The organism is Cyanobium sp. T1G-Tous, from assembly GCF_024345455.1.
Classification (GTDB): Bacteria; Cyanobacteriota; Cyanobacteriia; order PCC-6307; family Cyanobiaceae; genus Cyanobium_A.
The window spans coordinates 1-54050 of record NZ_JAGQBD010000012.1 but is presented as its reverse complement, the minus strand read 5'-3'; the positions used below and the strand labels follow the sequence as shown (position 1 = coordinate 54050).

Sequence of the window (54050 nt, the reverse complement as noted above, 5' to 3'; positions counted from 1 at the left end):
CCCAGCTGCTCAACCCGGTCGCTGGTGGGGCGAATGCCGGCGGTGTCGAGCAGGGTGAGCGGCACGCCGTCGAGCACCAGCTCGCTTTCCAGCAGGTCGCGGGTGGTGCCCGGTAGGTCGGTCACGATCGCCCGCTCTCGCTGGCTGAGCAGGTTGAGCAGGCTGGATTTACCCACGTTGGGCCGGCCCACGATCGCCACCCGCAGGCCACGGCGCAGCAGCTCCCCCTGGCGCGCCTCAGCCACCAGCTGCTCCAGCTCCACCCGCACCGCCGCCAGTTCCGCCGTTACTGCCGCGCCATCGAGGGGGGGCAGGTCTTCCTCGAAGTCCACCCGCGCCTCCAGCTCCGCCAGCTGATCGAGCATGCGCTCGCGCAGGGCGCCGATGCGCAGCTGCAGGCCGCCATCAAGGCCCGCCATGGCCAGCTGGGCCGCCCGGCGGCTGCGGGCCGTGATCATTTCGCTGATCGCCTCGGCGCGGGTGAGGTCGAGCCGGCCGTTTAAAAACGCCCGCTGGCTGAATTCCCCCGGCAGGGCCCGCCGCGCCCCAGCCGCCAGCACCAGCTCCAGCACCCGCTGCACCGCCACCAGGCCGCCGTGGCAGTGCAGTTCCACCACATCTTCCCGGGTGAAGCTGCGGGGCGCCCGCATCAGCAGCAGCAGGGCCTCATCGAGCCGCTCGCCACTAGCAGGATCCACCACATGGCCGTAAAGCACCCGGTGGCTCTCCCAGCTCTGCTGGCCGGGGGCCGCAAACAACTGCCGGCCGATCGGCTCGGCCTCGGGGCCAGAAATCCGCACGATCGCCACACTGCCCTCGCCCGGTGCCACGGCGGTGGCCACAGCGGCGATGGTGTCAGCAAATCCGGCGGGGTCTGGCATGACCCCATTTCAACGCCAAAGCGCCCGAAGATCGAACGCCCTGCTCAGGAATTGGCCGGGCCGGGAAACACCATCAAGTCGATATGGCCGCCGACGGGATGGCGCCATTCGCGGAATTCCTCGGCCAAAGCGTGCTGCTCGCGGGGCAGGGCCTGGGCCTGCAGGTCCTGGAGCCGCTGGTGCACCAGGTCCAGGGTGTCGTCTATCAGTTGGGCCGCCTGCTCGGAGGTCATGGCATCGCCTGCGCTGGATGGGCAGGTTGTAACTGGGCCTTCAAAGACACGCTGTAGCGGACGTCACGACCGCGCCAGCCCCTCCCATCAAGGCAAACACCCCAACAGTGAGAGAATCAACTCCAATTCAGGGGCACTCGTGACGAACGGCAAGGGATCTGCGCGCTCAGCACTGTCGACCCTCCTGCTTGGCTTCGGCGCCGTCGGCGGCTTGGCCCTGCTGGTGTGGCTGACGCTGGTGATGCTCGACCTCAAACACCTCAACACCTCCGGCTTCACCCTGCCCTAGCCGATGCCTGTGCGGGCGATGTCGAGCACATCGGCCATGGAGCGGATCTGATTGATGGTGCTGGCTAGCTGGCTGGCACTCTCAAGCTCCACCCTCAGATCGATGCGGGCCGGCTTGCCGGGATTGGTGCGCACCCGGGCATCGCTGACGTTGATGCGGTGATCTGAAAGGCGGGTGAGGATGTCCTTGAGCACCCCAACGCGATCAAGCACCTCGATGCGCAGTTGCACCGGGTAGCGGCGCGGGCGCGACTCGGAGGCAGAGTTCCAGCGCACCGGCAGCCGCCTTTCGGCCGGCACCTGGGCCACGTTGGAGCAGTCCTGGCGGTGGATGGTGATGCCGTGGTTACCGAGAGCCACCGCGCCAAGAATCTGCTCGCCGGGCAGGGGACTGCAGCAGCCCCCGAGTCTGTAATCGAGGCCCTCAAGGCCGAGGATTGAGCTGGTGCCACCACCACCCACGGGCGCCTGGGGCTCCACCTGGGCAGCGTGGGCCGCCACCTTGGCCGCCACCTGCTCATTGCTGAGCACGGGGGCGGAGGCTTCGCTGGCCAGGCGCATTTCCTCCCGCAGCCTGTTGAGCACCTGATGCAGGGTGACCCCACCAAAGCCGAGGGAGGCCAACAGGTCTTCGGTGCCGGTGAGATTGCAGCGGCGGGCCACCTTGGCCATCGCCTCACCATTAAGCAGGGCATCGAAGCCATCGCGGCCTAGCTCGCGCTCGAGCATCTCCGTGCCGCGCTGGAGGTTGTCTTCGCGGTGGCTGGTTTTATACCAGTGGCGAATGCGATTACGAGCCGTGGGGGTAGCCACGAAATTGAGCCAGTCGAGGCTTGGGTGGGCCGTTTTGGCGGTAACCACCTGCACAAAGTCACCATTGCGCAGAGGCGTGGCGAGCGGGCATAGCCGATCATTAATGCGCACGCCCTGGCAGTGATTACCGATTTCCGAGTGGATGCGATAGGCGAAATCTACGGCCGTAGACCCCTTACGCAAACCCACCACATCGCCATTGGGAGTGAATACAAACACCTCCTCGTCAAACAGATCTTCCTTGATCGAGCGCAAGAAATCGTTGCTGTCGGTGCCGCCGTCATCCTTCTGCCAATCAACCAGCTGCCGCAGCCAGTTGAACCGCTCAGCATCGGCTCCAGAGGCGGCAGGCGAACCGCCCTCCTTGTATTTCCAGTGGGCAGCAATGCCGTATTCGGCCACCTGGTGCATGTCGGTGGTGCGAATCTGCACTTCGATCGGCCGGTGCCGGCCGATCACCGCCGTATGCAGGGATTGGTAGCCATTGGGCTTAGGCAAGCCGATGTAATCCTTGAAGCGCCCCGGGATCGGCCGGAAGGTGTCGTGCACCACCGCTAGAGCCCGATAACAACTCTCGAAGTTGGGGCAAAGAATCCGCAGAGCCGCCACGTCGTAGATCTCGTGGAACGCCTTCTGCTGGCGCTGCATCTTGCTCCAGATGCCATAGAGGTGCTTGGGCCGGCCGCTCACTTCGCAATTAGCCAAGCCCACGGCGGCAAGCCGATCGCGCAGCAATTGCACCGTGACCGCCAGGCGCTCCTCGCGCTCGCTGCGCTTGGTGGCCACCTGCTGCTGCACGTCCCGGTAGGCCTCGGGCTCGAGGATCTTGAAGGCCAGATCTTCCAGCTCCCACTTCAGCCGGCCAATGCCGAGGCGATTGGCCAGGGGGGCATAGATCTCCCGGGTTTCCCGGGCGATGCGCAACTGCTTTTCAGGTTTGAGCGCCGCGATGGTGCGCATGTTGTGCAGCCGATCGGCCAGCTTCACCAGCACCACCCGGATGTCGCTGGCCATGGCCAGAAACATGCGGCGCAGGTTTTCGGCCTGGGCTTCGGTGTGGTTGGTGAAGTGAATGCCGCCGAGCTTGGTAACCCCCTCCACCAGCGCCCGCACCTCGGCGCCGAAGTGCTGTTCGATCTCCTCAGCGGTGACCTCGGTGTCCTCCACCACGTCGTGCAGGAAGCCCGCAGCGATGACGCCGGCGCTGGCACCGATATCGCGCAGTAGGTCGGCAACGGCGACCGGATGAATGATGTAGGGCTCGCCACTGGCCCGAAACTGGCCCTCGTGCAGCTGGTAAGCGAAGTCGAAGGCGGAGACCAGCAGGGCCTCGGCATCGGTGGGGCAGCTCACCCCCTGTCCCGGCGGCACATGCTCGATGCAGCGCTGCAACCACTCCGGCAGGGGCACGCCGTAGTCGGCAGGAGTGCGAATGGGCTTGCGCACCAGAGCTGGAGCTGCCGCCACTCGAGTAGCTACGGCTGTTGCATCCAGATTCGGGGCCGCCCTGAGCATTTCAGCCTGCGGGTTCCCCTCATCGTAGGCAAGTGGGGGCAAGCTGGTGGCCATGACCAGCCCCGTACTCGCAATTGAGAACCTGGTGGTGCGCTACCCCGCAGCGGAGCGCCCCACCCTCGACGGCCTGAACCTGAACCTGGCGTCCGGCGATCGGCTGGCCCTGGTGGGTCCTTCCGGCTGCGGCAAAAGCACCGTGGCCCGGGCCGTGCTGCAACTTCTACCCCCGGGCAGCCAGTGCAGTGGCTCCCTGCTGTTGGCGGGTCAGAACCCCAGCCAAATGGCCCGGCCGGCCCTGCGCCAACTGCGCGGTGAAGCGGTGGGGCTGGTGTTCCAGGACCCGATGACCCGCCTCAACCCGCTACTGACGATCGGCGATCACCTAGCCGATACTCTGGCGGCCCACCGGCCCCGCTGGCAGAGGCGCCAGGTGCGGCAACGGGCGGAAACCCTTCTGATCCGGGTGGGCATCGGCCCGGAGCGCTACGGCAGCTATCCCCATGAATTCAGTGGCGGCATGCGCCAGCGCTTAGCGATCGCCCTGGCGATGGCCCTGGAGCCGCCGCTGGTGATCGCCGACGAACCCACTACCAGCCTGGATGTGGCCGTAGCCGGCCAGGTGATGGCGGAGCTCAGCAACCTCTGCCGCGAAGCGGGCAGCGCCCTACTGCTGATCAGCCACGACCTGGCCATGGCGGGCCGCTGGTGCGACCAGATCGCCGTGCTGGATCAGGGACGCCTAGTGGAACAGGCACCAGCCCGGCAGTTGCTGCTGGCCCCCGCCTCCGCCCTGGCCCAACGGCTGGTGGCCAAGGCGCGGGAGCGGGAGGGCGCTGAAAGTTTGCCGCCACCGCCAGCGCCGCTGCTGCTGGAAATCGAGCAGCTGCGCAGCTGGCATCCACTGCCATCCCTGCCCTGGCAAGCCCGCTGGCTCAAGGCGGTGGATGGCGTCAGCCTGCGCCTGCAGCAGGGCGAAACCATCGGCTTAGTGGGAGCCTCCGGCTGCGGCAAAAGCACCCTCTGCCGCGCCCTGATGGGGCTGGCGCCGGTGCGGGGCGGCACGGTGCGGCTGCAGGGCACAAACCTGCTCAGCCTGCGGGGCCGAGCCCTGCGCCAGGCCCGGCGCGGCATTCAGATGGTGTTTCAAGACCCACTTGCTTGCCTCAACCCCCAGATGGTGGTGGGTGAGGCGATTGCTGATCCCCTACTGATCCACGGCCTAGCCAACCGCTCCCAGGCCCGTCAACGCGCCCGCGAACTGCTGACAGCGGTGGGGCTCACCCCCCCGGAAAGCTTTGAAAACCGCCTGCCCCGCACTCTCTCTGGCGGTCAGCAGCAACGGGTAGCGATTGCCCGGGCCCTAATCCTGGAACCCCAGGTGCTGCTCTGCGATGAGAGCGTCAGCATGCTGGATGCCGAGGTGCAGGCAGATGTGCTGGCCCTGCTGCGGGAGCTGCAGGAGCGCCTGGGGTTGGGGATGCTGTTTGTCACCCACGACCTATCGGTGGCCAGTGGCTTCTGCCACCGGGTGCTGGTGCTGGAGGGGGGAAAGATCGTGGAGGAGGGCCCCGGCTCCCGGCTGCTGAGCGATCCCCAGACCGCCATCACCCGAATCCTGGTGGAAGCCTGCCCGCGACTGCCCACAGCTGCATGAGCCTGCCTAGCGCCGCCTGAGCACCGCCAGCAAACGCTCGAACACCTCTGGCAGCGGCGCTTCGCACACCAGGCGCTGCTTGGTGATCGGGTGATCAAGCCCCAGTTGCACGGCATGCAAGGCCTGGCCAGGCAGCTCAAGCGGCAGCTTGCGGCAACGGGAGTAGGTGGGGTCGCCCACGATCGGGTGACCGATGTGGGCGCAGTGCACCCGGATCTGGTGGGTGCGGCCCGTGTCGAGCTTGAAGCGCAGCAAGCTGTAATCCCCCAGGCGCTCCACCAGGCGCCAATGGGTGCAGGCATGACGCCCCGAGTCGTCGTGGACCACCGCATATTTCTTGCGGTCGACGGGATGGCGGCCAATCGCCCCGACGATCGTGCCGGAGTCGCCAGCTGGCTGGCCGTGCACCACCGCCAGGTACTGGCGAGAAGCGATGCGCTTCTGGATCTGCACCTGCAGCTTCACCAGGGCCTCCTGGCTCTTGGCCACGACGATGCAGCCCGTGGTGTCCTTATCGAGCCGGTGCACGATGCCGGGCCGCAGCTCGCCGCCGATACCGGGCAGATCTGGGCAGTGGTGCAACAGGCCGTTCACCAAGGTGCCGTCCTTGTTGCCGGGTGCCGGGTGCACCGTGAGCCCGGCGGGCTTGTTGAGCACGATCAGGTGGGCGTCTTCAAACAGCACATCCAGGGGCATCGCCTGGGGCAGCAGGTAGGGAAGGGGCTCGGGCGGCGGCATCCACAGCGCCACGCTGTCGCCTTGGCGCAGGGGAGTCTTGGCCCGCCCCGTGACGCCGTTCACCCGCACATAACCCGCCTCGATGAACTTCTGGATCCGGGCGCGGCTCTGCTCCGGCCGCTGCGCCACCAGCCAGCGATCCAACCGCATCGGCAGCGGCTTGGGATAGGAGAGCGTCAACAGCTCGCCTTCGCCCTCGCCGAATTCGCTCATGGCGGCGTCAGAGCCGGCAACTCAAGCGCAATGGCACCCAAGCGAGCGCAGCGAAAATCATCAAGGAGTTTTGTGGCCATGCGCAGGCTGTCACCGCTGGTGTGGCGCTCCGCAGCTGTCACCAGCCAGCCCTCGACATCCGGACCGCCGCCGGGCAGCACACCCAGGGGGATGCCGTAGCGCTGGCCCACCAGCCCAGCCGGCACGCCAGCAGCTGGCTCGGCTTCAAGCAGGGTGAGCAGCTGCAAGAAGGCCCGGGCGGCGGCCTCGTTGTCGTAGGCCGCCTGGCCAATGTCGTCGCAGAGAGCCAGGCGCAGGGCTGCCTGCTGGTCGTCGAGGCGGGGAGGCAGCACGCCGGGGGCGTCGAGCAGGTCGAGGTCCTGGCCCAGCCGCACCCAGCGGAGGCTGCGGGTCACACCGGCCCGGCGGGCGCTGTCTACGACTTTCTGACGCACCAGCCGGTTGATCAGGGCCGATTTACCCACATTGGGAAAGCCCAGCATCAGCGCCCGCACCGGCCGTGGCTTCATGCCCCGCCCAGCCCGGCGAACATTGAGGGCTACGCCGGCCCGGATCGCCGCCTGCTGCAGCTGCTTCACGCCGGTGCCGGCCTTGGCATCACACCACCAGCAGGTCTGCTCCTGGGCTCGAAACCAGGCGGTCCAGGCCTGGCGCACCGGCGGCGGGATCATGTCGACCCGGTTGAGCACCAGCAGGTGTTGCTTGTTGCCGATCCAGCGCTGCAGCCGCGGGTGGGAGGTGGCCATCGGTATGCGGGCATCGCGCACCTCGATCACTAGGTCCACCTTGGCCAGGTTGGCGCTGAGAGCTTTCTCCGCCTTGGCGATGTGGCCTGGGTACCACTGAATAGCGGGAGCGTTGACGCTGAGCGGAAGCGTCTGGGGCATCAGGGCACCACCAGCACCGGACAGGGAGCCAGCTGGATCACCCGGGCGGCGGTGCTCTGCTGATCACTCTCGATCGCAATGCCGCGGGTGCCCATCACGATCACGTCGGCGTTGATCTCATCTGCCACATCGCCAATCACAAAGGCGGGCTTGCCCTCCCGCTCGATCACCTGGCAGCTGACGCCGGCCTCTTCAAAGCGGGCACGGGCCTGCTGCAGCAGGGCAGCAACCGCCGCTGGGTCGTCTTGCTCGGGCTCCACTACCGACAGCAACACCAGCTTGCTGGCGTGCTGCTGGGCCAGTTTCAAGGCCACCGCAGACGTTTCCATCGCCTGGCGGCTCTGGTCGATGGGAAAGAGAACGGTGTCAAACATGGGGCGAAATGCGGCTGGGCAGTTGCGGGCCCGTGGCTTCAGTCTGGGGGTCCCACCGTCGTCCGGCCAGGGCGGATGGCAGGGGGGAATCCGAAGCCTGGGCAAGCCGGAGCCCGCGGGGGCTAATCTCCCCCGGCAATTCAGTTATTCCATAACCCATGGCGAAGCGATCCCTGGCCAGCCTTTCGGCCGATGAGCTCAGCGGCAAACGCGTGCTGGTGCGGGTCGACTTCAACGTACCGCTAGATGACGCCGGTGCCATCACCGACGACACCCGCATCCGGGCCGCCCTGCCCACCATCAATGACCTGAGCAGCAAGGGCGCCAAGGTGATCCTGGCGGCCCACTTCGGCCGTCCCAAGGGCCAGGTGAACGAAGCCATGCGCCTCACTCCCGTGGCTGCCCGCCTGGCTGAGCTGCTCGGCAAGCCTGTGGTGAAAACCGACAGCTGCATCGGCCCCGACGCCGAAGCCAAGGTGGCTGCCATGGCCGCAGGCGATGTGGTGCTGCTCGAAAACGTGCGCTTCTTCGCTGAAGAAGAGAAGAACGACGCCGGTTTCGCTGCCCAGCTGGCCGCCCTTGCCGATGTTTATGTGAACGACGCCTTTGGCGCCGCCCACCGGGCCCATGCCTCCACCGAAGGCGTCACCAAGGCGCTCAGCCCCAGCGTGGCCGGCTACCTGATGGAGAAGGAGCTCCAGTACCTGCAGGGCGCCATTGACGAACCCAAGCGTCCCCTGGCGGCGATCGTGGGCGGCTCCAAGGTGAGCTCCAAAATCGGCGTGCTCGAGGCCCTGATCGACAAGTGCGACAAGGTGCTGATCGGCGGCGGCATGATTTTCACCTTCTACAAAGCCCGTGGCCTAGCGGTGGGCAAGAGCCTGGTGGAAGAGGACAAGCTTGAGCTAGCCAAAGAGCTCGAGGCCAAGGCGGCCGCCAAGGGCGTGCAGCTACTGCTGCCCACCGATGTGGTGCTGGCCGACAACTTCGCCCCCGACGCCAACAGCCAGACCGTGTCGATCGATGCCATCCCCGATGGCTGGATGGGCCTGGACATCGGCCCCGACTCGCTCAAAGCCTTCCAGGAGGCCCTAGCCGACTGCAAAACCGTGATCTGGAACGGCCCCATGGGCGTGTTCGAGTTCGACAAGTTTGCCGCGGGCACCAACGGCATCGCCCACACCCTGGCCGACCTGAGTGGCAAGGGCTGCTGCACGATCATCGGCGGTGGCGACTCGGTAGCAGCCGTGGAAAAGGTGGGCGTAGCCGAGAAGATGTCCCACATCTCCACCGGAGGTGGCGCCAGCCTGGAGCTGCTGGAAGGCAAGGTGCTGCCGGGCGTGTCAGCACTAGATGAAGCCTGATCTGGATGGCCCTGATCCAGAGCTGATCTGAACTGAACAAGGGGGCTTCGGCCCCCTTTTTTGATGCCTGCTCAATCTGCTTTGTTGATTGAGCCAGGCAGGCCATAGCGGCGTTGCAGCTCCGCCAATTCAGCCATTTGTTGGCGCCGCTGCTGCCTGACCTCTTGATGCTGGCTGCGCTGACAGCTTTGGACAGCAGCCAAGTCCCGTGCCTTAACAAAGCAGCCCTCTGCCTTGCTGAGCTGGCTTAAACGCTGGCTGGAAATGCGCTTTTCAAGCTGGCGGCGGTCAGCAAAATATTGCTGTCTCCGGGTGGCGCTAAGGCGGCTCATTGCCTCAGCCTGCTGGCGCTGCAAAGCCTCGCGCCGCTCAGGATTTGGGCGCTGCCCAGGCGGGCTGCCCGACTGGCTTTGGGCAAATAGGGGGCCACTGCAGAGGAGCAGGAGGGCAGCCGCCAACCCAGGAAGGCAGGGCGCAAAGGAAGTTGTCAAACGTCTTGGGGTCATGGCATTTGCTAAGCAAAAGAATGGCTCACACATCAATCATGGAGAGTTTTCGGCTCCTCGAAATAAATACATTCCAGGCATTTCAAATCCTGTCTTCACTGCCAACCAGCCTGATCAGCAGCCCGACACCGTGCCCCCCAGGATCCCGCCAACTGCGGCTCCCATTGGCACCGCCCAGAGCCTGTTGCGATAACCGTTGGCCAAAGCACCACCCATCGTGCCTCCCAGGGCAGCTCCAACAATTGGCGCGGCGATGGAACAGCTCCTGCTAGGCACCACCGGGCTGCTTGGGTAAGCAGCTACTGGATAACCGCCGTAAACACCTAACTGAGATGGGGCGTAGCGGGGCCGCGGGGCATAAACAGGCTGGGGAGCATAGACAGGCTGCTGGGCATAGAGAGGCTGCTGGGCATAGAAAGGCTGGGCTGCGTAAGCATGCTGAGGCACATATACGGGCTGGCGTGCATAGACAGGCTGGCGCGTATAAGCACGGGGAGGGGGCCCGTAGGACTCATATGTGTAACGCTGAAAGGTATTGGGAGAGGCAAGGGCTGGCACCGGCAGGGCTAAAGCAGCCAAAGCCAGTGGAAGAAGTGATGCACGCATGGGAAAGCTCCGATTGGCAGTCATGAATCCCAGCTACTGAGCTGGTTCCCCTTCACTGTGCGGCGCCCGCTGCCCTGAAATGCAACCGAACCACCACAAAACTGTGACCAAATCCGACTGAACTACTTAAATCCAGTCGTGAACTGGATTTAAGACTCCTCTTGAGAGCGCCCATGGAGAGCAATTCCAAACCGCCAAGCTGAATCACCATCAGCTTCCAACCGCTCCAGGTGGCCGCCATGGGAGCGGGCAACCCGGGCGGCGATCGCCAGGCCCAGGCCACAGTGACCGCCGCCTCCCCGGGCGGCATCGAGACGCTGAAATGGCATTAACGCCTGATCCCAGCGCTCTGGGGGGATGCCGGGGCCGCAATCCCAAATCACAATCCGAAACCCTTCCCCTGCCGGCTCTGCAACTCGCAGTTGCAAGCGCAGAGGTGGAGCTCCATAGCTACGAGCGTTGGCGATCAAATTGGCCACAGCACGGGCAAGGGCAACAGGCTGCACCACCCTCACCAGCGGCTCTAAATCTAATTCGAGCTCAGAAGCCGCTAGGCCAGCCGCCTGCTCGGCCAATAGCTGCTCCAAGGGCACAGCTAGAGCGACTTCCTGGTCGCCACCGCCAGCAAATAACAAGAACTGGCCAGTGATCCGCTCCAAGGAGTCGAGGTCAACGACTGCTTGCTGCAGATCAGCTTGGGCCAGGTCCAACAGGCTGATCCGAAAACGCAACCTGGTAAGTGGACTCTTGAGGTCGTGGGCGATGCCAGCCAACATCACGGCCCTCTCTTCTTCGACGGCCTGCAATCGCTGCACCATGGCATTGAAACGAGCGGTGAGTTGTCTCACAACGAGCGTGCCCTGCTCCTGCTGAACGTCAGGCCAACCGCGGCGGCCTACGCCGCCAAGAACCTGCTGTAGCAACAGCAACGGCCGCTGAACTTCCAACAGAAAGAACAACAGCAGAGCCACACTGCCCCCTAACCCCAGGCCCACCAGCAGCAACCAGGGATCCGGAGGCCAAGGACGCACCGGGGGAATAGGCACCAATAACCACACCGGATCAAGGGGTGACAGCAACTGAACCCACACCCCCCTTTGGGGGGCCAACGCCGGCAGCACGGAAGGGCACGGATTCAGGCTGGCGCAGAGCTCTTGGCGCAGCAGTTGGGACTGAACTTCCAGGGCCCGATCAGATCGCCTGGGCGGTTTAGCTCCAACGCGCAGTGGTAGGCCGCTAAGGCGCGCCAACCTGGCTGGCGGCAAGCGATCAAGCGCCAGCTCCGCCAGGCGCAGCTGAAACAAAACCTCTGGTCCCTGCTGGGTAATCCGATCGCGTTGTAAGCGTTCCGCAAGCAGCAATTGCAACTGCAGAGTGCTGAGCAGGGCAACCCCCAGCCCCACCAGCCCATACCTAACGGCTGCGAGGTTGACCATCGGGCACAAATACATAGCCATAGCCCCACACCGTCTGCAGATAGCGGGGACGAGCGGGATCCGGCTCCACCAACTTGCGTAGCCGCGACACCTGCACATCCATGCTGCGGCTATCTGTCACTGAATCGGGCCCCCGTGCCAGTTCCACCAGGCGCTCGCGCGATAGGGGTCGATGCGGATGCTGCACAAAGGCGGCAAGTAGGGCGAATTCGCCGGAGGTAAGCAAGGTGACCTTGCCACCGTGCTCCAGGGTGCGGGCCGCCTGATCGAGCACCTGCTCGCCAATCGTCAGCATCTCTGCTTCAGCCAGGGGAGTTCCGGCCGGCAGGGCGACGCGGCGGCGCAGCACGGCCTCGATACGGGCCGTGAGCTCCCGCGGCAGAAACGGCTTGGCCAGATAGTCGTCAGCACCCTGCTCCAGGCCGATGATCCGATCCACGGCATCGCCCTTGGCAGTGAGCATCACCACCGGCAGGTCATCGCCGCCGTCGCGCAGGCGCCGCAACAGGGTGAGGCCATCGTCGCCAGGCAGCATCAAATCGAGCACCACCAGATCAGGTCGCTGGCCCGCTAGCCGCGCCATCAACTGAGCCCCATCGGCCAGGCAACGCACGTCGTATCCCTGGTCCATCAGGTAGGTACCCACCATCCGCCTTAGTTCGGGGTCGTCATCCACAACCCAGATGCTTTGCCCTTGGGCCATGAAGGTGGCGTGCTGGAAAGATCTGGTCACAGCTTGGCCCGAAACTGGCAACAGTTCTCTTGGCCGGGCTGCATAACTTGGGTTGATGAGGATTTCCCCTGCCGCCTTGATGGGTGCCCTTGCGGGCGCGCTGCTGATCACCCTGAGCGGTATCGCCCAGCAACCAGCCCAAGCAGCCGATGAACTGCAGCAATACCAACAGCGGCTAGGCAAACTGTTTCGGCAGCTAGATAGCAACGGCGATGGGCGCTTGGAGCGTGATGAGGTGCGCTCCAATGCCTACCTCCAGCGACACTTCAGCCGCCTCGATCGCGCTAATAAGGGCTATTTGACCCCAGAGGACCTGCGCTGAGGCTTGTACTGGTCAAGGATTGAGTATCAAGGATTGAGCTGGGCCTTATCAGCCACCACCAGCACCCGCTTAGTGGCACTAACAATGCCTTTGGGGTGCACCAGCAGGATCGCCCAAGTTTGGGCGCTGGGAGTGAAGGGTGCCTGAACCGACTTGAACAGACCGCCACCGCCCAGGGCGCCCAGCTGCAACTCGGGACTCTCAAGAGCATTCACCTGCTGGCCTGTGAGCGCCACCAGACCACCGGCAGCCACGGCACCCTCCAAAGGTTCATCGAAAAGCACATCCACGTCGTAGCGCTGGCCCGTGAGCACCGCATCCGGAATCAACAGGCTCACGGGAAGTTCGGCCTCACCGCTACGCAGCAAGCTTTGCTCGCGAATCACGGTCTGGGCATTGATGCGACCACCGCTGCTGCCGAGAACCAGCTGCTGCTGGGCTTCGAGCCGGTAGCGAGTGGGGCCCTCCTGACGGCTGCCGGAGAGCTGCAGCTGCACGGTGCTGCGGCCATCACGCAGGGGCTTGCCTGTGGTGAGCTGCCAGCGGGCATCGGGAAACTGCTGCTTCAGGCTGCGTCGGCGCAACTCCACCAGGGTCACATCGAGGCCAGGACCGCTCTCCAGCACGGCCGACAGCTCACCGCTGCCGTTAAGGGCTGCCTCCAGGGCCTGCAACTGAGCTGAGGTGGGCACTGCAGCGGCAGCTAAAGAAGGCGCGCTGGCCAGCAGAGCCGCCAGGCTCGCCACCGCGAAAGTCCATACCTTTCGTACGACCAAGCCTGAACTCGGGGGCTGGAGAGGCGACATCAGAGCAGACGGCATCGCAAGGGCGGAAACCGCTTTTAAGTTAGGCGCGCTCCAGCCCCAGCACCCATGCCCAGGCTCCTAATTGCTGCCAGCGGCACCGGTGGCCACCTATTCCCTGCCCTAGCAGTGGCCGATGCCATGCCGTCCGATTGGAGCGTGTCGTGGCTGGGGGTGCCAGACCGACTGGAACGTCAGCTGGTGCCGAGCCGCTATCCACTGCACACGGTGCGGGCCGGGGGGCTGCAAGGCCGGGGCCTGCGCAAGCTGCTCAACCTGCTGCAACTGCTGCAGGCGGTTCGATCGGTGAGACGGTTGATCCGGCGCGAACGCATCGCAGCGGTCTTTACCAGCGGCGGCTACATCGCGGCGCCTGCAATCCTGGCGGCCCGCTGGGCCGGCGTGCCGGTGGTGCTGCATGAGAGCAACGCTGTGCCCGGCAAGGTGACCCGCCTGCTGGGCCGCCTCTGCAGCCAGGTGGCGGTGGGCCTGCCCCAGGCCGCTGCCCGCCTGCCCCGCTGCCGCCCCGTGCTGACGGGAACGCCGGTGCGGCAAGCCTTTCTGGAGCCCGCCCCCCTGCCCGACTGGGCTCCCAAAGGCTCCGGGCCCCTGCTGCTGGTGATGGGCGGCAGCCAGGGAGCCGTGGGTCTCAACCAGATGGTGCGCCCCCTGCTTGCCAAACTCACGGCTGCAGGCGTGCGGGTGGTGCACCTCACCGGCAGCAACGACCCCGAGGCAGGCCAGCCCCTGCCGGCAGGGGTGGTGGAGCTTCCCTTCAGCGACGAGATCCCCGGCCTGCTGCAGCACGCCGCCCTGGCGATCAGCCGCAGCGGCGCTGGCGCCCTAAGTGAACTGGCAGTGTGCGGCACCCCGGCGGTGCTGGTGCCCTACCCCGCCGCCGCCGACCACCACCAGGACGTCAACGCCGCCGCCGCCGCCGAACTTGGGGCGGCCGTGATCGTGTGGCAGCACGGCCCCGGCGAGCCGGCCCTCGAGCGCAGCCTCTGGCGGCTGCTGGGCCCGCGCCTGCGGGGGGCAGCAGCTGCTTGTGATCCCCTAAAGCAAATGTCTACAGCCATGGGCGAGCTGGCGGTGCGCGATGCCGATCAGCGAGTGGCGGCGATGCTGAGAAAACCCTAAAGTTGTCCAACAAAGCTGGACAAGAAGTGGCAATTGAAACTACTTACAGCCAAGCCAGAGAAGGCTTGAAGGGCCTGATGGACCGTGCCGTGCAAGACCGAGAGGTCGTGATGGTGCGGCGGCGCAAGGGCGGCGATGTGGCCCTAGTGGCTGCTGATGAACTGGCCGGCCTACTGGAAACAGCCCATCTGCTGCGCTCACCGGCGAATGCGGAGCGTCTTCTCACAGCCCTAAGCAGAGCCCGCGAGCAGAGCCTGGACCCGATCAACCTGACGGACCTTGTCAGCAGCCTTCAAGGCTGATGGGCCCCTCCTGGCAGGCGGTGATTCACCCAGAGTTTCTAGATGACTTGCAGCATTGGGTGCGCCACGAGCCCCGCACCGCTAAACGGCTGATTGAGCTGATGCAAGCCATCTTGAAAGATCCTTTTGAGGGCATCGGCAAACCTGAACCGCTCAAATATTTGGGGCCGGGCGTCTGGTCTCGGCGGATCACCCAGGAACATCGCTGCGTGTATTTGGTTCAGAGCAGCCGGGTCGAATTTCTGCAAGGGCGCTATCACTACTAAAGCGCCCTAATTCCTGCCACAAGGCCCGCAGGATGCGGCGATTGTTGCGGTGGCTCTGATAGCCAATCCGCAGCCAGTTTTCCCCTAGCCCCTCGAAAGAGCGGCAATCGCGCAAGAGGATGTGATGGCGCCGCTCCAGGGCTTGGCACAACGGCACTAGCGAATGCTCAGCGCGGATCAACAGGAAGTTGGCGGCTGAAGGCAGGGGCGTGATGCCAGGCAACTGGGCCAGCTGACGCTGCAGCCAGGCACCCTCGCGGCCGGTCCAGCGCTGCACCCTGCCGCACCAGCGCCGGTAGGCCGCAGGATCAGCCAGCAGCCTCTCCCCTACGGCGGCCGCCAGGCCATTCACGGGCCAGGGATCGCGCCAGGAGGCCCACTGGGCCAGGCGCTCGGGGTGGCCAAGGGCATAGCCAAGGCGCAGGCCCGCTATGCCATAAAGCTTGGTGAGGCTGCGGATCACCACCAGGTTTGGGTGCATAGGCAGCAGCGGGATCAGGCTCTGGGCCTCGCCACCCGGCACCAGCGGCAGGAAAGCCTCATCGGCGATCACCAGGGCAAAGCGCTGTAGCAGGGGCTCCAGGGAGGCGCGAGTCCAGAGTGCTCCAGTGGGGTTTTGGGGATTGGTGAGCCAAAGCACCTCGCCCGCCGGCGGGGCCGGGTAGGCCTGAGCGGCACCAACTCCCGCAGACCAATCCACCTGCATCGGCAGCGGCTGGGGGAACCAGGCCCCATCCCAGCAGGCCAGGGCCCGCGGATAGTCGGCAAAGCCCGGCTGGGCCAACACACTTACCCCTGACGCCGCCGCATCCCGGCCCGCCCAGGTGAACAGCTCAGCTGCGCCGTTACCAGGCAACAGCCAATCGGGCTGCAGGCCATGCAGCCGGGCCAGGCCGCGGCACAAACCTGCATAGGCGCGGTCCGGATAGGCCCGTAGCGGCGCGGACAGCCCGGCCCATAGCAAGGACCACCGCACAAACCAAGGCGGCCCGAAAGGAACCAGAGAGGCGCTGGCATCAAGCAACTGGGAGGGCCGGCAACCGAGCCGCGCGGCGACTGCGGCCAAATTGCCACCATGGCGATCAAATGGCGCCAAAGACATCAGACCAACTCAAAAATAATTAAATCAAGACCATAGAGATTGCAGCGCTGCGGTATCGGAATCAGTAAATCCCCTAAAGCCAGTATAATTATAAGACATAATAGTATCCATAGTGTCATAGCGACGGTCGTAAGGCTTGCTGTTCGGATGATCCAGTCCAAGTGTATGGCCAATTTCATGAGCTATCACCCAAGCCTCAATACGAGCCAGCTCGCCGCCAAGTCTATCTACCCATTCAATGTCATACCAAGACCTATTGCTGGTCGCCACACCGATAGCATTGCCATTCAAGCTGTCCACACAATAGAAATCGATATCTGATTTTGCGCGACTATCTTTTTCCTCGAAATCCAAACTCGTGATTTGATCAAGGCGATCGAAAACCTTGCGAATATATTTTACTTCCCGGCCCGACATTCCAAGGCTTTGCCTCTCGCCACTATCGGCGAGCCAATAATTTACAACGCCATCATAACCCGAAAACTTCCTAAGATCTTCAGCCCATTTTTGGCTGGTAATAGCTGATATGGCGATACTCATGGGGCAACCAGACTCCTAAACATGTCCGACTCTGGGGTTTCATGCTAAGGCTTCAAACCCGGTGGCATCTGGCCAAGGAGCATCCCGAAACCTGGGGTTCAGCACTCGGTCGAGGTCAGCCGTCACAATCGTGTTCTTCGCACCAGCCCCGTGTCCAGCCCCAGGCTGCAACCGCTGATCAGCGCCATTGGCCAGGTGTTGCTGGGCAAGGACCAGGCGGTGCGGCTGGCGCTGGCCTGCCTGCTGGCCCGCGGCCATCTGCTGATCGAAGACCTGCCCGGCATGGGCAAAACCACCCTGGTCGAGGCCCTCGCCCGCGCCTTCGGCCTGGACTTCAAGCGGGTGAGCTTCACCAGCGACCTCCTGCCAGCCGATCTCACGGGCATCAACGTCTTTGATGCCAGCAGCGCCAGCTTCCACTTACAGCCCGGCCCCCTATTCAGCCAGGTGCTGCTGGCCGATGAGATCAACCGCGCCAGCCCCCGCACCCAGAGCGCCCTGCTGGAAGCGATGGCGGCTGGTCGGGTGAGCGTCGATGGGGTGAGTCACCCGCTGCCCGAGCCCTTCCTGGTGATCGCCACCCAGAACGGTCTCGACCAGGTGGGCACCGCACCCCTGCCGGAATCCCAGCTGGATCGCTTCTTGATGAGGCTGAGCCTCGGTTATCCGGATCGACGGGCCGAGCGTGATCTGCTCAGCCGCCAGGCGCTGCCGCCAGCCAGCCTGGAGCCCCTGCTAGATGGCGCCGGCCTACTAGAGCTGCAGCGGCGAGCCGCCGCCCGGGCCTGGTCGCTGCTGGAGGGGCGGGACCACGTCACCCCCGCCGACGTGCAGGCGGTGCTGCCAGCTGTGGCTGAACACAGGTTGGTCGGCGATGCGGCGACGCTGCTGGCGGGGGTGGATGGTCTTCGCTAGGGCCGAGCAACTGATCAAACCGCACCGAGGCGAGCGGCTAAGGCTGGGGCTGCGCAGCCTCTACATCCTGCCGACCCGCTTTGGCTTGCTCTGGCTGGCGGGAGGTGGCCTGCTGCTGCTCGTGGCGATCCAGAGCCAGCGCAATGGCCCTCTGCTGCTGAGCTTTTTGATGCTGGGGCTGTGGCTGCTGGCCCTGCACCTCACCCAGTTCAACCTGCAAGGCCTCGAACTTGAAGCCCTGGCCCCCAGCGGTGGCTTCGCCGGCGAAATGGTCACCTATCCGCTGCTCTGCCGCAGCCGCTGCCAGCGCGATGCGATCCAGCTGGGGCTGGCCGGCAGCGCGGCAACACCCCAGCCGCTGGCAGCTGGCGAATCGGTGCTCTCGGTGCCTTGGCGCGCGGGGCGGCGGGGGTTGCAAACCCCGGGGCGACTGCGGCTGCAAACCACCGCTCCCCTCGGACTTTTTGTGTGCTGGACGCTGTGGTAACCGCCACGGCCCCAGCCCATCTATCCAGCCCGGCGGCCGGGGCCGGTGGCCGAAACCCCCTGGCCCGCCAGCAGCGACACCGCCGCCACTAGCGCTAGCCAGCTCGCCCCAGGCAGCGACGACTGGGACGACCTGCGCCCCCACCGCCCCCAGGACGGCCTAGCCCGACTGGCCTGGAAATCCCTAGCCCAGGGCCGGGGCCGGCAAACCAAAACCTTCGCCGATGCCACCCCTGCGGTGGGGCTGCTGACGGCAGCGCCGGGCCTGCCTCCGGAGCGGGCCCTGGAGCACCTCAGCGCCGAAATCTGGCGCCGCAGCAAGGCGGGCGAGGCCTACGGCCTGGCATTGGGCGGCATGCAACTGGCCCCAAGCACGGGCCCCGAACACCGGGACCGCTGCCTACTGGCCCTGGCCCTTGCACCTGGCGCAGCGTCATGAGTGGTAGCGCCCGCTGGCTGCAGATCCTGGGTCTTGGGGCCCTGGCGGCGGGTTTGGCGGGGCTGGATTACAGCTCAGCTCTCAGCTGGCTTTCGGCGGGGCTGCTACCGCTGGCTGGCCTGAAGCTGGCCGAGGCCCGCAGCCTGCCGGAGCGGCGACTGGTGAGCTTGCTCACTTTGATTGGCGGCGGTGTGCAAGGTGCCCAGCAAGGGGAGCTGCTGCCCAGCCTGCTGCAACTGCTGGCCACAGCCCTGGGTCTGGCGGGGCTGCTGGCCCTGGAGGTAGGGAGCGGGCTGAGCTGGCGCGCGGTATTGCGCCGCAGCCTGGCGGTGTTGCTGGCGGCCCTGCCGGTGGCCCTGGTGCTGTTTCTACTGGTGCCGCGAATCGAGCCGATTTGGCAAACGCCAAACCTGCGGGGTGCTGGCGCCAGCGCCGTAACCGGCTTGAACAGCGAACTCGACCCAGGCAGCATCTCGAACCTCGCCGACAACACGGGCCCGGCAGCGCGGGTGAGCTTCAGCAGCGGCCAGCTGCCCGAGCCGGCTGAGCGCTATTGGCGCGTGATCGTGCACGAGCAGTTCGACGGGCAGCGCTGGAAGCAGCGCGAGCTGCCAAGCAACCGCCGAACCGAGCCAACCGCCGCCGATAGCAACCCAGAGAGCAACACCAGCAGCCAGGTGTGGCTGGTGGAACCCAGCCCGGTGAACGCCTTGCCCTGGGATGGCAGCGGCCGGGCCAACCCCAACCAATTGCGGGTGAATCGCAGCGGCGAACTCCAGCCCCTCCAAGCCAGTCGGGAGCGCCAGGCCTATTTGGTGAGGGACACGGGCAGCCCCCAGCCGTGGCAGCAACGGCAGCCGAGCCCGGCGGATCTGGAGCTACCCGCCGGCAGCAATCCCCAGCTGGAGGCGCTTGGGGCCAGCTGGCGAGATCTGGCCACGACCGAACAACGGCTAGCCGCTGCCAAGCAGTGGTTTACGCAGCAGGATTTCCGCTACAGCCGCAGCCGTGGTGCCCTGCCGGCCCAGAGGGGGCTCGATGTATTTCTATTTGAAAGGCGCGAAGGCTTCTGCGGCCACTACGCCAGCGCCTTCACGGCCCTGATGCGCGCCGCGGGGGTGCCGGCTCGGGTGGTGAGCGGCTATCTGGGCGGCACCTGGGTGCGGCCACTCAGCGGAGCGCCCTACCTCGACCTGCGCCACAGCAATGCCCACGCCTGGAGCGAGGTGTGGCTGGCGGGCCAGGGTTGGCAACGCATTGACCCAAGCGCTTGGACAACGGCGCCAGCTAGCCGCGCTGAAGGCAGCGAAGCAGGCGACAGCACCAACCCAATTAGCTCCTGGCTGCAATGGCTGCAGTGGCAGTGGTGGGGCCTGGACCTGGCCTGGAGCCGCTGGTGGCTGGGCTTCGATCAGGCCGGCCAGGAAGCATTGCTGCAACGGCTATTTGGCGACCAACGCCAGTGGCTGGGCGCCGTTGTGCTTGGGGCGGTGGCTGGCTTGCTGGCTCTGGCGCTGGCCTGGCTGCAGTGGCTGCAACAGCCAGGCAAGCCACAAGGGCGAAGGCGACAACTCAACCGGGTGCTGCAGCTACTGGAGCAACAAGGCCTGCAGCTGCAACCGGGCGAAACTCTCGAATCCCTCGCCCTGAGAGCCCGCGAGGCGCACTACGGCCACTCTGAACTCCTAACGGAACTGGTAGCCAGCTACAACCAATTGCTCTTTGCCCCACTCACTGGGCCGCAACGCCGCCAGGCCGAGGCTCGGTGGCACAAGTTGCGCAAAGAGCTTGGGAAGCGCCGGCTGAAGGCGCTATAAGGCAGCAAGGCTTGGGGGTAGTTGTGATGAACGGTTCAAAGCTGAGATATCAACTTCTGGCAGTTGCTTGCCTGACGGCTTGCCTAACCAGCCCTGCGGCCCATGCCTCGGGAGAAGACTTGATCAAGCTGCTGGATAGCCGTAGCTGCCGTAATTGCAAGCTGCAGGATTCAGATCTAGTTCACGCCAACCTGCGTGATGCGGACCTTAGGGGCGCCCAGTTGCAGCGAGCCAATCTTGGCCAAGCAAAGCTAGATGGGGCGCGCCTTAACGGCGCAGACCTTAGTTTCACCAGCCTTACGGGTGCCTCGCTGCGGGGCGCCGATCTGCGCGGAGCACGAATAAGTGGCACCGATTTACGCCAGGCCGATCTGAGTGGAGCCCTGCTAGATCCAGGAGCCCTGTCGCGAAGCCACTGGCAACAGGCAAAGGGAGTGAATCAAGAGCAGCTGAGCTTTGTGGAACTCCATAACGCCGGGGTGGAGGCTTCGATGCAGGGACGCCATAGCGAAGCGGAGGGTTATTTCAATGCCGCCATTCGGCGCGAACCAGCCGCTGCAATCACCTGGGTAGCCCGAGGGATCACGAGGGGGCAACAGGGACAGGTTGAAATGGCGGCCAAGGACTTCAACTACGCCGCCAACCTGTATGAACAGGGCGGTGACACCAGCCAGGCCCAACAGCTGCGGGCAGCCGTAAAGCAGATGGGCCAAGGCGATCAGCAGGGAAGCGGAAATGGCTTCGGCAGCCAGGTGCTGAATGGCCTGATCTCAACCTTCGGAGCACTGGCGCCACTGGCAATCAAGGCAGCAGGCATGGGCATGGGAGTGGGATTCTGAATCTGAGCTTCAGGGGCGAATCTCCACCCAATCGAGATCGCCAACGTCGCCGAGGGGCTTAGGCGCCGCATCTCCAACAGCAACGAAAAGCAGATCGGCGCGACCGGAGCGCAGCCGCAACCCCTGAGCCAGCGGTAACCGCTTTGGCGCTCCTGGCTGCAGTATTGCATCAAAGACTTGGCGCCCCTTGAGATCTTCCACTAATACCCAGCTCTCACCACCTCGAGCCTGCAACTGAATCGTAGTAGACACGCTTGGCACTGGAGGTGCCTGAGGGGAGCGAGTCGAGGCCCCACCCCGAGGCGCGAGTGAACGGCTGCTGAAAAGGCTGGGAATCACTAGTGCCGCACCAAAAAGCCCCAACGCGGCTGCTGCACTAAGACCAATCAGCCGCAGCTTGGGCAAGCGCTTGAAACGGGGGATTTGCAACCTGGTCCAAATTTGGGATTTGGGGTGATCCGAAAATTCAGACGCTGCCCCTGAGGCAGGCAACAATTTCGGCTGCTTGGTCTCTGCCAAGGCATGGCCTACCTGCTGCTGAAGGGCCTTGCGCTCATCAAGCAGCTGGCGAATATCCTGGGCAACAGAGCGCAACTTCTGACGAAACTTGCCTTCATAAATCCCTGGAAGCTCGTTCAGCAAGCGCTGATACTCCTCAAGCTCAGCCTGAGCCTCTGCAACTTGCGATTCCAAGACTTCCAACCGGACGGCCTGCTCATCAGCTGACGCCGGCCCTAAAGACGCACCATCAGACTGGTCAGGTGGCTGCAAAGACATCAGCCCTAACCATCAAAACCAAAAACAATAGTGTTAGCCAAGATCAATTGCCGCCCGAACCATTCATTGCCCCGAAGAATTCACGCCCAGCAGAAGTCCCTGGTTGATAGCCATAACCATATACACCACCTTGATCGTCATTAACTATTCGCGGCGACACCATAATCACAAGTTCGCGCTTTTCCTTGCGCCCCGAACTTGACCTAAAGAATTGACCAATCAGAGGCATGTCACCAAGGATGGGCCACTTGCTAACTTCAGTTCTATCGAATTCAGAAATAACACCAGTCATAATAAGTGTTTGACCGTCGCGGACGCGCAAAGCTCCTGTATCAAGACTACGAATACTAAGGATGTTTAGATTTGATCCGCAGCCCTGGGGAGCATTTTCCTGGTCGGTAACCGCAGAAACGCTTGGTGACAATACAAAAGTGACAAATCCGTTATCATCGATTTTCTCCACCCTGGCGCCTAGAACAAGCCCAGCAGTGGACAATTCCGGAGTACATACCACGTTGCCACCCTGCGACGGAGTCTCTGTACTATATCCAGTGACCACATTAGTACCAACACGAACAACTCCCTCATTGGCACGCCTCCTGCCAATAGCACTATCTAATCCGATATTAGTTATCCCTTGACTAGCACTTTGAGAGGAACCACCAGAAGATGCCGCCTCGGACCCCTCTCTCAGTAGCGAGGGATTTTCTTGGAGTATTAAAGTAGGGCTGGCGAGCAGCTTTGTAGATCCCGAAATAATCTGAGCCCGCACAAAATCAAAAAACTGGTTTTCAGGATAGAAATTGCCAGGGTTGGGACGCTTCCTAATAACAACTTCCGATCCTCCATCCTTAGTCACATCTTTAATACCCAAGCTGCGTGTAACTGTACGCTCAATTTTTCTCTGTAAAGAATCCGTGATTTGAACAGGAGATCCAGGAGCAGGCTGAATAGAGAAGCCACCAGTGCTATTGGGCACAACCTGAAAGCCAGGAGCTTCGCGAGCCAACTCTCTATTCAAACGATTAACCCTTTGCTGATCAAGAAAGATTTGTTCATTAATGTCAAAAGTATCCCCCCTTCTGGCACGAGTAAAAGGAGCCACCTCTCCTGGTTCTTGAGTTGCCGAGATAGATTGCCTGTCAAAATAGTTTCCAGCTGGAGGCAGATCTCGACCAAAAGCCCCCAGAAGCTGCCCGCTATCGTTAACAATAAAATTATTACCCCACCCAAAGGCAAAAGAATTATCAATCTCTGAGACGTTATCGAGATTAACATCGAGAATTCGCACGCTCAAGGCAACCTGCCGCTGACGAAGATCTAGCTGCTTGAGATACTGTTCTGCGACTGAAACTATAACAGGATCGCCAACAAGGGTAATCGTGCCTAAGCGAGTATCGGTTGTAGCCCTGAGGCCGAGCAAGGGGCCACTGGAAGCTCCATAGGCTTCCACATTAGTAATTGCGCTTGACTGTGTCGTTTGAGAGTTGGCACCGGATGAGACTGCTTCTCCTTGGGCGACACCCTGGGTTACCGAAGTGGTAATCGTGTTGGTTTTGGTAACCGTGGCACCAAGATTAGCCAGGTAATCAGCAGCCGCATTCGGGCCCACCTGATTTAGGCGATAGACCTTCGACAACTGAGGCCCAAAGGTTTTGGATAAGGCTTTGGGACCGGCAAGAATCATGTTGCCTTCACGCCTTCCTTGCAAACCAGCTGCCAGCAAAGCTGTATTGAAAGCACGACCATAACTTTCACCGCGGAATGCCAGAGATATTCGAGTTGATCCTGCATCAACCCCACCAGCTCCAGGGGCGGAATTAGCTGCATCAGCTTCTGCTACGTAGGCAAAGCCATACCCCCCCACCTGAGCAAGAGCCATCAAGGCATCTTTGGCCGGTGCATTCTTAAGGGTCATGGTGACCGCGGGGCCACTTAGATTTAAATAGCCAGGATTGCGCAGTGTCATCGATCCCACGGCCATATCACCGAGGGGGGGCGCCACTGCCCGAGGCTGAAGCGGCGGTGCAAAGGTGGCCTGAGGGATATAGCCAGGCTGCCGAGCATTGAAACGGGCTACCGGAAGAGACACCTGGGCCGAGGCTGGGAAGCTGATGATCATGTTGACTCCATCCCCACTCACCACAGGCCGGCCCAATGGGGCTCCCGCTACGGGCGTGACACCAACTCGGTAGCTACTGCCGGATCCGTCCAGGGTGATGGTCTGAAATCCAAGATCGGGCATAGACAGCCGCTGGGGTCCAACCCGTAGGCCCGAAGGGGTGGCTGTGGTGAGCAAACCCTGCCAGCCATTGGCACCACTGGATTGCTGCAGCTGCGGCGCCAGACCAGCGCCTTCGATCACCAATTCAACCGAATCGCTGAGACGGCGCACCTTTAGTTGCAAAGGTCCGGTAGCTGGCACCTCGGCAGCTTTCGCACTGGGCGATCCAGTCACGCTGCTGCCAGCGCCAGGAGTACGAGGGGCTGCCTGAACCGCCGCTTCAGCCAGGGCAATTACGGCAAGCACTGTGGCCAAGGCAGCCGATGCCAATCGAGACCGGAGAGGGCTTGCCAACTGGACCAATGCTACTTAAATCTAATCTTAGCGAAAATATATCTGAAAAGCCAGGAGCCAATGAGTCAATTAGGACTTTTTAGGAATTGGCTGAGCCATCTTGCCGTCAGTGGTTTGATAAGAAGTCAGCATCAATTTGAGCTCGGTTTTCGCCGCCACTGGGCCACTAGCTGGAACAGCAGTACCCGCCGGAGGCGCAGCCTGAGCTCCGGCCTTAACTGGATCTACCAAAGCCAAAGACAAATTGCTCTGGCTCACAAGCACACTGAGCTTTTCGGTAGCTCGCATAAATGCCAGCAGGCTTGGATAACTACCCCGAGCAGTTAGCAACACCTTCTGAGCCTTCAAACCAGCAGCTTCCATGGGAGAAGCTGGCGGTGGGGGCGGAGCCGTTTCACCCTTCTTCGCTTCTGCCGCCGGCACGGGTGCTGGCGCTGCCACCGGCTCATAGAGATCAAGCTGCACTCCTTGGCGAGCAGCTTCCGCGTCCAACTGGGCCAGGAAGGTGACAAATTCGCCACTGCCCTCGATTAATTGCAGCACCTGCAGCTGCTTACGCTCTGCCGCGCTCTTAGCCTCGGCAGTTTTGGCAATCTGGGCTCTCAGCAGAGGGATGCGGCTCCTGAGTTCCTCCAATTGGGCCAAGCGTTCACTGTCGGCTTGAAGGCGCAACCACTGAGGCACTACCCCAAAGCCAACAATCAAAGCAGTAACTACCGCACCAATACCAATCGGCACACCCAACAGCAAACGCTGCTGCAACTTGGTGGCATTGGGATTAGCAACATCTTGAAGATTAGTCATCAGAGCAGGCCGTCCTTTTGAAGCAGGTCTAGGCGCCGCACCAAACCTTCAGAGCCCAGCTGAGTGAGGATCTGTTTTTCCGCTAGCGGACTAATCGGTGGGCGGAAGTTCACCTGGATCTCAAAACTGACCGGTGCCACTACTGCTTGGGCTTGGGGTGTATTGGCTGCACCCGCTTCGCGGGAAGCCTTCACCATGGTGATTGAATTTGGATCAAGCAAAGGCGAAAGCTTCAGCTGCAGCTGCAGCGCGTTGATACGGGCAAAAGCCTGGGGATCACGCGATAGCCCCTTAAGCCGATAGCCAGTGCCTTCTTCAGCAGCACTAGTGAGCTGGATTCCCTCAGGCACCCTCATTTGCAGATCGCGCAGCACTGCTGAACCGGATCGCACTGACAGCAAGCCCTTAACCAAATCCTGATTGGCCTTTGTCACCCCATTGAGCTTGGTTCTACTGGCGTTCAGCTGGGTTTCAAACAACTGCACCTCCGCTTCCACGGTGCCTAGGCCTTCGATAGCCGAGCTCACCATCAAGGCTCTCAAAAACACCAATACCGCCACGCCAAGGGAGACGCCAACCAGTGCCGCACCGATCACCACACCCTGGACAAGCCAGCGGCGCCCCTGGATGGAGGCCTCAGCTGGCTCGGGCAGATTCAGCTCCTGGCGTTTTTCACGCAGCAGATCAAACTGGGAGGCCATCGATGTGGAGCTCATTGGGCCAACTCCAGGCCGGCAAGTCCTTGCAGCTCAAGGGATCCAAAGCCGTCACGCTCGAGCAGCTCGGCCTCCAGGCCTAGGGCCTGTTGCAATCCTTCCAGATCCGGCATTGATTCGGCGAGCAGAAGCCTCACGGATGCTTTGGGTGCATGGTGGCTGCAATAAAAATCCAGGCTCTGCTGCAGGGCCGGTAACAACTCCGGCATAGTCCCAGGCAGTAGCCGCTCAAATTCAGGAACGCCCTGGCGCCAGATGGTTAGGACGGTCTGCTGGTCGAGCTGCTGCAACAGGGCTAGCAGGGTGGAAGCTGGAGTGGCTTCTAGCTCATCGCTGAGCGCTCCCATCAAGCACACCTGAGCCGGCAGCAGATGTTGCAGGGTGCCGCCAGCTATCGCAAACACCTCCACCCAGGCCTCCACCACCGAGCGATCTGCGGCCACCACCAGGGAGCTGGAAGTATTTCCAGGTAGGGGCTGCACATCGACGTAAGCGTCATCCAACGCAAACGGCAGCCGCAGATCCGGGTTCAGATCGCGTAGCTCATCGATTGAATCCACGGGTTGCTGCGCGCTAGCCCATTCGACCACCCGCCAATGGGCCGCCTGGCGGGGCAGGGACACCACGAGCTGGGAATCAATCCCACCGTGCTCGAGCAGCAGATCACCGATGAAATCGCCCACGGCATCCACGAGCTGGGGCACCCCATTACGGCAGGTGCGCGCCGGTATCGGCGCCGACCAGGCTGGCTCAACTGGCTGGCCCCGCTGAACGGACTGGCCAAGCACCAAATGCTCGGACAAATCCACCATCACCAGCTTGGGAAAGAGCTGGGCACGGAGGGGGCGCCAGGTGTTTTGTAGTCCCGCCAGTACCAAGGTGCATGTGCTTTCTCTATAGCAACTTACCGAACTTTCAGCGCCAGGCCAGACCCGTGCCCACAGCTGCGCTGATATGGCTCAGGCCATGGCGATCCAGCTGGGACGCCAAACCTTCCAAAATCTGCGGCACCAGCGCCGGCCCGCCGTAGATCCAGCCGGTATAAAGCTGCACCAGCGAGGCCCCCGCGGTGATCCGCTCCCAGGCGCTCTCGGCCGAATCGATCCCGCCTACGCCAATCAGGGGCAAGGCTGGACCCGCCGTAGCCCGCAGCCGCCGCAGCACTTCCAGGGCCCTGCCCCGTAGGGGCACTCCGCTGAGACCGCCGGCCTCCTCGTCCAGGGTGCGACCCGACTGCACCAGGCGCCGCTGCTCCAGGCCAAGGCGATGCAGGCTGGTGTTCACGGCGATTACGCCGGCCAGCCCCTCCTCGTAGGCCATGCGGGCGATGGCATCAATGGCGTCGTCTTCTAGATCCGGCGCGATCTTCACCAGCAGCGGCGGGCAGGCCGGCAAGCGCCGCAGCCGCTCCACCAGGCGCCGCAACAGGGTTTCCTCCTGCAGCTCCCGCAGGCCCGGCGTGTTGGGCGAGCTCACATTGATCACGGCGTAGTCGGCTAGGGGGGCGAGTAGCTCCAGGGAGGAGGCGTAGTCGTCGGGGGCCAGCTCCAGGGAGGTGATCTTGGATTTGCCCAGGTTGATGCCCAGCACCGCCGGGCGCTGGCCCGGTGCCGGCAGCTGCTGGCGCTCCAGGGTGCGGCGCAACACCTGGGCGCCGCCGTTGTTGAAGCCCATGCGGTTGAGCGCCGCCCGCTCGGCAGCCAAACGAAACAGCCGCGGCTTGGGATTGCCCGGCTGGCCGTGCCAGGTGACCGTGCCCAGCTCGGCAAAGCCAAACCCAAACAAATGCCAGATCCCTGCTGCTACACCGTTTTTGTCAAATCCGGCCGCCAGGCCCACCGGGTTAGAGAAGCGGCAGCCAAACAGGGTTTGCTCCAGCCGGGGATCGGGGCGCTGCAGCTCAGCGGCCAGACCTGCCAGAGCACCACTCACCAAGGGCCACTGGCGCCGCAAAGAGGCCTGAGCCAGGGCGGTGAGGGTGAGCTGGCTGAGCTGCTCGGCGTCAGCGCCGTCATCGCGGCCCAGCAGCGGACCCACCAGCCGCCCATACAAGGCGTCTGTGCTGGTGCGAACCGTGCTAGTGCCAGCCCTGCTCGATGAGCCTGAATCCACCATCAGCCGCCGCCTACTCCCGCGCGTCCAATCCTCCCTCGTCCCGTTGCAAACGCCAGCGTCCTCCCGCCAGGGGCAACACCTGCCAGTCGCGCCAGCGCCAGGGGCCACTGCGGCGCTCCAGTTGCTGCAAGGGCTGCTCCACCAGCTGGGCCAGCTCCACCAAGCTGAGGCCGTAGCCCTGGCCAGCGAAGCGATCGGCCAGCTCAAGGCGGCTCAGCAGCTGCTGCAGGCCAGCGGGCGCCGGGTCGGCAATCGCTGGGCCAGGGGTGGCGTTTTTAGTGCTGGGACCATCAGCAGGGACGTCGGCAGGAACATCGGCTTCGATCCGGGCGGTGGCGATCACCTCGCCAGCCGCCATGGCCGGCATCTGACCCTTGGAAAAGGCCACGGCGATGGCATCACAGCGGTCGTTGTCTGGATCACCGCTGTGACCCTTGACATGCACTAAGGACACCCCTTCAAGCCGGGCCTGGTCCAGCTGCTCCCATAGATCCCGATTGAGCACCGCACCGCCGGAGGCCGTGCGCCAGCCCTTGCGCTTCCAGCCCTGGATCCACTTGCTGAAACCATCGATCAGGTAGCGGCTGTCGGTGCGAATGCTGAGCTGGTCCGGACGGGGCAGCTCCTTGATGGCCTCCAGCAAGGCCAGGGCTGCAGTGAGCTCCATGCGGTTGTTGGTGGTGGCCCGATCGGCGCCGCCCATCTCATGCACCGAGCCATCCTCGAAGCGCAGCAAGGCCCCCCAGCCGCCTGGGCCCGGATTGCCACTGCAAGCACCATCACAGGCCGCAGCCACCACTTTCACCGGCTTAGCCGCCACTGGACAACCCCCGAAAATTCGCTAGAGAACCCATCTGCCCCTTGCTGCGCCCCGCCATGGACCCATCCAAACCGGGCCTGACCAGGAGCCAGGCAGAGCGCCGAACCTACCGTCCCTGGCGAAGCGCCCTGCTGGCAGGTGCGGCCCTGGCCGCCCTCACCCCCTGGGCAGAGGCCGCCAACCTGTTCAACAGCAAGCCGCTCGATGCCAGCAGCTTCGCCGTGCTGGCGCGGCCCCTGGGGCGCAGCGACTGGAACCTGCTGGTGCTTGAGCAGATCCAACCCCAACCCCGCTGCTGGCAGGAGCGCCCCGACGGCCTGATCGACCCGGCCCTCAACCGCTTCAACTTCACCGGCATCTGCAGCCGCTATCTCGACAGCAACGGCTACTCCCTGCGCATCGGCGATCAGGATCTGGCCAGTCGCTACCGGCTGCAGCTGCGCCAAAGCGGCAACGAACTGCAACTGCAGGCCAGCACCCCCAGCGATCCCACCACCCTGGTCGTTGCCCGCGCCCAGGTGCCCCTGCGGGATCGAGACGGGTTTGTAGCCCTGAAACTCGAATCAGGCTGGGACCTGCAACGCCGCACCTTTGGCGAGCAGACCCTCAATCACCTGTACTTCGCCAACGCCGCACCCCTGCCCCAGCTACTAGCCGCAGCCAGCGGCAGCTCCCAACCCCCAGCCAGGCCTGGCGCCCAGCTCGGCCTGCGGCCGCCTGTTGCCCCCCCGAGCCTGCTGGCCCAGGGCATGGGCCAGGGCCCGATTCGCTTGCCAGTAATTCCCTTCCGCGATTGATGCCCGGGTGCCAGTTGCCGGAGAGTCCCAGTCCAGCTAGCCGATCCCAAAGCCTGCCATTAAGTTTCTGGGGTGTGAGGAGTGGGAACGCTCTTCCGGGGTCGAAACGAGGACAGACTCCCAGAATCGTTCCAACTCAGAGCCCTGCCTTTGGCGGGGCTTTTTTATTGGTCACATCGTTTTGTTGGTCCCTCCTTTTTATTAGTTACTGCATCAAAAAACCGGCCCTGGAGGGGCCGGTCTGATGGCAACGAAAGACGTTGGTAGGAAGGTGATAGGGCCTCAAAGGGCCCAATCGATCACTTGATCGAAACCTTGCCGCCGACTTCTTCGACAGCTTTTTTGATGGATTCGGCTTCGCCTTTGGCGATGCCTTCCTTGATGGCGCAGGGAGCGCTTTCCACCAGAGCCTTGGCTTCGCCCAGGCCGAGGCCGGTGACTTCGCGGACGGCCTTGAGAACCTTGATCTTGGCAGCGGCGTCAAAGCTGTCGAGCATGACGTCGAATTCGGTCTGCTCCTCGGCGGCTTCAGCAGCAGCAGCGGGAGCTGCGGCCATCATGACGCCCGCGGAAGCGGCGGCGGATACACCAAAAGCCTCTTCGATCTGCTTGACGAGCTCGGAAGCTTCAAGCAGGGAAAGAGTCTTCAGTGACTCGAGAATTTGGTCGGTTGTAGCGGACATGGTTGAGAATCAGCAACAGATCTGTTTGTGAACAGTCGGATCGGGGGAGCTCAGCTGTCGCCTTCGGCGTGCTGTTTGAGCGCCCGGGCAAGACCGGACGGAACCTCGTTGATACCCACGGCCAGCTTGGTAGCCACGGCATTGATCGCACCTGCGATCTGGGCCATGAGCACCTCCTTGGTGGGCAGATCCCCGATGGCCTTGATGTCGTTTTGGGAGAGGAGTTTGCCTTCGAAAAGGCCACCCTTCACCTCAGACTTCTTCGTGTCCTTCTGGAAGGACTGCACGGCCTTCACCGCACCGCCTACATCGCCCTTAACAAGGACGAAGGCGTTGGTGCCGGTGAGTAGGGAATCGAGATTCGACCAGGCGGTATTTCCATCAATGGCGCGGCGCATCAAGGTGTTTTTGGTCACCTTGCACACCCCCTTGCTGGCCTGCAGACGAATCCGCAGATCAGACATCTCCTTGATGGACAAGCCCTTGAAATCAAGGACAAGCGCCATTTCGGCCTCGCCGAGGAGCCCCTTGAGCTCATCGACGATCTGTTGCTTGCTCTCCAGCGTGCGGCCCATAGGAAAGGAACGGATCAGGGGAACAAGCCGGGAACGCGGCCCGGGACGTTGACTTTCCCAAGGGGAAGGTCAACTCGAGGCCGCTGCACGCTCCACAACCCTTCCGGACGAATCCTTCCTGGTGCCAAACCTGTCGCGATCACCTCGGCAGGGCTTATGGACCGAAATCCACCTGCTGTCTGGGGTAGGGCGCGTGCCCTTCTGGACAAAGCCAGAGGTCCACACTACACACTGCCCATACCTGAGCTCAGCCATGCCTGCCTCTCGCCGCCGCGGCACCATGCTGCTGCTCAGCATGGTGATGGCCTTGGTGATGGCCTTGGTGGTAAGCCTGGCGATTCCAGCCCGAGCGACCCCCGCCTGGACCGTAGGCACCGATCCCACCTATGCCCCCTTCGGCATGACTGATGGGGCCAGCGGCGAGCTGCGGGGCTTCGATATCGAGCTGATCGAAGCGATCGCCAAGCGCACTGGCCAGCGGCTCAAGCTCACAGCTCTGCCCTTCGATGGCCTGATACCTGCCCTGCAAGCGGGCAACCTGGACCTGGCGATCAGCGCCATGACGATCACCGCCGAGCGGGCCGAAACCGTCGACTTTTCGCGCCCTTATTTTGCCGCTGGCTTGGGCATAGTTGTGCGGCGAGGCACCCGGGGCATCGCCAACCTCAAGGATCTAGAAGGACGCACGATCGCCGTTCAGATCGGTTCCACCGGCGCAAAGGCCATGGCGGCGGTGCCCGGAGCCAAGCTCAGCACCTTTGATTCAGGTCCCCTTGCCCTGCAGGAGCTCCTCAACGGCCACGTGGAGGCCTACGTAAATGACCTGCCTGCCACCTTGTATGCGATCGAAACCGCTGGCCTCGATGGCATCGAGATCGCCGGCAAACCCCTCACCAGCGACTTCTACGGCATCGCCTTCCCCAAGGGCTCTGGCCTGCGCGAAGCAGTAAACAAGGGGCTGGGCCAGGTACTGGCCGATGGCAGCTACGCCCGTATCTATGAGCGGTGGTTTGGGCAGAGCCCGCCAGCTCTGCCCCAGCGAGCCCCTGCTCTCGATAGCCGCAGCGATAGCGCCGGACTTGACGGGGTGCAGTTGCTGCGCAATTTGATCCGCGGTGCGGGCGTGACCCTGGCGCTGACCCTCTGCTCCTTCTGCCTAGGCCTAATCGGCGCCGGCCTAGTAGCTGCAGGGCTACTGGGTGCCAACCCAGTGATACAGCGCTGCTGCCGCATCTACGTCGACTTCTTTCGCGGCACGCCAATTTTGGTGCAGCTGTTCGTGATCTACTTCGGCGTGCCTGCCCTAGCTCGCCAACTGGGAGTAGAGCTGCAACTAGATCGCTTCGCCGCAGCCGTGCTCGCCCTAGGGCTAAACGGCGCTGCCTACCTAGCCGAAACCCTACGAGCAGGAATTATTTCGATTGACCGCGGCCAATGGGAGGCCTCAAGGGCCCTGGGGCTCAAGCCCCTAACGGCGCTGCAGCTGATAATCCTGCCCCAGGCCCTGCAGCGGGTGCTGCCCTCCTTAGCCAATGAGTTCATCACGCTGATTAAGGACACCAGCCTGGCGGCGGTGATCGGCTTCGACGAACTTTTCCGCCAAGGGCAGCTGGTGGTGGCCACCAGCTACCGGGCGTTTGAGGTTTACCTAGCGGTGGCCTTGGTGTATCTAGTGATGACCACCACGGCCTCGCTGCTGTTCAAGCAGCTGGAGCGGCGACTCAGCCTTCCTGCTTGAGGTCCTGCAGGGCCGAGAAGTCGACTTCCACCGAAGGGCCCATGGTGGAGGTCACATAGAGGCTCCTCCAATAGCGGCCTTTGGCACCGCTGGGCTTGTTGCGATCGATGGTCTCCTGCAGGGCCTTGAGGTTCTCGAGCAAGTTGGCGGCAGTGAAGCTGGCCTTGCCAAAGCGCACGTGCACGATGCCACTGCGGTCGGCGCGAAACTCAAGTTTGCCGGCCTTGAACTCGTTGATGGCGCCAGCCAGATCGGTGGTGACGGTGCCTGCCTTGGGGTTGGGCATCAGGCCGCGGGGACCGAGCACCCGGCCAAGCTTGGCCACCTTGGGCATCATGTCCGGGGTGGCGATCAGCAGGTCGAAGTTCATCTCGCCTTTGGCGATCTGATCCACCAGATCGTCGTCACCAGCGAGGTCGGCGCCGGCAGCCTTGGCGGCGGCCACGGCTTCACCGCGGGCGATCACGGCAATGCGGATGGCCTGGCCGGTGCCGTGGGGCAGGGCCACGGTGGTGCGCAGCTGCTGGTCGGTGTACTTGGGGTCGATCCCGAGGCGCACGTGGGCCTCCAGGGTTTCGTCAAACTTGGCGTTGGCGTTGGTCTGAACCAGCTCAATGGCCTCGAGGGGGCTGTAGCTGCGGTCTTCGACCTTGGCGCTGAGCGCTAAGAAGCGCTTGGAGATTTTCGGCATGGTGGGGATGGGGTACGGGCGATTCAGGGCGTGGCTGTTGAGCAGATGAACTGATCAAGGCTGCCTGGATCTCCCCCGAATAAGGGGTGGAATTAATCGTTAACGGCGACGCCCATGTTGCGGGCGGTGCCTTCGATGATGCGCATGGCCGATTCAACGCTGGTGCAGTTGAGGTCGGGCAGCTTGGTTTTGGCGATCTCCTCGAGCTGGGCGCGGCTAATGGCACCCACCGAACCCTTGGCAGAGGTGGCGGCACCCTTTTCGATACCGGCTGCTTTGGAGATCAGCACGGAAGCGGGAGGGGTCTTGGTGATGAAGGTGAAGCTGCGGTCTTCAAAGACCGAAATTTCAACCGGGATCACATATCCGGCCTTCTCCTGCGTCCGAGCGTTGTACTCCTTGCAGAACGCCATGATGTTGACGCCGTGCTGACCGAGGGCAGGGCCCACCGGCGGCGCGGGGTTGGCTTTGCCGGCTTGGAGGGCCAGCTTGATAACGGCAACGACTTTCTTGGCCATCGTCTAAGGCTACGGGGCGAATCTGCGGATCACCCCCATCGCCGGGGATGTGAACTGAAACGGCCGCCCTCCGCAGGGAGACGGCCGCTGAGCGGGGCCGAAACCTAGCTCTGCTTGCTGATCTGGGAAAACTCGAGCTCCACCGGGGTTTCCCGGCCAAAGATTGAGAGCAGGGCCTTGAGCTTGTTGCGCTCGCCGGAAACCTCGATCACCTCACCCTGGAAATCCTTGAAAGGACCAGCCGTAACCAGGATCTGATCGCCTTCGGCGAGATCCACCTTGACGACTGCCTTCTTTTCTGCGGCTCGCTTAAAGATGCGATCCACTTCCGTGCGGCTGAGCGGCCTGGGCTTGATGTGACCGCGGGCCTTGGCCGTTGCGCGCCGCTCCTCTGCCCCAACGAAATTGATCACGTTGGGGGTGCTGCGCACCGCCATCATGGTGTCTTCGTCGAGCACCATTCGCACCAGCACATAGCCAGGGAACACCTTTTCCTCCGTGCTCTGGCGCGAGCCATCCTTCTTCAGCTTCATCCCCGGGGTCTGGGGGATCTCGATCTCGAGGATCCGGTTGTCGACGCCCAAGGTGACGGCGCGCTGCTCGAGCGTTGCCTTCACCTTCTTCTCGCAGCTGGAGGCCACCTGCACGGCGTACCAGCGGGCTACCTGCATCTTCTCAACCGGCGCCGGTGCTTCCAGCACCTCAGCCACGGGCGCCAGCTCTTGGGCCCCAAGCTCGAGCTCTTCGGCCGCAAGCTCGGTGGCTTCGTTTTGGCTGTCGGTCAGGGACTCAGACACGGGGCTCAGGAAAGAAACGGGATCAACGGACGGGGGCTCGACTACGGATCGGCTCAACGGAACACCTGATTGGCCCCCCAGCCATAAAAACGATCAATGGCGGCGATCGCTGCCGCCGAGAGACTCACCATCAAGATCACGGCCACCGATTCGCTAAACAGCTGCTGACGGCTGGGCCAAACGACTTTGCGGAGTTCCGCCAGGGTGGCGGCAGCAAAGCCTTCAGGCACCGCCGAGGCTGCGGCAGGCGAGATGGACGCATCGGGGCTGGGTTCTGCCTCTTTGGAGTCGGGAGTTGGGGGGGTTTGATCCACTGGCGCTCGCGCACGGGGGCGTCCGCGCGTACCGGCAAACGAACACCTTAGCCGAGGGGCACAAACGTCAAGGGATTGCCCGGCTCAACGCGCACGCCCCGAGCGCCACTGAAGCGCTCCGCCAGCAGCTCGGTGGCAAGGGGGTTTTCCAGCTGGCGCCGCAGCACCCGCCGCAGGGGCCGGGCGCCGTATTCTGGCTCGTAACCCTGCTCAGCCAGGGCCTGCACCACCGGCTCCGGCACCTCCAGCTCCAGGTGCTGCTCAGCCAGCAGCCGGGCCAGCTCGGCCAGTTGCAGGCGCACGATGCGCTGCAGGTCGGCCGGGCCAAGGGGGCGAAAGCGGATCACCTCGTCAATGCGGTTAAGGAATTCCGGCCGAAACTGGCTGGCTAATGCCTGGTCTATTTGCTGGTCGAGCCAGGTCTGCTGATCGCGCCAGGCCTGCTGGTCAGGCTCCACGCCCGCCTCCCGTGCCGCCTTTGCACTGTCGAGGATGGCGCGGCTGGCCAGGTTGCTGGTCATGATCACCACCGTGTGGCGGAAGTCCACGGTGCGGCCTTGGGAATCGGTGAGGCGGCCGTCGTCGAGCACCTGCAGCAGCAAATTGAACACCTCCGGGTGGGCCTTCTCCACCTCATCAAGCAACAGCACCGCGTAGGGCCGGCGCCGCACCGCCTCGGTGAGCTGACCGCCCTCCTCGTAGCCCACATAGCCAGGGGGTGCCCCCACCAGCCGGGCCACGGCGTTGCGCTCCATGAATTCGCTCATGTCGAGGCGCACCAGGGCGTCGTCCTCGTCGAAAAGCGCCGCCGCCAGAGCCTTAGCCAGCTCGGTTTTGCCCACGCCGGTGGGGCCCAGAAATAAAAACGAACCCACCGGCCGCGTTGGCGACTGCATCCCGGCCCGAGCGCGGCGAATCGCCGCGGCCACCGCCGCCACAGCCTCTAGCTGGCCAACCACCCGCTCGCCCAGGAGTTGCTCCAGCTCCAGCAATTTCTGGCGCTCCCCCGCCAGCAGGCGCTGCACCGGAATGCCGGTCCAGCGGGCCACCACATCGGCGATGTCGCCCTCCTCCACCTGTTCACGCAGGATCGTCTCCCCCTTCAGTTCGGCCTCAAGGGTTTCGCGGCGCTGCTGCAAGCCATTGAGCTGGTCGTGCTGCAACCGGGCTGCTTCCTCATAGTCACCCTCCCGCTCGGCCTCGGTGATGGCGTGGCGCAGGTCTTCGTCTTGCTGCAACAGCTCGCGCAGCTCCGCCAGCCGCTCCCGCTCCGCCTGCCAACGCTGCTGCAACGCCTGCAGGGCCTCGGTGGCGCGGCGGCGCTGCTCCTGCAACTGCAGCCGCTCCTCCAGCGGCGCCGCCTCAGCCGAGAGCAGGGCCAACTCCACTCGGCGCAGCTCGGCTTCGGCAGCTTCCACCAGCTGGGGCTTGGAGGTGACCTCCATGCGCAACTGGGCGGCCGCCTCATCCACCAGATCAATGGCCGAATCGGGCAGGCAGCGATCGGTGATGTAGCGGTCAGCCAGGCGGGTTGCTGCCACCAGAGCCTGGTCGGTGATAGCCACGCCGTGGTGCAACTCGTAGCGCTCCTTTAGACCTCGCAGAATTTCCACACAGGTGTCGAGGCATGGCTCCTTGATCAGCACCTGCTGGAAGCGGCGATCCAGGCCGGGATCCTTCTCGATGCTGCGGCGGTAGTCCTCGGCGGTAGTGGCGCCTATGCAGCGCAGGTAGCCCTGGGCCAGGGCTGGCTTGAGCACGCTGCCGGCGTCGGCATTGGAGCGATCGCCGCTCACCACCGTGTGCAGCTCGTCGATAAACAGCACCACCCCGGCGGCTCCAGGAACGGCATCGGCGTCGTGCACCTCCTTGAGCACGGCCCGCAGGCGCTCCTCAAACTGGCCGCGAAACTTGGCCCCAGCGATCAAGGCGCCCAAATCCAGGGCCACCAGCCGCAGACCCTGCAGCGAGTCGGGCACCTCGCCGGCCACGATCCGCTGGGCCAGCAACTCGGCCACGGCGGTTTTGCCGACGCCGGGCTCACCGATCAGCACCGGGTTGTTCTTGCTGCGGCGTGAGAGCACCTGAATCAGGCGGCGCATCTCCAGGTCGCGGCCGATCACCGGGTCGAGTTCGCCGGCCCTGGCCGCTGCGGTGAGGTCGCGGCCGTAGCGCTCCAAGGCACTGGGCTCGGGCGGCTCCTGCTCCAGTGGGGCGGCGGCCAGTGGGGCTGCAAGTGGGGCGGCAGCGACCGGCGCCAGCGAAGACGGGCCCGCGTCGATCCAGGCGTCTGGGGGGGGAGCTTGCGCCTGCGGGGGAGCAGGAGCCGGTGGGGCTGGGCTGGCAGGGGAGCCAGGCCGAAACTGGCGTTGCAGCAAGTCTTCGCTAAGCCCCTCAGCCACCAGCAATGGCGCCCCGATCCGGGGATCTCGCACCAATGCCACCAGTAGGTGGGATACGTCTAAAAGAGGGTCGCCCCAGGCGGCCCGGCAGCGGTCCCCATCCTCGAGCAGATCCTCGAGGGCATCGCCGATGTACAACTCACCACCGGCGCTGCCGGGCTGGTCGACGCAGAAACTCTCGAGCTGATCGAGCAGGCGATCTGGCTCAAGCGGCAGGGGATCCAGCCAGCGCCCGAAGCGTCTCTCCAGCAGCAGGGTCTGCAGCAGATGCTCCACATCCATGGCGCCATGGCGCCAGCGGCGAGCCGTGTCCTGGGAGGCCAAAAGCAACTCCCAGGCGTCTTCGCTGAAGCGATCTGGTTCGCTGGTGAGGCTTGGGGGCATGGGCTTAGCGGTCAGCCGCGGGAGGAGAGCTGGATTAGTTCCACCTTGTAACCATCAGGATCTTCCACAAAGGCGATCACCGTGTTGCCGTGCTTCATCGGGCCGGGTTCGCGCACCACCTTGCCGCCCTTAGAGCGGATTGCATCGCAAACCGACTGGATGTCCTCCACTCCTAGGGCGATGTGGCCATAGCCCGCACCAAGGTCGTAGTGACTGGTGTCCCAGTTGTGAGTTAGCTCCAGCACGGTGGTATCCCGCTCCTCGCCGTAACCCACAAAGGCGAGGGTGAAACGGCCTGAGGGATAGTCCTTGCGGCGCAGCATCCGCATCCCCAACACTTCCGTATAAAAGGTGAGGGAGCGCTCCAGATCGCCAACCCGGAGCATGGTGTGCAGCATGCGCATCAGCGGATCAGGCCAGGCATCAACCTGGGCACAACAAATTCCATTGTGGCGAGCAACCCCAAGGGCGGTACCCATCAGCACAAATGGGTGGGTGGGGGTGACCCATAGGATCGCAACAGAGAGCGCCAATGGCACGTCAACGTGATCGATTCCCTCGACCTTGTTATTGACACCGTCGTGGCACGGGAGGTGTTGGATTCCCGCGGCACACCCACGGTGGAAGCCGAGGTGCTGCTGGAGGGAGGCGCCAGCGGCCGGGCGATCGTGCCGAGTGGCGCTAGCACCGGCGCCCATGAGGCCCATGAGCTGCGCGACGGCGGCAGCCGTTACTTCGGCAAGGGAGTCACCCAGGCCGTCAACAACATCGAAGAGCGAATCGCCCCGGCCCTTTGTGGCCTCAGCGCCCTTGACCAGAGCGCCGTGGACGGTGCCATGGCCGAACTCGACGGCAGTGACAACAAGTCCAGCCTCGGTGCCAATGCTGTGTTGGCCGTGAGCCTGGCCACCGCCCGGGCAGCCGCCAACGGCGTCGGCCTGCCCCTCTACCGCTACCTAGGCGGCCCGCTGGCCAACCTGTTGCCGGTGCCGCTGATGAACGTGATCAACGGCGGCGCCCACGCCTCCAACAACATGGATTTTCAGGAATTCATGTTGGTGCCCCATGGCGCCAGCAGCTTCCGCGAAGCCCTGCGCATGGGTGCGGAGGTGTTCCACACCCTCAAGGGTTTGCTGAGCAGCCAGGGCCTCTCCACCGCCGTTGGCGATGAGGGCGGCTTCGCTCCCGACCTAGCCAGCAATGACGCCGCCGGCGAACTGCTAGTGCAAGCAATCGAAAAGGCCGGCTATCGCCCCGGCGATCAAATTTCCCTGGCGCTGGACGTGGCCAGCACCGAGTTTTTCAAAGATGGCCGTTACAACTTCGGCGGCGGCAGCTATAGCAGCGCCGAGATGGTGGACCAGTTAGCCCAGCTGGCCAGCCGTTTCCCGATCGTTTCAATTGAAGACGGCATCGCCGAAGACGACTGGGATGGTTGGGCCCTACTCACCGAGCGTCTCGGCAAAACGGTGCAGCTGGTGGGCGACGACCTGTTTGTGACCAACACCGCCCGGCTACAGCGGGGCATCGACCTTGGTGTCGCCAATTCAATTCTGATCAAAGTGAATCAGATCGGCTCGCTCACCGAAACCCTGCAGGCGATCGATCTGGCCGGCCGGGCTGGCTACACCAGCGTCATCAGCCACCGCTCCGGCGAAACCGAAGACACCACCATCGCCGACCTCGCCGTAGCCACCCGCGCCGGCCAGATCAAAACCGGATCCCTCAGTCGCTCCGATCGGGTGGCTAAATACAACCAACTGCTCCGGATTGAGGACGAACTCGGCAGCCAGGCGATCTACGCCGGCGCCGAAGACCGGGGCCCCCGCGGCAAAGCCTAAGTATTTATACCTCCCCCATTAGGGGACAATAAATAAAAAAGCTAGGGTCAGCCATTAAAGTTGCCTAATCACTTAGGGCCCGGAGGTGGCGCTGTTGGCACCCTCCGCCCAAGACCCTCCCGCCAAATTGGTGGCGTCTGAATTCGAAGCAAAAAGCCCAGAGTTCAACGCAAAGGGCTTTACGCGCCTATCAGCCATGCTTGGCGCTATAGGCATGGTTGTTACGGCTGGAGCGACCGTATTCACCTATCAACTCCTACACGAGCCTTTGGAGTCGGTTGGGGCCTCGGTGGTGAGTCACCTGGCCTCTGCCAAGTGCACCACCATTGCCCGCTCGCTCACAGCCCTTTCCCTGGCTCGCAGCGATGTGCAAAACGGGGAACCAGAGGGTGTGCGCACCGATCCCGATCCCAACGCGACCATCGGCGTAATCAGCCTCGGCAGCTGGGATCTCGAGGATTTTCATACCAGCAGCATCTCCCAGCGGGAAAGCCTGGCCATCCTGCGCCGTTTACCTCTAGACCCCCGCAACGATCCCCAGGCTCGATCAGTACGCACCGCCCTGAGCGGCGCCTCCCCTGAGCTCAGGGCCGACTTAAATCAGCACCACTGCAATGAATTGGGCTACAACCTTGCCCCTCTGGCGGTGCGGGCCTATCCAATTCCGGGCCGCACCAGTGGCTGGACAGCTTTTATCTACGGTCCATGGAACATACGGGGCAAGCAAAAAGCAGCCTTCGCCCTGGTAAATCTTTCGGCCAGCATGTTGGCAATCGGTGGCCACGATCAGGATCCAACCCTGCAAGCGCTCTTTCCAAGTGGCGCTAGCCAACTTGACGTAGGCGTGACTCTCAACCCGGCCCAGGTGCTCAAGGACGAAGCGAGCTTGCATCGGGCACTGCCCAAGCTTGAGCTAGAGCCAGAAGACCAAAAACTGGTAGGGCTACGCATCGTGCCCTTTGCCAACCAGCTGGTCAGCACTCAAGTGAGCATTGACCACAACCGGCTCAACTGGAGCTCCTGGCGGGCCGCTGCCCTGGTTTTTCTGATGGGTTCACTGGCCACCATCACGGTGGTGCTGGTGAGTCGCAATTCGGAGATCCGGCTACGCCGGCTCAATGGAGCCCTGCTGCGCGAGAGCCGCACCGATGGGCTCACCCGCATCGCCAACCGCCGCGCCTGGGATGAGAACCTCAATCTTGAAGAGAGCCGCCGCCAGCGACACGGCCATCAGTACGGGCTGGTGGTGGTTGACCTAGACGGCTTCAAGCAAATCAATGATGAGCAGGGCCATCAGATGGGCGACCAGGTGCTCAAGATCGCAGCCAGCCAGCTGGGCGACCAAATGCGCAGCACGGATTTACTGGCCCGCGTTGGCGGCGACGAGTTTGCGCTGATGGTGTTCAACCCCAGCGCCTCCGGCTTGGATGAACTGGTGGATCGCCTGCGGGATGCCCTGCAAGCCTGCGGCGTTCAAGCCTCGATCGGTGCAGCGATGAGTGAACCGCGGACCACCCTGGAGCAAACCTGGGCAAAAGCTGATGAGGCGATGTACACCTACAAGCCCCAAACCAGCAAAAAGCTCAACCCACGCCGGGCAATTGATCAATCCGGCCATCGCGCTTAAGCCGGCCTTGCAGCTTGATCCAGCTGAGCCCCACAGGCAGGCTTGCCAGCAGGGGAATTATCACTAAAGCGGGCCGGGCACTGACCGCCAGCAGGGCGGCTGCTACTGCCAAACCAGCTAGCAGCATCGACTGACCAGCAGCCTGCTGGGCCAGGGCCAAGCGCCGTAGCAGGCGATCCGTTTCGCCGGCGCGAATCTGCACCTGCAGGTCGCCCTGCTCGATGCGAGCCAGGCTGTCGTCTAGTCGTTTGGGAATACCCAAGGCGCGGCTGCCTACCTCTGCCGCCTGGCGCGAGATTTCATTGAAGAGGTCATTTGCACCACCGCCACTGCCACCACTTGAAGTCATTAGAGGAAGTAGGTAGGGGCGGGCAATCGCTACCAAACTAAAGCCGCTATCGAGGCTGCGGCCGACCCCCTCAAAGGTGGAGAGGGCCCGCATCACAAAGATCAGCTCTGGGGGCAACCTGAAGGGCTGGCCGTAAACCAGGTCGTAAAGGTCGCCCGATAGGCGCTCAAGCACATTGGCGGAGAAGGGAGGCGTCAGCGCCTCTTCCAGCATCACCCGCACCAGCCGCCGCACCGGGCCCGGATCAACGCCAGGTGCAATCACACCCGCCTGCTGCAGCTCCTTGACCAAACCAGCTGCGTCTCGGCCAGCTGCTGCCCGCACCATGCTGCCCAGGCGGCCCCGCAGGCGGCTGGAGAGCTGACCCATCATGCCGAAGTCGTAGTAGATGAGCGCCCCATCGGCGGCAACGGCCAGGTTGCCGGGGTGGGGATCGGCGTGAAAAAAGCCAAACCGCACCAGCTGCTGCAGGTAGCTGGCGGCGCCCTTTTCGGCTACGGCGGCGGGCACGATTCCAGCCTCCAGCAAGGCCTGGCGATCGGTGATCTTGATGCCGGGCACATAGTCGAGGCAAAGCACCCGGCGGGTACTCAATTCCCACACCACGGCAGGAATGCGGATGCCGGGATCGTCAAGAAACTGCTGGCGGAAGCGGGCCGCGTGCTCTGCCTCCAGCCTGAAGTCGAGCTCTCTGAGCAACACCCGCCGGCACTCCTGGGCAATGCCGATCCAGTCGCGGCCGCGACCCCAACGGGGATGGCGCTGCACCGCCGCGGCAACTTGTTGCATCACCTCAAGGTCAAGCCGGAAGGTGCGCTCCAAGCCGGGGCGTTGCACCTTGAGCACCACCTGACGGCCGCTGCGCAGGCTGGCGCGGTGCACCTGGGCCAGGCTGGCCGAACCCAGCGGCTCGCTCTCCAGGTCAATGATCTCGGCGCAGCGCTCACCCAACTCCTGCTCCAGCAGGTCTTGCACCACGGCAAAGGGGAAGGCGGGCACCCGGTCCTGCAGGGTGGCTAGCTGCTCCACCAATTCAGCGGGCAGCACGTCGGGACGGGCTGAAAGCAATTGGCCCAGCTTGATGAAGGCTGAGCCAAGCCCCAAAAACTCTTGGGTAAGCCAGCGGGCCCGGCGGCTCTGACGGCTCCGCTGCCGTTCAAGGGTAACACCACCTAAATAGCTCCAGGCCTGGCCGTCCCACCACAGACCGAGCAGCAGGGCCAGGGCCAACCACCAGATGCGCAGAGGCCTAAGCAGGATCACGAATCCTGGTCCAGTCGGCGAGCCATGGCCGCCACCCGGGCGCGCAGGGCATCGATTTGATCCTGGATATCCGCAGACGGCGCCGTGATGGCTACCTCCGGCTCGTCGTCCCTCTCGATCCGGGCAGCTTCTGCTTCCACTTCGTCCCAGAAAAGCCGAAACTCCTGCCGCAGCCGCTCCGGAGCGTCCTGGGCCAGCAGAGCCAAATTGGCGGCCGCATCAACGAGGCCGCTGCCTAAGCGGGCCCCCAAGCGCTGCAAGGCAGCTTGCACAAGCGATTGCGGCGCACTCATTGGGGCCCGGCAGTAGGAGTGGACTGTGGCAGATCAGCGCCGGGCAATTCTGGAGGCGGCGGGGCATCCAGGCTGGGCGCGTCAGCCGGGACAGCCTGGGCTTCCGGTTCAGCCGCGGGCGAGGGCATCTCCTGGGGCGACTTAGCTTCGCTGGCGGCGGGGGCAGCGGTATCGGGCTGCTGCTCTAACTGCAAAAGATCGGCGTCACCGCGGATGTCCTGGTTTTCAACTCCAAACCGCAGCCGCAGGCTCTCAAGCGAGGTGCCCGGGAAGGGCCGCACCTCAAAGCCCTGACCAAGGCGCACCAGGGATGGCAGCTGCAGGGCAAGCAGCCGCTGGGTGACGCCATAACCGAGACCAAAACAAAAGCCCACAAGCAATGGCACCTGCCACCGGGGGCGTTGCTGGGATGGCGGAGTTGCTGAAACCGAAGCCACTTGAGCCATAGATGCCAAATCTAGGGGGAGGGGCTTTGCTGGGGTGAGTCCCCACCTAAGAGCAGATGGCCCTGATCCCCCGCTGGCGCTTCATGAGCGACGAGGCGAAGGCTTTGACAAAGCGCACCGCGGTGTCGTTGCTGGTGGTGTTGCTGGTGGCAGTTGTATTTCGAGCGCTGCTGCCATGGGCGCTACTGGGGCTGGTTATTTGGTGGATCTGGAGAGCGATCAACAAATAAAAGCCAATAAAAAAGCGGACCCGCCCAGGACCGCTCGATGACCAAACTCGACTATATCACAATTTGTAACGGCCAGCCCAGCCCTCTGTCACGCCCAGCCCTCTGTCAGGCCGCCTGCTGGTCCTTCGCCCAGGCTCTCTCAAGGGAGCTCCTGAACTGCTCGGTGCTGGACGGGGCCCCGATTAGGCGCCTGCGGAACAGGCTGGTCAGGCGCCAAAACTTGATCCCTGCCGCGATGGCAAAAACCGCCCAGGGCACAAGCATCCAAAGGGGGTTGCTCATCGCTGCTGCTCTCCTCGACCAAGACCTTTAATCACTGTAGGAATTCCAACGGCGATGAGCTTCAGCATCAACACCCACGATGCCTGGGGCGTCGTGAAGGTCGGTGATTTCCCATCCCTGGAGGAAGCGCGGCGAGCTTTCAAAGCTCTCTGCCAAGACCCCTGGTATCAGCAGGATGGGGGAATAAAAGGCCTGGAATTGATACAGAGCACTGAAGGCACAAAAAGTCAAAGACTCGATTGGTTTGCTTTCAGATGACTACATCGTGTAATCGGCGTTAGTGCCGACGTAACTCGAAAACCCTTGCCACACTTGAATTTTGGGGTTCGTGAGTTACCGTAAGCATAGCGTAAGCGTTGCCGAAATCCCTTGCCCCACCGTGACCGCTGTAAGCGTTGCGTAAGCAAACGGCGGGATTTTGCGCCTTGTAAGGGGCAGGAGACGCCCCGATGACCAAGGTGCTCAACAAGCGCCCCATCGCCCACGACCCCCACTGCTACGTCTTCCAAGACGGGGATCGAGGGGGTCGCTGGTATCTCTATTTCTATGACCAGGAGCGGCAGTCGAGGCATCGCCACTCGCTCGGTCGGATCGCCCCCAACGACCTGCTGGAGGCAGAGCGCAAGGGTCTGGCGAAATACATCGAGTTCAAAACCAAGAGCGAGCGGGGCGAGCAGATCCGAACCCTGACCATCGAGGAGATGGCAGATCGCTTCCTGGCGAAGCAGAAAAAAAGGATCAGCAGCATCCCCCACAACGGCATCAGCGCCAAGCGATACCTGCTGATGGAGCACCACGCCCGCTGGTTTCTGAAATACGCAGGGCAGAACCTGCGCCCCATCCACAAGATGCCCAGGAACTTCTTTGCCAACTACGAGACCTGGCGCAAAGAAGCAGCACACCAGGAAGGCAAGGAGACCCCAAGGCAAACCACCATCAACGCTGAAGTCAGCACCTTCAGGCGAATGTTTGAGGAGATTGCCGTTCAAGAGGGATATCTGAACAAGGATTCAGTGCCAACTCTGAAATCGGTCAAACTCTCGAAAGACAAAAAACACAGGCGTGACGACCTAACCGTTGATGAGTGGAAAGAACTTGAACGCAGCGCCCGCCTCTACTGGTCTGAAGGGCGAACCCGCTGGAACGACGAGGGCAAGATCGACAAGAGCACATCGGGCAAAAACATTCTCAAAGAAGTGCTTGGGAGCAGCGAGCGAGCAAAGAACCAGAAGATTCACCGCAAGATGCTTTATTTGGCAATGCGGATCTCGATGGAGTCAGGCATCCGCATCGGATCGCTGCGAAAAGTGGAATGGGGTCATATCCGAAAAAACAACACGCTCAGCAATACCGACCAGAAAACCTGGATATTGATCGACGTGCCTGCCGAAAACACAAAGACAGGGCGCCGCTACACCATCAACGCACCCGTCGCCAGACACCTTGAAGAACTGAGGAAGTTGACGAACGCCAAAGGGCGAAACAATCTACTGTTTACAAATCAAAAGACAGGTCAGGCGTTCAGTGAACGGATCTGGAAAGACAGTTTGTGTGAAATGCTAGTTGAAGCAGGTTTGGCATCCTGGGCAGAAGACGACAACAACAACGCCAGAAAGATAGACATTCACAGCAGCAAGAATCTAACTTGGTATTCCTTTAGGCACACTTACATAACATTCCAACTCACATTAAATGAAACTCCAGTAACGATGGTTGCCGCCCAGTGCGACACCTCAATCAAATACATCGAAGACCACTACTTCCACTACAGGGCGGAACTAAGCACACCGACGCTCGCCAAAGGTAGAAACACGCTGAAGGCAGCGACAGGGGATCTGGATTGGTTACAAATTAGACCTATTGATGGGCAGACATAAAAAAAGAGGGGTGTTACCCCCTCGCTGCTGAGACCTGCTCAGAAATCCAGTTTTGAATATCGGACTCCACCCAGACCACAAGGCGTGGTCCGAGAGGAATCTGTTTCGGGAAGGTGCCCTCGTAAATGCGGGAGTAGACGGTGGACTTGAAGAGTCCAATCACTGCTTTGAGTTGAAGCAAGCGAATGGAATCAGTATTAAAGTCGCAATTGATTAATCGCACACAAGCGAAATCAAATTACTCGACAATACAGTCTTTTAGTTAAAGCATTGCCTATGTGCTACTAGTTTATTGATATAACCTGAAGTCAAGGGGGGGAGAAAATTCCTGCATCGTCTGCAGAAAATTTTTGGGATGCCAGGGGATTCATGGCAAAATCAATTAAATTGCCAGGACCATACTCTAGGTAATTACCAATAGTCTTAAACATATAAGTATCACGGTTTCCAAAGCAACTCATTAAATCAAGACCACTTACAGAGGTGCCCTTGATAGTCTCCAGAACAACTTCTGATTTTAAATCAGAATGATTTTTACGCAACCAGTAGGCAACCCCATGCTTAGTATGAAGACCAAGAGACTCGCAGATGTTTTCCGAGGACTTGTCACAAGCAAAGGAATACATATGCTTAGGAGGATTAAAGGCAGAAATATAAGGAGTCAGATTCCTCAGGTCATCTTTCACCATCTTACGCCATGAGTTATAGACCTCGTGACCGTACCAATTACAGATACGCTCTTTGATGAGAGAGGGCATGAAGAAATAATAGGGACCTACTTTTACGCCAATCTGAAATTCGTAATGGTCTTTTTTCAGTTTAGTCTGAGGGACACCACAGAGCAGGTGTTGCGCTAAACCATTCAGATTGTAATTCTCACGCTTTACAAAAACATACCAAAAATCCGAATTAGCAAAATAGAGATATTGTTGATTGTGCTTGCCAATAACAGAATCTTCTGCGGGAGACTCTGCAACCTTGCAAGAGTGATGATTATAAGGAGAGAAAAGAGAGGCAAGCGAAGGAGTATCATAAACGTTCTTGCCACAAGAGTCATGCCAGAAGTTGGTCAATAACTCACGCTTAAATTTTATATTACCTTTGAGCGCTTTCTTATTCTTCTGGATGTTAGATATCGCCCAATCAACGTCGTGTTCCTGGTTTACACTAAAACCTTTAGACATTTAACTTAAGTGGTTGTATGAACTGCGACTCATGACCGAGAATCGCGTCTTTCTATGCGGGAGCGCAGGGTTAAAGCAGTCGCTGTTTGCTGTGACTTTCTAGAGAAAGTAAAATAAGATATACTAAATCTTGCCCATTAACTCTGGGCAAGATTTTCGTAGAATCGGCAGATTTGGAGGCGGTCGCTCAGTGCCTACCCAGGAATACATGCTCGATTAAAGACGGTTAACAGTCTTCTCCTCTGTACGGATATTAATCGCACTCTTCGTCCACGAACAAACATTCAACACCTCCCAGAGTCAGTTGCTCTTCGATGTTTTCACGGATGTAGTCCAAGAAACTAACTTCGTTATCGGTGCCAAGATTCAGCGCCTCATCAAGCGCTTCTTTAGAAGAATTACAATTCGACTCAATAGTAAATTCGACAGGACTCGTGCAAAAAGTAAAAGTTTTCATTGTGTTCTTGTTTTGTAAACCACTACGAAGCGGTGGGTAAAGCGCTCAATATGTTTTGCCGTAGCAGCGAGGTTTATCCCGCTTCCCGAAGGAGTTGCCGCACATTGACCGAGTGCAGCGTTCCTGATAAGGCGGAAGATGATAGTTAGAAGCGTGATTAAAAAATTCAGTACGCCCAGTCGGGTTTAACCTTCAGGGGACTTGCGAAGAAATCACAGGTAGTTGTACGTCCTTCATTACGAAGTTGGTCACGTTTTGACAAGCGAGCAAGTTCAGATGGACTCAGGGTGTTTTCAGAAATCTTCACGGAGATAGGCATTAATAAAAAAACGAAAATCAGGCGGATATAGTTCCCAGAAATTTTCCTCTTCGAAGTTGTCACTTGAATTGTCTAAAAGGACTTCTTCAGGGATAAGAGGCATTTTCTGCGGATTAAGACAATCTCCAGTTTTTAGATTCCTGCTCTCCAGGAGTTAAAAAGCAGCAACTATCAGCGGGTAAATACCAGTGCTGATAAGACGACCAGGGTTGGAATGTCTGGTCTTAAAAGAAACCCCGTTTGGGTATAGATATTCAGTTGTGGTGCCCTTTGACCCTGGGCGTCTTCTTTTCGGGGGAGCGGCGGGTTTAGAGGCAGTCGCTCGTTGCCTTGACCTTGAAGTCCGAGGAGTTCAGTGGTCTCGGTTGATGAATCAAGTATGACATAGAATGCGCGTTCCGTCAACCCTGTCAGCATATCAGGACAGAAGGCGCGTAACTGGCGTCTATGCTGGGATTTCGTCAGTGCCCTCCAATGCCCCCCGCCGCATCCGCTGCTGAACTTGCCGCCAGGGGGCAGGGAAAGACTGCTGCTGAGGTGATTGATACGGGGCAGACCCTGGCGCTCATGGAGCAGCGACTGAACCCAGAGGACTTCCAAACCCTCTGTAAGGGCACGGGATGGCACCCCAAGGTCATCACAAAACTTCTGGTGATCGGCAGGGATAAGCGCCTGCTGCCCCTGGTTCCGCAACTGCCTGGGTCCTATTCCGCGATCTACCCGCTGACCACCCTCACGGATGCGGAATTGAACCTGGCGGTCTCAGAGGGCACCTGCCGCCCTGATGCCAGCAGTAGGGAGGTAATCGACTGGATCAAGGTCAAGCGCCTGGAAGGGATGGACCTGCCAGAGAGCAGCACCTATACGGGAACCTCTTTGGACCCACTGACCAAGGAACGCAAAGCAGCACTACTGGCAGCACTACAGCAAGCAGCACTCACCTTTGGCGTGACCATCACAGAAGGCAGTAACGCCCCTGGCACCCGTAAGGCAACCAAGGCATCCAGGGAGACCATTGCTCAGAACCTGCTACGGCAACTGACTGGCGAACTCACCTCAGTGGTAGAGAAAGCGCCTGAGACACTCCTCAAAGAGTTTGAGGTGACCTCAGCGGGTGACCTGGCAGCAGGTGAGATTCGGACCCTTACAGGGGTGCTGGTGCGCCTGTGTGAGGGCACAGAAGGTATGTGGCAGACCTACGGCAACCTTTATTGCCTCAAGGTATCTCTGGAATACAACCGCACCGAATCACGGGCACAACGCTTCAACTACAGAAAGCGGTTGCTGGAGGTCAAAGGCAAACACGACCACCTGGCAAATCTGGTGGATGACCTGCTCAATCAGATGAACTAAACCTCACCATCCATCTCGCAAGCGTCTTCTATGCTCCCTTTGCTTCACCAAATGGTTGAGGCGTGACTGCTGCCCTGCCTGCTGCTGCGGTGAGCGCATTGGAGGCAACTTGGTGACCTTTGGGGCAGTTGGAGCAGCACCAGCAGAACAAGACGCTGGAGGTGCTGCTGGGCGCCTTAGAGATTGATGAAACTTCTCTGGTCGAAACTCAGGCGGTTGAACGCTCAGCATTCCACGCTTCTTCAGAAGGGTTTCAAGCGAGGGGCAGTTGGTCTGAAAACCTGTTGTTCCCAACTGGTCACGCAGACGCACATACTCAAAATGAAGAATGGGAAACTGCTCTTCTAAAAACTTCTCAAATGACTGGTGCTCTCCACACTTGTGACACTTGTAGTTCCAAGCATTGCCATAGGAATAAAGATACCCTTTGGCATCTGATGGAGCATAGGATTTTCCTTTGCTGTTCTTGCCACTGGATTGACAATAGGGGCATTGGAAACGATAAGCACTCTGCTGCTGAGAAAAAAGAGGAAGTGATGATGCTATGTAATCAATGAATATTTCTTCGATGGATTGAGTCATATGCGTATTGCTATTCTATCTTACCTATAATACCACATATTTACTCATCTGTAAATCATTAAATGTATAAATAACCTTGTAGAGGTTTCAAAAGAATGGGTTCAATGCCTTTACCCAAACAAACCCAGAAGAACTTGACAAACTCTAAAGAATCCTGTATAATAAACCTTGTAGTGTTTTCATCAAGTGGTCTTAAGTTGATTCATTGATTGAATCCTCAAGACCACTCAAAAAGACCCAAAAGAAACTCATAACAAAATCAAACGAGTATTCATTCAAAACTTGATTCAAAACATACCCAAAAGAAACTCAAAAGAAAACTCATCAAAACTCACCTCAAGAGTCACCAGAAGAAAAACAAAAGAATCATTGATTGAATCCTCAAGTATTTATCAATGAATGAATACAGGGTATCACCAGAATCCTTTATGAGTCAAGATTAAAACCTCGTTTTAAAAGGTATCCAGAAGTTCATCTTAGGTTGCGCTTACAGGAAACAAGATGAATCAAGGCAAGAGTAAATCATTAATAAATAGATATAGATTCTATCAGCAGCAAATAGATGCGTTCAATCCCAAGAGTAAAGCAAATCAGTTTTAAAGAACGTGAACATCCATTACTCCTCAAGCAAATGGAGGATTTAATGGAACTATACAAAATGGATATTAGTGGATTATATAAAACCCTACTACGTGAAAAACATCAAGCAGTCTTTGGGTCACTCACCACAAGGTCAGCAGCAACTGGTCTGCTGGAGCGATGAAGACCATTCGGGTTCACCTCCATCCCGTTGAGGAGGCAATGCTGATTGAGGTTCAAAAGGTCAACAGACGCTTTCGTGACATCGAGACCCTGTTGCTTGGTCAGATTCGTGAGGAATACGCCAAAACACCTAAAGGGCGCTCAGGGGGTGCGTTGTGACCTTCCTTGAGCAGCAAATCGTTGAATACCTCCAGCAGCAGGAAACAGCAAAGCGGTTGTTGCTGGTAATAAAGAAGCATCGCAGGAAAAAAGGAGAAGCACAGGAGATGCCACCAATCCCTGGTGCGCTTTTAACTGCTGAGGAAACTGAGGAGTTAGAGGAGGAGCATTCCTTCTATGTCTACCGCACAGATACCAATGCGGTGCTGGCGAGAGGCATTCAAGGGTTTGAGGCAGCAAAGGAGCGAGCAAATCAACTACGCAAAAGTCACGGGTTGAAATGGGATGAGGTGAAGTTCAAATCAGAGCGCAGCAACCAGGGCAGTGGTGGGTCTGGTGGAGCAGCAGCAGCACCCAAGAAGCAGTTTGGTGTCAGTCGAGATGGCAAAACCTTCACCAACACTTCTGGGCAGAGCGGCAGGGTGGATTACGCCAAACGCTATAACCCATCAAAGGGTCGCAGGTTTAGAGGATATACAGACCCGCAGGGCAACTATCACGATATTGACTGAAAGAATCCTACAGGTAAATCCTTGACTCACTTAAATGAGTATCAGTTTATTGCCTGCTTCTTTCGACCGTCAGTTGCGGGATTCCAATCTGAATAAATGGTTTTCCACGCTTTCACAGTCTCTGGTCCAATTTCATTAATGCGCAGACCCGTGGAACCATCATTAGACAGGAGCACAAATGCTTTTCCGTTAACCAACTGGTAATTGGCGAGCGCATCAGCAATCTGTTTGTTGACGGCAAAGACACCATCACAACCATTGACGATGATGTAACCATCTTTATTCTTGATGCCAAACGCCTGAATAGACTCACTTCCTGTTGTCATTCTTCGACCGAATGCCCCTTCTTTAATGGTTTCGAGGCGAACTCGAATACCATTGCGACCAAAGAAGGATGCCACTCGAAATGCTTTGTTGTAGTTGCGGTCAAAAACACCAACGGTTTGACCCGTAACTGGATTCTTGAGTATTACTGGTTTGGATAACGGGAAGTTTGTGCTTTCAAGGTCCTGAGAGCGCCAGTCTTCAGTAATGGTGAATACTTCTACTCCTGGGAACTGACGGGGGAGTTTTTCTTCTTGATATTGAATGTATTCTTCTGTCCTGGTTGGTTCGCAAAGATGCAATTCCTCTTTCAGGTTGTCGCCATATTTCTTGGGACTAATTTCGAAGGCAAGCGAAGGTGCTGCAACGGTAATCACAGCGACAAGCGCAAGGGCGCCTTGAAGGGTGCGCATTGATTTATATGATTTGGGCTATAGTAGCATTGACAAGTCTGACCCTGAGATATGCGATTTCTGCATATTTTGCAAGTTACCCTCGTTTGATGATCTTTCGTTCTATTGCCCCCCTTGCCCTGCCAGTCCTTAGTGCGGGCACCATTTTGGGTTGCGCCCTGTCTGCTGTCGCCGCTACTACGGTTGGTGTAGGCAGTCGGATCAACTGTCCTGGGTCTTACCTACCCGCTGGAAACGGAAAAGTGTGCCAGGCAGCGCCAGAGTTCAAGGACATCAGGTACCTGGGAGAGAACAGCACTAAGACCTGCACGTATCCCTATACCCGTGTGAATGCGGGAGACAGCAAGTGGTGTGTCACCTACGCCCAGTAGCGCACAAGGCGAGTGATGCCTTGGTCGCTTTAGATCAATAACCATGTTGAGGGCACCCGACAATCTCCTGCCTATTCGCGCCTGTCTCGCAGGTCTTAGGCGAGACCGCTAAAAAGCAAGTCAATGTTGCCTGACCTTGTGCTGGCGCATCGCTTCTCAACAGAATCACCCAGCAGGGGTTGACGGATGCGCGTAACTGCTGTATAGTGTATTCACATTCAAAGACCGCCCCAACGAACTGACTCAAGGGGGAGAGCGTCTTCGTGTCGGTGAGCAACCGCCGTAATAACCAATACGCAAAACGCTCGTTAGAGCAAACTTAAAACTATGCCATGGAGGCAAAATGATTAATTTAGAATGCTATGCACCCCGCTTTTTTGGCAAGGATGCATCTGAAAAACTGAATACATGGAATGTGCTTCTTTCAGAGAAGAACTATGAGGAACTTTTGCTCAAGTTCAACTCTGAACTTCGGCACTGTATCGCTGAACTGCGTAAGGCGGAAATCCTTGAGGATTCCCAAATTGCTGCCGCTGCACTCTCACAATTTAAAACATACTTTCAGTGGGATGAGAGTTACCTGAATACCTACTGTCTTGACGTTACTCTTACCCACTCGGCAGATAACGCAGACGAATTCCGTGCCTACGCTCTTGGGCAGAGTGATGTGAGTACTGATTGGGTTCAGCAGGAGATTGGCACTGCTGAAATTGTTAACTGGGGACTTGGAACCGACCCTTCGAATGTCAATGTTATGTTTCTTGCACTGCGTGAAGGAGTCGGGCACGAAAATGAACCTGCCGCAACTCCTTGTAACCCCTGAAAAAGGAGGTCAAGCGATTTCTCTCGGAAGTAGTTGATACACTTCGCCCATACACCATTGATGGCGAGGTGACTGTCATTAACAACGGTCACCTCAAAATCAAAGGCAAGTATCCGTCTGGCACTCGTTCACTTGTATTGGGCACATCGCCCAGCGACTACAAGTGGAAACTCAATGCCAAGACGCTGCTGAAGCGTTTTATCTACACAGCAATCCTTAGCAGTTCTACTGCTTAATCAATCAAATCAATCAAGCGCCCATCGTCATCCACCAGGCGATGGCGCTTTTTTGTTGATTCAGCACGACGCTGAGCAACCCGATAAGCATCCGCCTGGTTCTGCTTGCTCTGGTAGTGATGCCAGTTGCCGTGTTGGTCTTGCCATTCAATGTTGATCGTCATCTGATCACCCCCACAACTCCAACCCCAACCCCGCCAATGCTGCCGCCCGTCTCAAGCAGGAGGAAGCAGCGACCTCAGCGGCGGGCGCCTTGGACGCTGACTCCAGCGGTTCCGAAGCAACCGCTGTCCGTCGACAATGAAGTTGGCCGGTCGGCGACAAGCTCGTTGGCCGGTGGGGTGAGTGCTGGAGACCCTGGTGCCGATGCGCAGGGACCAGGGGATGCCGGCACCACTGACCAGC

Annotated in this window: 63 protein-coding genes (1 of these 63 running past the window's edge); 25 read left to right on the top strand and 38 right to left on the bottom strand. The window is 60.7% G+C overall.

Annotation, left to right across the window (positions count from 1 at the left end; genetic code table 11):
* Together mnmE and KBY75_RS08590 are read right to left on the bottom strand one after the other, a co-directional pair.
* On the bottom strand, nt 1-881 hold the 5' portion of the coding sequence (gene mnmE / locus KBY75_RS08595) for a tRNA uridine-5-carboxymethylaminomethyl(34) synthesis GTPase MnmE (protein WP_255023607.1). Its footprint begins 505 nt before the window's first position; 881 of the gene's 1386 nt are visible here — the first part of the coding sequence; the start codon lies at nt 879-881; its stop codon lies beyond the left edge, outside the window.
* Between the two features lie 44 nt (nt 882-925).
* Nucleotides 926-1114, bottom strand: a complete 189-nt coding sequence (locus KBY75_RS08590) for a hypothetical protein (RefSeq protein ID WP_254935511.1) — start codon at nt 1112-1114, stop codon at nt 926-928.
* Between the two features lie 139 nt (nt 1115-1253).
* Here KBY75_RS08590 and KBY75_RS08585 point away from each other — a divergent pair, with 139 nt between their 5' ends.
* Entirely contained in the window at nt 1254-1403 is a 150-nt protein-coding gene (locus KBY75_RS08585) for a hypothetical protein (protein WP_193486314.1), read from the top strand.
* Here KBY75_RS08585 and KBY75_RS08580 read toward each other — a convergent pair.
* Nucleotides 1400-3730 (bottom strand): bifunctional (p)ppGpp synthetase/guanosine-3',5'-bis(diphosphate) 3'-pyrophosphohydrolase, encoded by a 2331-nt coding sequence (locus KBY75_RS08580; protein ID WP_255023606.1) that lies wholly within the window; start codon nt 3728-3730, stop codon nt 1400-1402. The two genes, KBY75_RS08585 and KBY75_RS08580, sit on opposite strands and share 4 nt — an antisense overlap.
* A gap of 52 nt (nt 3731-3782) precedes the next feature.
* Here KBY75_RS08580 and KBY75_RS08575 point away from each other — a divergent pair, with 52 nt between their 5' ends.
* Nucleotides 3783-5384: an ABC transporter ATP-binding protein gene (locus tag KBY75_RS08575; protein ID WP_255023605.1), complete on the top strand. Its 1602-nt coding sequence runs from the start codon at nt 3783-3785 to the stop codon at nt 5382-5384.
* Between the two features lie 6 nt (nt 5385-5390).
* Here KBY75_RS08575 and KBY75_RS08570 read toward each other — a convergent pair whose 3' ends face one another.
* The 3 genes from KBY75_RS08570 to KBY75_RS08560 are packed head-to-tail and all read right to left on the bottom strand — an operon-like array spanning nt 5391 to nt 7617.
* Nucleotides 5391-6335, bottom strand: coding sequence for an RluA family pseudouridine synthase (locus KBY75_RS08570; RefSeq protein WP_255023604.1), 945 nt, complete (start codon nt 6333-6335; stop codon nt 5391-5393).
* Nucleotides 6332-7243, bottom strand: coding sequence for a ribosome biogenesis GTPase YlqF (ylqF, locus tag KBY75_RS08565; RefSeq protein WP_254935503.1), 912 nt, complete (start codon nt 7241-7243; stop codon nt 6332-6334). Before ylqF ends, KBY75_RS08570 begins: the two co-directional genes overlap by 4 nt.
* A complete protein-coding gene (locus KBY75_RS08560) occupies nt 7243-7617 on the bottom strand; it encodes a universal stress protein (protein WP_255023603.1) in 375 nt (124 codons plus the stop codon). Before KBY75_RS08560 ends, ylqF begins: the two co-directional genes overlap by 1 nt.
* A gap of 158 nt (nt 7618-7775) precedes the next feature.
* Here KBY75_RS08560 and KBY75_RS08555 point away from each other — a divergent pair, with 158 nt between their 5' ends.
* Complete coding sequence (locus KBY75_RS08555; protein ID WP_254935501.1) at nt 7776-8981, top strand: phosphoglycerate kinase; 1206 nt, start codon at nt 7776-7778, stop codon at nt 8979-8981.
* 71 nt (nt 8982-9052) lie between these two features.
* Here KBY75_RS08555 and KBY75_RS08550 read toward each other — a convergent pair whose 3' ends face one another.
* From KBY75_RS08550 to KBY75_RS08535, 4 genes are all read right to left on the bottom strand, one after another.
* Nucleotides 9053-9439, bottom strand: a complete 387-nt coding sequence (locus KBY75_RS08550; protein ID WP_255023602.1) for a hypothetical protein — start codon at nt 9437-9439, stop codon at nt 9053-9055.
* Between the two features lie 162 nt (nt 9440-9601).
* A complete protein-coding gene (locus KBY75_RS08545) occupies nt 9602-10093 on the bottom strand; it encodes a hypothetical protein (protein ID WP_255023601.1) in 492 nt (163 codons plus the stop codon).
* A gap of 149 nt (nt 10094-10242) precedes the next feature.
* Nucleotides 10243-11529, bottom strand: coding sequence for a HAMP domain-containing sensor histidine kinase (locus KBY75_RS08540; protein WP_255023600.1), 1287 nt, complete (start codon nt 11527-11529; stop codon nt 10243-10245).
* Complete coding sequence (locus tag KBY75_RS08535) at nt 11507-12232, bottom strand: response regulator (RefSeq protein WP_254935631.1); 726 nt, start codon at nt 12230-12232, stop codon at nt 11507-11509. The genes KBY75_RS08540 and KBY75_RS08535 overlap by 23 nt, the downstream gene beginning before the upstream one ends.
* A gap of 85 nt (nt 12233-12317) precedes the next feature.
* On the opposite strand from KBY75_RS08535, the gene KBY75_RS08530 reads away from it, so the two are divergent.
* The gene (locus tag KBY75_RS08530) at nt 12318-12584 is read left to right on the top strand and encodes an EF-hand domain-containing protein (protein ID WP_255023599.1); all 267 of its coding nucleotides are present in this window, start codon (nt 12318-12320) and stop codon (nt 12582-12584) included.
* A 26-nt stretch (nt 12585-12610) separates the two neighbouring features.
* Here the strand turns inward: KBY75_RS08530 and KBY75_RS08525 are convergent, their stop codons facing one another.
* Nucleotides 12611-13360: a hypothetical protein gene (locus KBY75_RS08525; RefSeq protein WP_255023598.1), complete on the bottom strand. Its 750-nt coding sequence runs from the start codon at nt 13358-13360 to the stop codon at nt 12611-12613.
* Nucleotides 13361-13456: 96 nt separating this feature from the next.
* Between KBY75_RS08525 and KBY75_RS08520 the strand changes: the two genes are divergently transcribed.
* From KBY75_RS08520 to KBY75_RS08510, 3 genes are read left to right on the top strand one after another with little or no spacing between them, the layout of a single operon-like run.
* Nucleotides 13457-14527 carry a glycosyltransferase gene (locus KBY75_RS08520; RefSeq protein WP_255023597.1) on the top strand — a complete coding sequence of 357 codons (1071 nt, stop codon included), beginning with the start codon at nt 13457-13459 and terminating at the stop codon, nt 14525-14527.
* 26 nt (nt 14528-14553) lie between these two features.
* Entirely contained in the window at nt 14554-14829 is a 276-nt protein-coding gene (locus KBY75_RS08515) for a type II toxin-antitoxin system Phd/YefM family antitoxin (RefSeq protein WP_254935495.1), read from the top strand.
* A complete protein-coding gene (locus KBY75_RS08510; protein WP_255023596.1) occupies nt 14829-15095 on the top strand; it encodes a Txe/YoeB family addiction module toxin in 267 nt (88 codons plus the stop codon). The genes KBY75_RS08515 and KBY75_RS08510 overlap by 1 nt, the downstream gene beginning before the upstream one ends.
* On the opposite strand, the gene KBY75_RS08505 is transcribed toward KBY75_RS08510, so the two are convergent.
* Together KBY75_RS08505 and KBY75_RS08500 are read right to left on the bottom strand one after the other, a co-directional pair.
* Nucleotides 15019-16197: an aminotransferase class I/II-fold pyridoxal phosphate-dependent enzyme gene (locus tag KBY75_RS08505; RefSeq protein WP_255023595.1), complete on the bottom strand. Its 1179-nt coding sequence runs from the start codon at nt 16195-16197 to the stop codon at nt 15019-15021. The two genes, KBY75_RS08510 and KBY75_RS08505, sit on opposite strands and share 77 nt — an antisense overlap.
* Before the next feature lie 24 nt (nt 16198-16221).
* Nucleotides 16222-16737 carry a reprolysin-like metallopeptidase gene (locus KBY75_RS08500; RefSeq protein ID WP_255023594.1) on the bottom strand — a complete coding sequence of 172 codons (516 nt, stop codon included), beginning with the start codon at nt 16735-16737 and terminating at the stop codon, nt 16222-16224.
* Between the two features lie 150 nt (nt 16738-16887).
* Between KBY75_RS08500 and KBY75_RS08495 the strand changes: the two genes are divergently transcribed.
* Genes KBY75_RS08495 through KBY75_RS08475 form a run of 5 tightly spaced genes read left to right on the top strand, consistent with a single transcriptional unit; the run spans nt 16888 to nt 21233 of the window.
* Nucleotides 16888-17652, top strand: a complete 765-nt coding sequence (locus KBY75_RS08495) for a MoxR family ATPase (RefSeq protein WP_255023593.1) — start codon at nt 16888-16890, stop codon at nt 17650-17652.
* Complete coding sequence (locus KBY75_RS08490) at nt 17639-18139, top strand: hypothetical protein (protein WP_255023592.1); 501 nt, start codon at nt 17639-17641, stop codon at nt 18137-18139. The genes KBY75_RS08495 and KBY75_RS08490 overlap by 14 nt, the downstream gene beginning before the upstream one ends.
* Nucleotides 18140-18184: 45 nt before the next feature.
* Nucleotides 18185-18577 (top strand): hypothetical protein, encoded by a 393-nt coding sequence (locus KBY75_RS08485; protein WP_255023591.1) that lies wholly within the window; start codon nt 18185-18187, stop codon nt 18575-18577.
* Nucleotides 18574-20394 (top strand): DUF3488 and transglutaminase-like domain-containing protein, encoded by a 1821-nt coding sequence (locus KBY75_RS08480; RefSeq protein WP_255023590.1) that lies wholly within the window; start codon nt 18574-18576, stop codon nt 20392-20394. Before KBY75_RS08485 ends, KBY75_RS08480 begins: the two co-directional genes overlap by 4 nt.
* A 26-nt stretch (nt 20395-20420) precedes the next feature.
* Nucleotides 20421-21233: a pentapeptide repeat-containing protein gene (locus KBY75_RS08475; protein WP_255023589.1), complete on the top strand. Its 813-nt coding sequence runs from the start codon at nt 20421-20423 to the stop codon at nt 21231-21233.
* A 9-nt stretch (nt 21234-21242) separates the two neighbouring features.
* Here the strand turns inward: KBY75_RS08475 and KBY75_RS08470 are convergent, their stop codons facing one another.
* Nucleotides 21243-21485 (bottom strand): RodZ domain-containing protein, encoded by a 243-nt coding sequence (locus KBY75_RS08470; RefSeq protein WP_254935487.1) that lies wholly within the window; start codon nt 21483-21485, stop codon nt 21243-21245.
* Nucleotides 21486-21755: 270 nt separating this feature from the next.
* Between KBY75_RS08470 and KBY75_RS08465 the strand changes: the two genes are divergently transcribed.
* On the top strand, nt 21756-21959 hold the full coding sequence (locus tag KBY75_RS08465; protein ID WP_255023588.1) for a hypothetical protein: 204 nt from the start codon (nt 21756-21758) through the stop codon (nt 21957-21959).
* 94 nt (nt 21960-22053) lie between these two features.
* Here KBY75_RS08465 and KBY75_RS08460 read toward each other — a convergent pair whose 3' ends face one another.
* From KBY75_RS08460 to KBY75_RS08435, 6 genes are all read right to left on the bottom strand, one after another.
* Complete coding sequence (locus KBY75_RS08460; protein WP_255023627.1) at nt 22054-24540, bottom strand: type II secretion system protein GspD; 2487 nt, start codon at nt 24538-24540, stop codon at nt 22054-22056.
* A gap of 117 nt (nt 24541-24657) precedes the next feature.
* Complete coding sequence (locus KBY75_RS08455; protein WP_255023587.1) at nt 24658-25392, bottom strand: hypothetical protein; 735 nt, start codon at nt 25390-25392, stop codon at nt 24658-24660.
* Nucleotides 25392-26093, bottom strand: coding sequence for a PilN domain-containing protein (locus KBY75_RS08450; RefSeq protein ID WP_255023586.1), 702 nt, complete (start codon nt 26091-26093; stop codon nt 25392-25394). The genes KBY75_RS08455 and KBY75_RS08450 overlap by 1 nt, the downstream gene beginning before the upstream one ends.
* Nucleotides 26094-26104: 11 nt before the next feature.
* A complete protein-coding gene (locus KBY75_RS08445; RefSeq protein ID WP_255023585.1) occupies nt 26105-26920 on the bottom strand; it encodes a hypothetical protein in 816 nt (271 codons plus the stop codon).
* A gap of 103 nt (nt 26921-27023) precedes the next feature.
* Entirely contained in the window at nt 27024-28223 is a 1200-nt protein-coding gene (locus tag KBY75_RS08440; RefSeq protein ID WP_255023584.1) for a quinone-dependent dihydroorotate dehydrogenase, read from the bottom strand.
* Between the two features lie 10 nt (nt 28224-28233).
* The gene (locus tag KBY75_RS08435) at nt 28234-29043 is read right to left on the bottom strand and encodes a ribonuclease H (RefSeq protein ID WP_255023583.1); all 810 of its coding nucleotides are present in this window, start codon (nt 29041-29043) and stop codon (nt 28234-28236) included.
* A gap of 56 nt (nt 29044-29099) precedes the next feature.
* Here KBY75_RS08435 and KBY75_RS08430 point away from each other — a divergent pair, with 56 nt between their 5' ends.
* The gene (locus KBY75_RS08430; protein ID WP_255023582.1) at nt 29100-29840 is read left to right on the top strand and encodes a DUF3747 domain-containing protein; all 741 of its coding nucleotides are present in this window, start codon (nt 29100-29102) and stop codon (nt 29838-29840) included.
* A 299-nt stretch (nt 29841-30139) separates the two neighbouring features.
* On the opposite strand, the gene rplL is transcribed toward KBY75_RS08430, so the two are convergent.
* Nucleotides 30140-30523 (bottom strand): 50S ribosomal protein L7/L12, encoded by a 384-nt coding sequence (gene rplL, locus KBY75_RS08425; RefSeq protein ID WP_254935479.1) that lies wholly within the window; start codon nt 30521-30523, stop codon nt 30140-30142.
* 50 nt (nt 30524-30573) lie between these two features.
* Entirely contained in the window at nt 30574-31098 is a 525-nt protein-coding gene (rplJ, locus tag KBY75_RS08420; protein ID WP_255023581.1) for a 50S ribosomal protein L10, read from the bottom strand.
* 253 nt (nt 31099-31351) lie between these two features.
* On the opposite strand from rplJ, the gene KBY75_RS08415 reads away from it, so the two are divergent.
* The gene (locus KBY75_RS08415) at nt 31352-32836 is read left to right on the top strand and encodes an ABC transporter permease subunit (RefSeq protein WP_255023580.1); all 1485 of its coding nucleotides are present in this window, start codon (nt 31352-31354) and stop codon (nt 32834-32836) included.
* Here the strand turns inward: KBY75_RS08415 and rplA are convergent.
* From rplA to gloA, 6 genes are all read right to left on the bottom strand, one after another.
* Complete coding sequence (gene rplA / locus KBY75_RS08410) at nt 32820-33527, bottom strand: 50S ribosomal protein L1 (RefSeq protein ID WP_254935476.1); 708 nt, start codon at nt 33525-33527, stop codon at nt 32820-32822. The two genes, KBY75_RS08415 and rplA, sit on opposite strands and share 17 nt — an antisense overlap.
* Before the next feature lie 92 nt (nt 33528-33619).
* Nucleotides 33620-34045, bottom strand: a complete 426-nt coding sequence (gene rplK / locus KBY75_RS08405) for a 50S ribosomal protein L11 (RefSeq protein WP_106632872.1) — start codon at nt 34043-34045, stop codon at nt 33620-33622.
* A 104-nt stretch (nt 34046-34149) separates the two neighbouring features.
* Nucleotides 34150-34764 (bottom strand): transcription termination/antitermination protein NusG, encoded by a 615-nt coding sequence (gene nusG / locus KBY75_RS08400; protein ID WP_255023626.1) that lies wholly within the window; start codon nt 34762-34764, stop codon nt 34150-34152.
* A 131-nt stretch (nt 34765-34895) separates the two neighbouring features.
* The gene (gene secE, locus KBY75_RS08395) at nt 34896-35156 is read right to left on the bottom strand and encodes a preprotein translocase subunit SecE (protein WP_396096432.1); all 261 of its coding nucleotides are present in this window, start codon (nt 35154-35156) and stop codon (nt 34896-34898) included.
* 47 nt (nt 35157-35203) lie between these two features.
* Nucleotides 35204-37942 carry an ATP-dependent Clp protease ATP-binding subunit gene (locus KBY75_RS08390; protein WP_255023579.1) on the bottom strand — a complete coding sequence of 913 codons (2739 nt, stop codon included), beginning with the start codon at nt 37940-37942 and terminating at the stop codon, nt 35204-35206.
* 11 nt (nt 37943-37953) lie between these two features.
* Entirely contained in the window at nt 37954-38346 is a 393-nt protein-coding gene (gene gloA / locus KBY75_RS08385) for a lactoylglutathione lyase (RefSeq protein WP_254935627.1), read from the bottom strand.
* Between the two features lie 141 nt (nt 38347-38487).
* Between gloA and eno the strand changes: the two genes are divergently transcribed.
* Both eno and KBY75_RS08375 read left to right on the top strand, forming a co-directional pair.
* On the top strand, nt 38488-39783 hold the full coding sequence (gene eno, locus KBY75_RS08380; protein ID WP_254997659.1) for a phosphopyruvate hydratase: 1296 nt from the start codon (nt 38488-38490) through the stop codon (nt 39781-39783).
* Between the two features lie 196 nt (nt 39784-39979).
* Complete coding sequence (locus KBY75_RS08375; protein ID WP_255023578.1) at nt 39980-41410, top strand: GGDEF domain-containing protein; 1431 nt, start codon at nt 39980-39982, stop codon at nt 41408-41410.
* Here KBY75_RS08375 and KBY75_RS08370 read toward each other — a convergent pair.
* The 3 genes from KBY75_RS08370 to KBY75_RS08360 are packed head-to-tail and all read right to left on the bottom strand — an operon-like array spanning nt 41367 to nt 43701.
* Nucleotides 41367-43019 carry an AarF/ABC1/UbiB kinase family protein gene (locus KBY75_RS08370; RefSeq protein ID WP_255023625.1) on the bottom strand — a complete coding sequence of 551 codons (1653 nt, stop codon included), beginning with the start codon at nt 43017-43019 and terminating at the stop codon, nt 41367-41369. The two genes, KBY75_RS08375 and KBY75_RS08370, sit on opposite strands and share 44 nt — an antisense overlap.
* Nucleotides 43019-43315, bottom strand: a complete 297-nt coding sequence (locus KBY75_RS08365) for a hypothetical protein (protein WP_255023577.1) — start codon at nt 43313-43315, stop codon at nt 43019-43021. Before KBY75_RS08365 ends, KBY75_RS08370 begins: the two co-directional genes overlap by 1 nt.
* Complete coding sequence (locus KBY75_RS08360) at nt 43312-43701, bottom strand: hypothetical protein (protein WP_255023576.1); 390 nt, start codon at nt 43699-43701, stop codon at nt 43312-43314. The genes KBY75_RS08365 and KBY75_RS08360 overlap by 4 nt, the downstream gene beginning before the upstream one ends.
* Before the next feature lie 116 nt (nt 43702-43817).
* Between KBY75_RS08360 and KBY75_RS08355 the strand changes: the two genes are divergently transcribed.
* Nucleotides 43818-43991 carry a hypothetical protein gene (locus KBY75_RS08355; protein ID WP_193486311.1) on the top strand — a complete coding sequence of 58 codons (174 nt, stop codon included), beginning with the start codon at nt 43818-43820 and terminating at the stop codon, nt 43989-43991.
* A 105-nt stretch (nt 43992-44096) separates the two neighbouring features.
* Here KBY75_RS08355 and KBY75_RS08350 read toward each other — a convergent pair whose 3' ends face one another.
* Nucleotides 44097-44273, bottom strand: a complete 177-nt coding sequence (locus KBY75_RS08350) for a hypothetical protein (protein WP_255023575.1) — start codon at nt 44271-44273, stop codon at nt 44097-44099.
* A gap of 54 nt (nt 44274-44327) precedes the next feature.
* Here KBY75_RS08350 and KBY75_RS08345 point away from each other — a divergent pair, with 54 nt between their 5' ends.
* A complete protein-coding gene (locus tag KBY75_RS08345; protein WP_254935469.1) occupies nt 44328-44531 on the top strand; it encodes a hypothetical protein in 204 nt (67 codons plus the stop codon).
* A gap of 191 nt (nt 44532-44722) precedes the next feature.
* The gene (locus KBY75_RS08340) at nt 44723-46150 is read left to right on the top strand and encodes a site-specific integrase (protein WP_255023574.1); all 1428 of its coding nucleotides are present in this window, start codon (nt 44723-44725) and stop codon (nt 46148-46150) included.
* A gap of 13 nt (nt 46151-46163) precedes the next feature.
* Here KBY75_RS08340 and KBY75_RS08335 read toward each other — a convergent pair whose 3' ends face one another.
* Both KBY75_RS08335 and KBY75_RS08330 read right to left on the bottom strand, forming a co-directional pair.
* Nucleotides 46164-46373, bottom strand: a complete 210-nt coding sequence (locus KBY75_RS08335; protein ID WP_255023573.1) for an AlpA family transcriptional regulator — start codon at nt 46371-46373, stop codon at nt 46164-46166.
* 85 nt (nt 46374-46458) lie between these two features.
* The gene (locus KBY75_RS08330; RefSeq protein ID WP_255023572.1) at nt 46459-47334 is read right to left on the bottom strand and encodes a hypothetical protein; all 876 of its coding nucleotides are present in this window, start codon (nt 47332-47334) and stop codon (nt 46459-46461) included.
* A gap of 1250 nt (nt 47335-48584) precedes the next feature.
* Between KBY75_RS08330 and KBY75_RS08325 the strand changes: the two genes are divergently transcribed.
* Nucleotides 48585-49463, top strand: a complete 879-nt coding sequence (locus KBY75_RS08325; RefSeq protein ID WP_255023571.1) for a hypothetical protein — start codon at nt 48585-48587, stop codon at nt 49461-49463.
* A gap of 3 nt (nt 49464-49466) precedes the next feature.
* Here KBY75_RS08325 and KBY75_RS08320 read toward each other — a convergent pair whose 3' ends face one another.
* Nucleotides 49467-50045 carry a hypothetical protein gene (locus KBY75_RS08320; protein ID WP_255023570.1) on the bottom strand — a complete coding sequence of 193 codons (579 nt, stop codon included), beginning with the start codon at nt 50043-50045 and terminating at the stop codon, nt 49467-49469.
* A gap of 562 nt (nt 50046-50607) precedes the next feature.
* Between KBY75_RS08320 and KBY75_RS08315 the strand changes: the two genes are divergently transcribed.
* The 3 genes from KBY75_RS08315 to KBY75_RS08305 are packed head-to-tail and all read left to right on the top strand — an operon-like array spanning nt 50608 to nt 51478.
* The gene (locus KBY75_RS08315; RefSeq protein ID WP_255023569.1) at nt 50608-50808 is read left to right on the top strand and encodes a hypothetical protein; all 201 of its coding nucleotides are present in this window, start codon (nt 50608-50610) and stop codon (nt 50806-50808) included.
* Complete coding sequence (locus KBY75_RS08310; RefSeq protein ID WP_255023568.1) at nt 50805-50966, top strand: hypothetical protein; 162 nt, start codon at nt 50805-50807, stop codon at nt 50964-50966. Before KBY75_RS08315 ends, KBY75_RS08310 begins: the two co-directional genes overlap by 4 nt.
* Nucleotides 50963-51478, top strand: a complete 516-nt coding sequence (locus tag KBY75_RS08305) for a hypothetical protein (RefSeq protein WP_255023567.1) — start codon at nt 50963-50965, stop codon at nt 51476-51478. The genes KBY75_RS08310 and KBY75_RS08305 overlap by 4 nt, the downstream gene beginning before the upstream one ends.
* Nucleotides 51479-51519: 41 nt before the next feature.
* On the opposite strand, the gene KBY75_RS08300 is transcribed toward KBY75_RS08305, so the two are convergent.
* Nucleotides 51520-52215 (bottom strand): hypothetical protein, encoded by a 696-nt coding sequence (locus KBY75_RS08300; RefSeq protein ID WP_255023566.1) that lies wholly within the window; start codon nt 52213-52215, stop codon nt 51520-51522.
* A 714-nt stretch (nt 52216-52929) separates the two neighbouring features.
* Between KBY75_RS08300 and KBY75_RS08295 the strand changes: the two genes are divergently transcribed.
* Nucleotides 52930-53409: a hypothetical protein gene (locus KBY75_RS08295; RefSeq protein WP_255023565.1), complete on the top strand. Its 480-nt coding sequence runs from the start codon at nt 52930-52932 to the stop codon at nt 53407-53409.
* Nucleotides 53410-53641: 232 nt separating this feature from the next.
* Here the strand turns inward: KBY75_RS08295 and KBY75_RS08290 are convergent, their stop codons facing one another.
* A complete protein-coding gene (locus KBY75_RS08290; protein ID WP_255023564.1) occupies nt 53642-53809 on the bottom strand; it encodes a hypothetical protein in 168 nt (55 codons plus the stop codon).
* A gap of 51 nt (nt 53810-53860) precedes the next feature.
* On the bottom strand, nt 53861-54050 hold a 190-nt coding region (locus tag KBY75_RS08285; RefSeq protein WP_255023563.1), incomplete at its 5' end, for a hypothetical protein.

Bases quoted from the DNA above. Each gene is read 5' to 3' on its own strand.
- KBY75_RS08590 (WP_254935511.1), bottom strand. From the start codon at position 1,114: ATGACCTCCGAGCAGGCGGCCCAACTGATAGACGACACCCTGGACCTG.
- KBY75_RS08580 (WP_255023606.1), bottom strand. From the start codon at position 3,730: ATGCTCAGGGCGGCCCCGAATCTGGATGCAACAGCCGTAGCTACTCGA.
- KBY75_RS08575 (WP_255023605.1), top strand. From the start codon at position 3,783: ATGACCAGCCCCGTACTCGCAATTGAGAACCTGGTGGTGCGCTACCCC.
- KBY75_RS08570 (WP_255023604.1), bottom strand. From the start codon at position 6,335: ATGAGCGAATTCGGCGAGGGCGAAGGCGAGCTGTTGACGCTCTCCTAT.
- ylqF (WP_254935503.1), bottom strand. From the start codon at position 7,243: ATGCCCCAGACGCTTCCGCTCAGCGTCAACGCTCCCGCTATTCAGTGG.
- KBY75_RS08560 (WP_255023603.1), bottom strand. From the start codon at position 7,617: ATGTTTGACACCGTTCTCTTTCCCATCGACCAGAGCCGCCAGGCGATG.
- KBY75_RS08555 (WP_254935501.1), top strand. From the start codon at position 7,776: ATGGCGAAGCGATCCCTGGCCAGCCTTTCGGCCGATGAGCTCAGCGGC.
- KBY75_RS08545 (WP_255023601.1), bottom strand. From the start codon at position 10,093: ATGCGTGCATCACTTCTTCCACTGGCTTTGGCTGCTTTAGCCCTGCCG.
- KBY75_RS08540 (WP_255023600.1), bottom strand. From the start codon at position 11,529: ATGGTCAACCTCGCAGCCGTTAGGTATGGGCTGGTGGGGCTGGGGGTT.
- KBY75_RS08535 (WP_254935631.1), bottom strand. From the start codon at position 12,232: ATGGCCCAAGGGCAAAGCATCTGGGTTGTGGATGACGACCCCGAACTA.
- KBY75_RS08530 (WP_255023599.1), top strand. From the start codon at position 12,318: ATGAGGATTTCCCCTGCCGCCTTGATGGGTGCCCTTGCGGGCGCGCTG.
- KBY75_RS08520 (WP_255023597.1), top strand. From the start codon at position 13,457: ATGCCCAGGCTCCTAATTGCTGCCAGCGGCACCGGTGGCCACCTATTC.
- KBY75_RS08510 (WP_255023596.1), top strand. From the start codon at position 14,829: ATGGGCCCCTCCTGGCAGGCGGTGATTCACCCAGAGTTTCTAGATGAC.
- KBY75_RS08505 (WP_255023595.1), bottom strand. From the start codon at position 16,197: ATGTCTTTGGCGCCATTTGATCGCCATGGTGGCAATTTGGCCGCAGTC.
- KBY75_RS08500 (WP_255023594.1), bottom strand. From the start codon at position 16,737: ATGAGTATCGCCATATCAGCTATTACCAGCCAAAAATGGGCTGAAGAT.
- KBY75_RS08490 (WP_255023592.1), top strand. From the start codon at position 17,639: ATGGTCTTCGCTAGGGCCGAGCAACTGATCAAACCGCACCGAGGCGAG.
- KBY75_RS08480 (WP_255023590.1), top strand. From the start codon at position 18,574: ATGAGTGGTAGCGCCCGCTGGCTGCAGATCCTGGGTCTTGGGGCCCTG.
- KBY75_RS08475 (WP_255023589.1), top strand. From the start codon at position 20,421: ATGAACGGTTCAAAGCTGAGATATCAACTTCTGGCAGTTGCTTGCCTG.
- KBY75_RS08465 (WP_255023588.1), top strand. From the start codon at position 21,756: ATGGCCTACCTGCTGCTGAAGGGCCTTGCGCTCATCAAGCAGCTGGCG.
- KBY75_RS08455 (WP_255023587.1), bottom strand. From the start codon at position 25,392: ATGACTAATCTTCAAGATGTTGCTAATCCCAATGCCACCAAGTTGCAG.
- KBY75_RS08450 (WP_255023586.1), bottom strand. From the start codon at position 26,093: ATGGCCTCCCAGTTTGATCTGCTGCGTGAAAAACGCCAGGAGCTGAAT.
- KBY75_RS08445 (WP_255023585.1), bottom strand. From the start codon at position 26,920: ATGGTGGATTTGTCCGAGCATTTGGTGCTTGGCCAGTCCGTTCAGCGG.
- KBY75_RS08440 (WP_255023584.1), bottom strand. From the start codon at position 28,223: ATGGTGGATTCAGGCTCATCGAGCAGGGCTGGCACTAGCACGGTTCGC.
- KBY75_RS08430 (WP_255023582.1), top strand. From the start codon at position 29,100: ATGGACCCATCCAAACCGGGCCTGACCAGGAGCCAGGCAGAGCGCCGA.
- rplL (WP_254935479.1), bottom strand. From the start codon at position 30,523: ATGTCCGCTACAACCGACCAAATTCTCGAGTCACTGAAGACTCTTTCC.
- rplJ (WP_255023581.1), bottom strand. From the start codon at position 31,098: ATGGGCCGCACGCTGGAGAGCAAGCAACAGATCGTCGATGAGCTCAAG.
- KBY75_RS08415 (WP_255023580.1), top strand. From the start codon at position 31,352: ATGCCTGCCTCTCGCCGCCGCGGCACCATGCTGCTGCTCAGCATGGTG.
- rplA (WP_254935476.1), bottom strand. From the start codon at position 33,527: ATGCCGAAAATCTCCAAGCGCTTCTTAGCGCTCAGCGCCAAGGTCGAA.
- rplK (WP_106632872.1), bottom strand. From the start codon at position 34,045: ATGGCCAAGAAAGTCGTTGCCGTTATCAAGCTGGCCCTCCAAGCCGGC.
- KBY75_RS08390 (WP_255023579.1), bottom strand. From the start codon at position 37,942: ATGCCCCCAAGCCTCACCAGCGAACCAGATCGCTTCAGCGAAGACGCC.
- gloA (WP_254935627.1), bottom strand. From the start codon at position 38,346: ATGCGCATGCTGCACACCATGCTCCGGGTTGGCGATCTGGAGCGCTCC.
- KBY75_RS08375 (WP_255023578.1), top strand. From the start codon at position 39,980: ATGCTTGGCGCTATAGGCATGGTTGTTACGGCTGGAGCGACCGTATTC.
- KBY75_RS08365 (WP_255023577.1), bottom strand. From the start codon at position 43,315: ATGAGTGCGCCGCAATCGCTTGTGCAAGCTGCCTTGCAGCGCTTGGGG.
- KBY75_RS08355 (WP_193486311.1), top strand. From the start codon at position 43,818: ATGGCCCTGATCCCCCGCTGGCGCTTCATGAGCGACGAGGCGAAGGCT.
- KBY75_RS08350 (WP_255023575.1), bottom strand. From the start codon at position 44,273: ATGAGCAACCCCCTTTGGATGCTTGTGCCCTGGGCGGTTTTTGCCATC.
- KBY75_RS08345 (WP_254935469.1), top strand. From the start codon at position 44,328: ATGAGCTTCAGCATCAACACCCACGATGCCTGGGGCGTCGTGAAGGTC.
- KBY75_RS08340 (WP_255023574.1), top strand. From the start codon at position 44,723: ATGACCAAGGTGCTCAACAAGCGCCCCATCGCCCACGACCCCCACTGC.
- KBY75_RS08330 (WP_255023572.1), bottom strand. From the start codon at position 47,334: ATGTCTAAAGGTTTTAGTGTAAACCAGGAACACGACGTTGATTGGGCG.
- KBY75_RS08325 (WP_255023571.1), top strand. From the start codon at position 48,585: ATGCCCCCCGCCGCATCCGCTGCTGAACTTGCCGCCAGGGGGCAGGGA.
- KBY75_RS08320 (WP_255023570.1), bottom strand. From the start codon at position 50,045: ATGACTCAATCCATCGAAGAAATATTCATTGATTACATAGCATCATCA.
- KBY75_RS08315 (WP_255023569.1), top strand. From the start codon at position 50,608: ATGCGTTCAATCCCAAGAGTAAAGCAAATCAGTTTTAAAGAACGTGAA.
- KBY75_RS08310 (WP_255023568.1), top strand. From the start codon at position 50,805: ATGAAGACCATTCGGGTTCACCTCCATCCCGTTGAGGAGGCAATGCTG.
- KBY75_RS08300 (WP_255023566.1), bottom strand. From the start codon at position 52,215: ATGCGCACCCTTCAAGGCGCCCTTGCGCTTGTCGCTGTGATTACCGTT.
- KBY75_RS08295 (WP_255023565.1), top strand. From the start codon at position 52,930: ATGATTAATTTAGAATGCTATGCACCCCGCTTTTTTGGCAAGGATGCA.
- KBY75_RS08290 (WP_255023564.1), bottom strand. From the start codon at position 53,809: ATGACGATCAACATTGAATGGCAAGACCAACACGGCAACTGGCATCAC.